Origin of the sequence: Streptomyces sp. (assembly GCF_019510245.1) — a bacterium.
GTDB lineage: Bacteria > Actinomycetota > Actinomycetes > Streptomycetales > Streptomycetaceae > Streptomyces.
Genome location: NZ_JAEKKT010000151.1, coordinates 1 through 55106 on the forward strand (window position 1 = coordinate 1; position 55106 = coordinate 55106).

Genomic DNA, 55106 nt, shown 5'->3' on the forward strand with positions numbered 1-55106 from the left:
GCGTCGAGACGATCATCTTCGGCCCGGCCGACTTCATGGCGTCGATCAACATGAAGTCGCTGGTCGTGGGCGAGCAGCCGCCCGGCTACCCGGCGGACGCCTACCACTACATCCTGATGAAGATCCTGATGGCCGCCCGCGCCAACAACCTCCAGGCGATCGACGGCCCCTACCTCCAGATCCGCAACATCGACGGCTACCGCGAGGTCGCCCGGCGTGCCGCGGCGCTCGGCTTCGACGGCAAGTGGGTGCTGCACCCGGGCCAGGTCGAGGCGTCCAACGAGATCTTCTCGCCGTCGCAGGAGGACTACGACCACGCCGAGCTGATCCTGGACGCGTACGACTACTACACGTCCGAGGCGGGCGGCAAGAAGGGCTCCGCGATGCTCGGCGACGAGATGATCGACGAGGCCAGCCGCAAGATGGCCCTGGTCATCTCCGGCAAGGGCCGGGCCGCCGGCATGCAGCGCACGTCGAAGTTCGAGATCCCGGAGGCCTGAGGGCGATGCAGTTCGGACGCACGTACGAGGAGTTCGAGGTCGGGGCGACGTACAAGCACTGGCCCGGGAAGACGGTCACGGAGTACGACGACCACCTGTTCTGTCTCCTCACCATGAACCACCACCCGCTCCACATGGACACGAACTACGCCGAGAAGACGACGGACTTCGGCAAGAACGTGGTGGTGGGGAACTACATCTACTCCCTCCTGCTCGGCATGTCCGTCCCGGACATCTCGGGCAAGGCGATCGCCAACCTGGAGATCGAGTCGCTCAAGCACGTGGCGCCGACCTTCCACGGCGACACGATCTACGGCCAGACGACCGTGCTGGACAAGTGGCCCTCCAAGTCGAAGGACGACCGCGGGATCGTCTACGTCGAGACCAAGGGCTACAAGCAGGACGGCACGCTGGTGTGCATCTTCCGCCGCAAGGTGATGGTGCCGACCGAGACGTACATCAAGGAGCGCGGCGGCGAGCAGCCGAGCCGCCCCGAGCTCAAGGAACAGGGGAAGTAAGCGATGGCCCGTCTCGCCCAGACCGCCGGTCTGACCGACGTCCAGCAGGAGATCCTCTCCACCGTCCGCGACTTCGTGGACAAGGAGATCATCCCGGTCGCCACCGAGCTGGAGCACCGCGACGAGTACCCGCAGCAGATCGTCGACGGCCTCAAGGAACTCGGCCTGTTCGGCCTGATGATCCCCGAGGAGTACGGCGGCCTGGGCGAGTCCCTCCTGACGTACGCGCTGTGCGTCGAGGAGATCGCACGGGGCTGGATGTCCGTCTCCGGGATCATCAACACGCACTTCATCGTGGCGTACATGCTCAAGCAGCACGGCACGCAGGAGCAGAAGGACCACTTCCTGCCGCGGATGGCGGCCGGCGACATCCGGGGCGCGTTCTCGATGTCCGAGCCGGGCCTCGGCTCGGACGTGTCGGCGATCACCTCGAAGGCGGTGAAGGACGGCGAGGAGTACGTCCTGAACGGCCAGAAGATGTGGCTGACGAACGGTGGCACCTCCTCCCTCGTGGCCGTCCTGGTGCGAAGTGACGAAGGACACCCCGAGGGCACGGCCCCCCACAAGTCGATGACGACCTTCCTGGTGGAGAAGGAGCCCGGCTTCGGCGAGGTCCGCCCCGGCCTCACCATCCCGGGCAAGATCGACAAGATGGGCTACAAGGGCGTCGACACCACCGAGCTGATCATGGACGGGCTGCGGATCCCGGCCGATCGGGTGCTCGGCGGGGTCACCGGCCGAGGTTTTTACCAAATGATGGACGGCGTCGAGGTCGGCCGCGTCAACGTGGCGGCGCGTGGCTGCGGTGTCGCGCAGCGTGCGTTCGAACTGGGCGTCCGGTACGCCCAGCAGCGTCATACTTTCGGCAAGGCCATCGCCCAGCACCAGGCCATCCAGTTCAAGCTGGCGGAGATGGCCACCAAGGTCGAGGCCGCCCATGCCATGATGGTCAACGCCGCACGTAAAAAGGACTCCGGGGAACGAAACGACCTTGAGGCCGGGATGGCGAAGTACCTCGCCTCCGAGTACTGCAAGGAGGTCGTGGAGGACGCCTTCCGGATCCACGGCGGCTACGGCTTCTCCAAGGAATACGAGATCGAACGCCTGTACCGTGAGGCACCGATGCTGCTGATCGGCGAGGGCACCGCCGAGATCCAGAAAATGATCATCGGGCGGAGGTTGCTCGAAGAGTATCGATTCCAGGGCTGATTGTCCCGGTACGGGGTGTTTTCTTCGAGAAGAAGATCACACCCCGTCAACGGTCTTCGGCCGCCGACTCGGCTTCCTGGCTTGCCCAGTTGTAGCCCCCGACCGGTACGATCCCGGAAAGCCGCCGTCCCCATTTCCCGCGCGGCATCATCCGCTACGAAGGTCATCCATGCCCCACAGCCAAACCTCTGCACATCGAGACAGCCTGGCCGGCGTACGCCTCGCGCGCGGAGCATCGCCGTGGCTTCTCCCGACCGTCGCCACCGCAGCCGTCAGCCTCCTGCGCGCCCGTCGCTCCGGCGCCGCCAAGGCCGTCGCCCTGCCCGCCACCGCGCTCGCGGCGGGCATGCTGTGGTTCTTCCGCGACCCCGAGCGTGAGATCGCCCAGGGCCGTGTCATCTCTCCCGCTGACGGCGTGGTGCAGAGCATCATGCCGTGGAAGGACGGACGCACCCGCGTCGCGATCTTCATGAGCCCGCTCAACGTCCACGTCAACCGCGCGCCCCTCGCGGGCGAGGTGACGTCGGTGGAGCACATCCCCGGTGGTTTCGTTCCCGCCTTCAACAAGGAGAGCGAGAACAACGAGCGCGTAGTCTGGCATTTCGACACCGAACTCGGCGACATCGAGATGATCCAGATCGCCGGCGCGGTGGCCCGCCGTATCGTCCCCTACGTGCCGCAGGGCACGAAGGTCGAGCAGGGCGACCGCATCGGTCTGATCCGCTTCGGCTCGCGCGTCGACATCTACCTGCCGGAGGGCGTGGAGGTCGCGGTCGAGGTCGGCCAGAAGACCGTGGCTGGGGTGACTCGCATTGACCGTGATTGATCCTGAGACCCAGGCGGGCTGGGTGCCCGAAGCCGACGAGATCGGCGACGACGAGGAGGAGATGCCGCTCTCTCTCCGCCTCTCGATAGCGGACACCCTCACGCTCGGCAACGCCACGTGCGGTTTCATGGCGGTGTACTTCACCACCACCGGCATCCTGATCCCGCACCTCACCGGGGACGACCAGTCGGCCGGCATGGCGCGCCACAGCGCCGCCACCGCGGTCATCCTCATGCTCTGCGCGGCGGTCTTCGACCTCTTCGACGGCCTGGTGGCACGCAAGCTGCGCTCCTCCCCCATGGGCGCGGAACTGGACAACCTCTCCGACCTGATCAGCTTCGGCCTCGCGCCGGCGTACTTCGTGCTCGTCTACGGCATGGTGGCCGACGACGCGTACCAGAAGGTGGCCGCGGTCGGAGCCGTCGTGGTCCTGCTCGCGGTGGTGCTGAGACTCGCGCGGTTCTCGTGCGTGACCCCGCCGAACGGCATGTTCCAGGGCATGCCGTCACCGTTCGGCGCGCTGACGGTGGTCTCCATCGTCCTGCTGGAGCTGCCCTTCGTGGCGACGCTTCTCGCCATCCTGGGCACGGCCTGGCTGATGGTGAGCCGGGTGGAGTACCCGAAGCCGCGCGGCCGCCTCGCGGTCGCGATGCTCGCCTGGATCGTCCTGTCGATGGGGCTCCTGGTCTCCTGGGCCTTCGACGCGCCCAGCGGCCAGCTCCTCCTCCAGACCGGCTGCGCGCTGCAACTGGTGATGGGCGCGGTGATCCCGCTGTTCGCCACGGCACGCCGGGTGAACAATTTCCGCGACAACAGGCGCGAGGCGCGGGCGGCACAGCTGCCCTGACGCTCCGCACACCGCCGACGGGCGTGGCCCGAGCCTTCGAGGCTCGGGCCACGCCCGTTTCGCGTTCAAGGGCGTACGGCGTTGGCCATTGACCGGTCAACCACCCCTGGCCGAAGCCGAGTTGCAAGGGACGGGACAGAAGAGGACGGTGGAATTGGGTTGAACTTTACGGGGATTTGTCCCCATTTAGGGATGGGGATGACCCGCCTCTTACGGATCGGAGTACAGCCATGCCCGCACCCACTCCCAAGGACTACTCGGTCCCGCACGTCTCCAAGCTGCCGGCGAACGAGGGCGACACCGTGCACCTCTTCGTCCGGGAGTACGACGGCACCCAGGGCAACCAGCCGCACGAGGTGGTGCTGATGCTCCATGGCCGGAGCGTGCCGGTTCTCGCCGGGTACGACCTGACGGTCCCCGGGTCCGACATCGACTACAACTGGGCACAGGACCTGGCCAAGCACCACTACGACGTCTTCATGATGGACCTGCAGGGCAACGGGCGGTCGCCCCGCCCGAAGATGGACGAACCCCGCAACGCCAGCCCCGCGCAGCGCAGCGTCCTCTCCCCCAACCCGCTGTCGCCTCCGTACACCGGCCCACCGCTGTACCCGCACCAGCTCGGGAACACGGAGAGCGAATGCGCGGAGCTGGCCACCGTGGTCGCCTTCGTCAGGTCGCTGCCGGGCAGGGACAAACCCCTGGACTTCATCGGCTGGTCCGCCGCGGCACCGTCCATGGGTCCGTACACCCTGCAGCACCCCGAGGACGTCAAGAGCCTCTTCCTGCTCGCCCCCATCTTCCCGCCCGCGGGGCGGTGGTCGGGCGATCCCCCGGATCCCTTCGCCCTTCCGGCGGGCACCTCGCTGCCGGTCTCCGACCCGCCCACCCTGTACGGCTTCCCCATGTTCGTCAGCGACAAGAACGGCTTCGTGAACGCCTGGAACAAGGAGCAGGGCACCCCGCCGCAACGCGAACCCGGCATGGAGAACACCGCGTGGGCCGCCATGATGGCGAACGACCCCCTCGGCAGCACCTGGGGCAAGGAGCTGTCACCCGGCGTGTACGAGGGCATCCACCGGTTCCGGAACTCCTACTTCTGGGGCTGGACCAACGAGACGGTGCCCTACCAGGACGCGCTGGGCAACTACATCCTCGGTGACCGGGTTCCTGTCGCCATCGTCTACGGAGAGCTGGACAAGACGGCCAACACCGCGCCGAACGTCCCCGTCCCGCCGCCGCTGCGGTTCTCCGTGCCGGCCCTCTACAAGGCCGTCGGCGGCCCCGAGAAGCTGATGTTCGAGCTGGAGGGCGCGGGACACTCCGTGGTCTGGGAGCGCCCCGCGGAGATCGTGCACGACATCGCCTTCCAGTGGCTCCACAACAAGCACAAGGTGTGGGGCCTCACGAGCGGCAGCTACTACCGCGACTCGACGGGCGTCCTGACGCCGAACTAGCCCGCCTCAGGCGAGGAAGTCCCGCGCGATCTGCTCGGCGACCCGCTCCAGGATCGGTCCGGCCTCGGCGATGCACCGCACCACGTCCGGTTCGATCTCGGTGAGCGGGTAGGCCCGGCGGATCCCGGCCCGGCCGAGTGCCGCCGGCGGCAGGGCGAGGCGGCCGCAGACCGCCACGACCTCCTTGCCGGCGGCACGCGCCGCCGCGGCCACCCCGGCCGGCGCCTTGCCGTGCAGGGTCTGCTCGTCGAGGGAACCCTCACCGGTGATCACCAGCGACGCCCGCTCCAGCGCGGGGGCGAAGCCCAGGACGTCGAGCATGACCTCGATACCGGCTCGGAAGCGCGCGCCGAGCAGCAAAGCGCCGTACCCGATGCCCCCGGCCGCCCCCGCACCCGGCGCGACCGCGTACTCGGCGGCGCGCGGACCGACCTCGGTCTCCAGGACCTTGGCGAAGTGGGCCAGCGCGGCGTCCAGGAGCTCCACGTCGTCCGGCGAGGCCCCCTTCTGCGGGCCGTAGACGGCCGGCGCGCCCTTCGGGCCGGTGAGCGGGTTGTCGACGTCGCTGGCGAGAACCAGGTCGACGGTGGACAGGCGCGGGTCCAGGCCCGACAGGTCGGCACGGGCCAGATCGGCGAGGCCGCCGCCGCCCGGCGGCACCGGTCCGCCGTCCGCGTCGAGGAAGCGGGCGCCGAGCGCCGACAGCATTCCGGCCCCGCCGTCGGTCGTGGCACTGCCCCCGACCCCGAAGACGATCGTGCGCGCGCCCGCGTCCAGCGCGGCCCGCAGCAGCTCTCCGGAGCCGTACGTGGAGGCCGTCAGGGGCGCGAAGACACCGCGGGGCAGCCGCTGCAGGCCGCTCGCCTCGGCCATCTCCACGACCGCGGTGCCGCCGCGCAGCGCGAACGCGGCGGTGACCTCCTGCCCCAGCGGCCCGGCGACCTGCCGCTCATGGCGTTCGAATCCGGCCGCGACCGCCGCGGCCACCGTGCCGTCCCCGCCGTCCGCGACGGGCAGCGCCTCGACGTCGGCGCCGGGCACGATGCGCCTGAGCCCCGCCGTGACCCGCTCGGCGACCTCCACGGCCGTCAGCGAGCCCTTGAACTTGTCCGCGGCGATGAGCACGCGCTGTGTCACCTGTATCCCCTTGCTCTCCGGGCCTCGCGCACGTCAAGGCCAGTCGCGCCGCTGTGACCTTAACCGGAGGACACCCTTGCCGTCATGCCCCGCCCGAAGCCTGGGAAGCGGCTGGGAGCCGCCTGCGAAAACGGTTAGACCTCAGCCATGACCAGTCTGGGGCCCGACTACGCCGACCGCGTCCTCGGCGGCAGGCTCGAACGGCGTTCGGCTACGCGTTGTTCATCGCTCCCTGTTCGCGTTCGGTGACGGCCGCGCCGCCGCTGTCCGGGAAGTGGGCGCGCAGGCGGTCCACCGCGTCCAGGTGGGACTCGCGAACGACGTAGCGGGTGATCCCCCAGCGGCGCCGGTGCTCGTCGAGCGCGGCCGTGATCTCCCGTTCCGTGCCGACCCACGCGTAGGGGGACACGAGCACGTCGGCCGGGGAGCAGTTCAGCTGCCCGGCGATGCGTTGGGCCGCGGCCTCGGCGTCGTCGGTGACCTCCACCAGCTGGACCAGCGCTTCGCGCGCCGGGGCTGTGGACCGGCCGGCGGCGCCCTGTTCGATCAGGTCGATCTGGCGGTCAATGTCCTCGGCGTTCCAGCGCGTCTCGTGCGTGTGGCCGTCGGGCAGGGTGCGGCCCAGCCCGCTCAGGCCCACGACGTCCGCGTGCGCCCCCGCCCAGCGCAGCAGCGCGGTGTTGCCGCCCCCGAAGGTGAACGGCACATCACTTCGGACCGGGCGCGGCCTGGTGAGCCGGGCCTGGCGGACGCGCGCCTCGGGGCCGTCGAGGGTGACGGTCTCGCCCGCGAGGAGGGCGCGGCAGGCTTCGGCGACGACCTGGAAGCGCCGGACGCGCCCCGCCACGTCCGGCCGCTGCCGGCCCAGCATCTCCCACTCGGCCGGGGTGTGGCCCGCGCCCAGGGCCAGGCGCGCGCGTCCGCCCGAGACAAGGTCCAGGGTCGCGACGTCCGACGCCAGCAGCAGTGGCTCGCGCACCCCCGCGTGGGAGACGTAGGAGCCCACGCCGAGGCGTTCGGTGACCGCCGCCGCGGCGGCCAGCGCGACGAACGGGGAGGCGGCGGTGCCCGGATGGTCGGCCGCGAGCAGCGCGTCGTACCCCCCTGCCTCCGCGCGCCGGGCAAGCGCAGTCCAGGAGGCTGCGTCTCGCGGCTGGGCCTGTACGGAAATGATCGGTGCCTGCATGTCAGGAGGCTAGGGTGAGGCCCCGCCGGGCGGCGGGATTTGCGCGTGTGGCGAAACCGTCCCGCCCGGCTCGGGCACGGCGTCAGCCCGCCGCCGCGTTCTCGGAGACCGGTGTCCGCCCCTCCGCGGGCTCGGCGAGGCCGCGGAGCGGGCGGTTCAGGACCACGTAGCAGATGAGCAGCACGTACAGACCGCCGAACAGCCCGAGGGTGGGGCGCAGGCCGATGTTCTGCGCGAGCCAACCCGTGGCGAAGATGCCGACCGGCGCGGCGGCGAAGGCCATGGCCATCACTGCGCCCCAGACCCGGCCCAGTGCGTCCGGCGGGGTGGAGCGCTCCACCACGCCGGTGACGAGGGGGTTGACCGGTCCGCTGGCCAGTCCGATGGCGAAGGTGATCGCCAACATGATCCACAGCCCGGGTTCGGCGACCATGGCCAGCCGGGCGGCGCAGATCAGCGCGAAGCAGCCTACGAAGGTCGCCCACCGGTTGGCCAGCAGCCTACGGCTCGCCGGGGCGTAGGCGAAGGATCCGACGACCGCGCCGATGCCGTTGGCCGCCAGCAGCAGCCCCACCGCCCGCTCGCCGCCCAGCAGTTCGCGGCTGTAGACCGGCAGCACCACCGGAGTCAGCGCGTCGTCCAGGAAGTTGGTGCACACCACCACGCTGATGATGGCCGCCAGCACCGGGGTGCGCAGGATGAAGCGCGCGCCCTCGGTCACCTCCCGCAGCAGGCCCGGACGGGCCCCGGCGGACCCCGCCGCGTCGCCCGGTTCCGCCTCCTGGGACCGCGAGGCCGGCTCCCCGCCCGGCACCGCCATGATCAGCAGGGCCGATGCGAGGAACGTGCCCGCGTCCACGTAGAGCACGGTGGTCGGGCCGGTCAGGCCCGCCATCAGCGCGGCGAGCGGCGGGCCGACCACGAACGCCACCCGCTGGGCCGACGCGAACAGCGAGTTGGCGGTCTCCGAGCGCACCTGCGCTCGGGCGGTCACGCGGGGCAGCAGTGCCAGCCGGGCCGCGGCGCCCGGCGCGTCGGCGAGGGTGCGCAGGAACAGCAGCGCCATCAGTGCCGGCAGCGCCAGACCGACCGTGCCGTGCAGCAACGGCACCGCGGTCATGCACGCCCCGGCGGCCAGGTCGGCGACCACACTGGTGCGCCTGGGACCGACCCGGTCGGCGATCACACCCCCGGCGAGGCCGGCCACGATCATGGGCAGCGCGTTGGCGAACCCCGCCGCGCCCGCCTCGGTGGCGCTGGAGGAGATCTGCAGCACGTAGAGCGGCACCGCGACCAAGGTCATGGTGTTGCCTATCCAGGACAGGTAGTTCGCCGTCACCAGCGCGGTGAGGGGGCGCCTGTCACGGGTGGTCGTCGATGTCATGTGGACGGGCTCTTCTTCTCTCGGGTCAGTTCGGCGAGCATGCGGTTCACTTCGTGCAGGGACATGCCCGTCGTCGAGAGCGGCTGGGCGCCGTGCTGCCGGGTCAGCCTGGTGAACTCCTCGGCGGCGTCGGCCGCCGCGGCCCGCACGGCCGCCCCGTCGACGGCGTCCGGGGCGAACTTCCAGGTGAACACCGCTTCCTCGCCGTCGGTTTCGAAGAGGACGGCGACGGCGTGGTAGCGCGTGGCGTCGTCGTTGCCCGAAGGCCCGATCTGCTCGCCGACGGTGAACAGCCGCTCGTTCTCCGCGCCCGCGAGCAGCGTACCCAGGTAGTTGAAGGACAGTTCGGCCCGTCCCCAGCCGGCGGTCTCGCCGCGTACCTCGGGGTCGGCGGACCAGCGCAGCGCCAGATAGCCCTTGCCCCCGTCCGGTACGGCGTCCAGGGCGCGGCCCACCTGCCGCAGGTGGCGGCCCGGGTCGTCGGCGAAGGGCAGGCGGAGCGGGTGGCTGGTGGCGTAGAAGCCCACGGCGCGGGCCGGGTCCCCGCCGTCCGCGAGCGGCACCTCCCGTCCGGTGGCGATGAGGTCGAGGACGACGTCCCGGCCGCCGAACCAAGGCCGGGTGGCCCGGGCGACCGCCGTCAGCGCGACGGCCGGCCGGTCCGCGGCACCGGCGCCCGACGGTATCGCCGCACGCACCCTGTACGCCGTCTCGTCGCCGATCCGGTCCGGTCCGCCGGTGCGGCAGCCCAGGGGGGCTGCGCCCGCCAACTGGTCTCGCCAGTAGTCGCGTTGGTCTCGCACGTCGTGGTCGCGCCAGTCGGCCGCGTACACCGACGGGTGCCGGGCCTCGGCGGCCGGCCTGGCGCCGTGGTAGGCCCGGTCGAGGTCGTCCACCAGGATCTGCCAGGACAGGCCGTCCACGACCAGGTGGTGTGCGGTCAGGACGATCCGGTCCGGCTCGCCGGGGATCAGGGAGGCCGCGAACAGCGGTCCCTCGCGCAGGTCGAAGGCGGCGCGGTGGGCGGCCGCCACTCGGGCCGGATCGGCGCCCGGCGCCTCGACGCGCCACAGCCGGCGGTCCGTGGCGTCCGCACGCCAGCCGGTGTCCGTGCGCCGGAACGCCGAGCACAGGCCGGGATGGGCGGCCGCCACCCGTTTGACGACCACGGCCAGCCACTCGGGGTCCAGCGGCCGGGCGGCCGTGAGCACCAGGCTGTGCGCCCACAGCTCCGGGTGCGGCAGGCCGCCCTCCAGCAGATCCTCCTGCTCGGGGCTGACCGCCCCTTCCGCCGGCTCGGCACCGCCTCGGGTGGTGACGGACTCCGGCCGGACCAGGGCCAGTTGGCCGCGCATGGTGGGAGCGCGGAACAGCTGCCGGGCGGTGAGGGCGAACCCGGCCCGGCGCAGCGCGTGGGCGAGCCGGATCGCCGTCAGGGACGTACCGCCGCACTCGAAGAAGTTGTCGTCCGGGCCCGGCTCGGTGCCCAGCACCTCCCGCCAGACCTCCGCGATCCGGCGCAGCTCGGCGGGGTCCACCGGAGCGGGGGCCGCGGGCGCCGGCGCGGCGGCCCGCGCGGGGACGGGCGCGGGAGCCGCGGCACGGGTGCGCAACGGTTCGTCCGGCCGCTCCACGAAGACCCGCACCAGTTCCAGGAGGCGTCCGACGAGCCGGTCGACGGTGGTGTCGGTGAACAGTTCGGTGCGGTACTCGAACCGTCCGTACAGCCGGTCACCCGCCCGCCACCAGCCGACCGTGATGTCCATCGGGGACACGCCGTCCTCGACCTCGACGCCGTGCACCTCGGCGTCGGGCACCCGGACCACGGTGTCGTCGAAGTCCAGCACGAGGTGCATGGTCTGCAACAGGGGGTACCGGTCGAGGCTGCGCTCGGGCGACACCGCGTCGACGATCTCGCTGAAGGGCACTTCACGGTGGTCGGCGACGACGGCCGAGGCCTGCCGCACCGCGTGCAGGATCTGCGTCGGCGTCGGGTCGGCGGGCAGCCTGGCCCGCAGCGGGACGTTGGTCAGCAGGAAGCCGATCAGGTCGTGGGTCTCGGGCCGGCCGCGGGTCGCGCTCGGCAGGCCGACGACGATGTCACGCGATCCGGTCTCCTCGTGCAGCAGGCCCACGTAGACGGCCAGCAGCGCGTCGGACAGGGTCAGCCGCGAGGAGCGGCACATCGCCAGGAAGGCGGCGCTGAGCCCGTCGTCGAGCCGGAAGTAGTGGTGTTTGCCCTCGTGTCCGCGGCCCTCGGGGGGCGCGTCGTAGGGCAGCGGCAGATGCGCCGGCACGCCCTCCAGGTGGGCGCGCCAGAAGTCGCGGTGCGCCCGGCGGCGGTCACCGGTAAAGCACTGCCGCTGCCAGACGGCGAAGTCGCCGTACTGAACGGGGAGTTCGGGCACCCGTGCGGGGCGGTTCTCGCGGGCCGCACGGTAGTGCTCCAGGAGTTCCCGGTTGAGGCGGACGAACGACCACTGGTCGGTCACCGAGTGGTGCATCGTCTCGATCACCTGGTACTCGTCGTCCGCGGCGCGCACCACGACCACCCGCAGCAGCCCGCCGTCGGCGAGGTCGAACGGCCGCCGTACCAGCGCGCGCACGGTCTCCGCGACGGCGTCCGGCTCGGCCCGCAGGTCGAAGAACTCGACCGGCGTCGCGAACTCCTCGCTCACCCGCAGCACCGGCAGGCCGTCGCGGACCTCCACGCGGGAGCGCAGCAGTTCGTGGCGGCGCACCAGCGCGGTGACGGCCGCCCGGAACGACTCCTCGTCGAAGGCGCCCTTGAACCTCAGCCCGGTGCTGATGTTGTAGGTGTGCCGGCCGGGATCGAGCTGGTCGAGGATCCAGATGCGCTCCTGGTCCAGGCCCAGCGGGGAGACGGAGCGGTCGCCGGAGCGCCGGGTGAGTTCCGGCTCGGCGGCCGGGCCCTCCTCCCCGTGCCGCAGTCGGCGCTGGAGGGCCGCCCGCTGTTCGGGCGTCAGCCGGGCCAGCCGGTCGGCGACGGTGCGCGGTCGGGTCACGGTCACTGGCTCCTGTCGGCGTCGGCGGGGGTGGGTCGGTCGGCCGGCAGCAGCTCGGCCAGCCGGGGCAGGCCCGCCAGCACGTCCCCGGCCGGCAGCCCGAAGTCGACGAGGCAGCCCACCTCGTCGGCGCCCGCCTCGGCGAGCCGGGCCAGCACCCGGGCGGCCTTGGCGGGCGTGCCCAGGAGCGAGGGTCCTGCCAGGTAGTCCTGGAAGGCGGCCTCCAGCAGGACGGGTTCGTCGCCGTCTCCGGTCTGCGCCCGGTAGGAGGACAGGTAGTCGTGCAGCGCGGGCCGCAGCCTGTCCTCCACGTCGGGCTCGTCGCTGACGTGCGCGTGGGTCATCACCACGACGTCTCCGCGCCCGGCGTGCCCGGCGTCCCGCCAGGCGGCCCGGTACCGGGCCACGTTCTCCCTCAGCTGGGGCAGGGTCTGGCCGAGCAGCGCGGTCATCACGCCGTACCCGGCGGTGCCCGCGGCCCGGAAGGTCTCCGGGTGCCCGGCCGCGGTGATCCACACCGGCAGTTCGGGCTGCACCGGGCGCGGCTGGGTGAGCACCCGTGCCGTCGTGCCCGCGGTGCCGGGGAAGGCAAGCTCCTCCCCCGCCCACAGCCGCCGCACCTGTTCGACGGTGCGCATCAGCGTCTTCTTGCGTTCGTCGTACGGTTCCCGGGCCAGCACGAAGTCGTCCGGGTGCCAGCCACTCGCGAAGGAGACGCCCACCCGGCCGCCGGAGATGTTGTCCACCACCGCCCACTCCTCGGCGATGCGGACCGGATGGTGCAGCGGAGCGGCGACGCTGCCGGCCCGCAGCCGCAGCCGCCGGGTCACGGCCGCCACCGTGGCGGCGAGGACGGAGGGGTTGGGGTGCGAGCCGCCGAAGTCGACGAAGTGCCGCTCGGGGAACCACGCGGCGTGGAAGCCCCGCTCGTCGGCGAACTCGCAGGCCCGCAGCATCATGGCGTAGTAGTCGGGGGCCGCGAGCGCGCGGGCCTGTGGGAAGAAGTACAGGCTGAGCCGGACCCGCGGTACCGCGTCCGGCGGCCCGTCGGCGGCCGGGACCTGCCGGGCGCGTTCGCGCAGCCGCAGCCGCAGCCGCAGGGCCGCGCGCTGCTCGGGGGTCAGCTGTCCGAGTCGTTCGCCGATGTCGCTCACGCCTGTCCCTCCTCTTCCGCGCCCTGCCCCTCGATCTCGGCCAGCAGCTCCAGCAGTTCGGCGTCGTCGCGTTCGCCGAGGATCTCGGCCACCCGCGCCGCGAAGTCGTCGAACGTGGAGTGCTCGTACAGGTCCTGCAGGCGGACCTCGACCAGCAACTGGTCGTTGACGACGGAGATCAGCTGCGCCGCCTGGAGCGAGGTGCCGCCCAGTTCGAAGAAGTTGTCCTGCGGGCGGATCGCCGGGCCTCCGAACGACTCCTGCCACAGGGCGGCCAGCAGGGACCGCGTCTCCGGGCCGTCGGTGGCGTCGTCGGCGCCGGGCTTCTCCTGTCCCGAGCGGGCCGGCACGGTCTCGGGGACCCCCGGCGCGGCCGCCCCCTGCGGGGGTGCACCCTCTGAGGCCGCGCCCTGCGCGGGGGTGCCGTCCGGATTGGCGGCCGGCCAGTGACGGGTGTCGGCGAACGCGTAGCCGGGCATCCGGGCCGGGGCGGCCGGCGGGGCGACGAGGTCGTCGGTGGCGCAGCCCGCCGTCCAGGCGGCGCCGAGCGCTGCCAGGTGCACCGTCGCCTCGTCGCGCTTGCCGTCGCCGAGGAGTTCGGCGATGACGGGGCGGTGCTCCGCGCCCCGGGTGACGCGCCGCAGCTGCGAGGCGAACGTCCGGCCCGGACCGGCTTCCAGCACCACGTGGGGTGCCGCGTCGAGCAGCACCCGCACCCCCTCGGCGAAGCGGACGGTGGTGTGCAGCTGACGGCCCCAGTAGGCCGGGTCGGTGGCCTGCGCGGCGTCCAGCGGCGCCCCGGTGAGATTGGACAGCACCAGTTCGCGTGGCGCGTGCAGGGAGAGGTCGCCCACCACCTCGGTGAACGCCTCGGCGGCCTCGGCCATGGACGGGGAGTGGAAGGCGTGCGCGGTGGCCAGCCGGCGCACCTTCACCCTCGCGGCGGCGCAGCGGCGTTCCACCTCCGCCATGTGCTCCGCCGCCCCGCCGAGGACCACGGTGTCGGGCGCGTTCACCGCGCAGACGTCCACGGCCAGGCCCGCCGCCAGCTCCCGCGCCGTGTCCTCTCCCGTCAGGACGGCGGCCATCACACCGGCCGGCGCGCAGCTCATCAGCCGGCCGCGTTCGACCACCGCCCGCGCCCCGTCCGCCTCGGAGAACACGCCCGCCCAGGTGGCGGCCACCAGTTCCCCGACGCTGTGGCCGAGGAGGACCGACGGGGTGACACCGTGCCGCCGCAGCCCGTGCAGCAGGGCGAGTTCCACGCTGAACAGCAGCGGCTGGACGACATCGGTGCGCAGCCAGCGCGGGTCGTCGTCCGGCCAGGTCCAGCAGCCCTCCAGGTCCGGCCCGCCGCACGCGCGGACGAGGGCCCGGGTGTCGGCCCACTCCCGGGCGAACCCCTCGTCGGCCGCGAGCAGTCCGCGCCCGGTGCCGGCCAGGGCGACCCCCTGGCCCGGCAGGAGCACGGCCACGGTCGGCTCGGGCACCGCCTTGGCCTGGGCCGACGCCGACTCCAGCGCGTCCGCCAGCGCGGCGCGGGCCGATGCCTCGTCCGCCGCCTCGATCGGGCAGGCCCAGCGGTACGGCAGCCGCCGCCGGCCGTGCCAGAGCGTGCCGAGGACGTCGTTCACCGGCCGGGTGCCCTCGCGCACCGCGGCGGCGAGCCGGGCCGTGGTGCGCTCCAGCGCGTCCGGGCTCGCGGCGGAGAGCACCGCGGGTCCGCGTCCGGGCGGGCCCGCGGGCGGCTCCGGCGGCCCTGCGGCGACGGCCGGTTCGGCGAGGATGACATGGGCGTTGGTGCCGCCCAGCCCGAAGGAGCTGACCGCCGCGTACCGGGTGCGCCCGCCGGGCCAGGGCATCGCCTGGCGCGGCAGGTGGAAGCGGTCCGCGCCCAGCGGCGCGTCGGGGCCGTCGCCGGGCTGTGCGGGGACCGGCGGAATCACCCCGTGCTGGACGGCGAGCACCGCCTTGATCAGACCGACCACGCCCGCCGCGGTGTCCGTGTGCCCGATGCCGGCCTTCACCGCGCCGAGCGCGCACGGCTCCGCCGTGTCGCCGTACGCCTGGGCCAGGGCCGCCAGTTCGACTTGGTCGCCGAGTTCGGTGGCGGTGCCGTGGGTCTCGATGAAGCCGATGTCCGCGGGTTTGCGCCCGGCCACCGCCAGCGCCTCCTCAAGCACCGCCGCCTGGCCTCGGGGGCTGGGTGCGACGAGGCTCATCCGGTCGGCACCGTCGTTGTTGACCGCGCTGCCCAGCAGCACCGCCCGGGCACCGCGCCCGGCCTCCTCGGCCCGGCGCAGCACCACCACCCCGGCACCGCTGGCGGGCACGGTGCCCCGGCTGCCCCGGGTGAAGGGCCGGCAGCGGCCGTCGGGAGAGAGCACGTCGCCCTCCTGGTAGGTGTAGCCCGCGCCCGGCGGCAGCTGGACGGTGACCCCGCCCGCGATCGCGAGGTCGCACTCGTAGGTGAGCAGGCTGCGCAGGGCCACGTGGACGGCGACCAGCGAGGTGGAGCAGGCGGTCTGCACGGTGAGGGCCGGGCCGGTGAGGCCCAGCCGGAACGCGAGGGAGGTCGCCAGGTAGTCCTTGTCGTTGCCGAGCGAGATCTGCTGGCGGCCCGCGGCCCGGACCAGCACGGGGTCGGCGTCGACGTAGCGGTGCCGGTAGCCGCTGTCGCCGCAGCCGAGGAAGACTCCCACCCGGCCCGGGTCACGCTCGGTGTCGACGCCCGCGTCCTCCAGCGCCTGCCAGGCGACCTCGGTGATGATCCGCTGCTGGGGGTCGGTCACCGCGGCCTGGGTCGGGCTCATGCCGAACAGCTCCGCATCGAACCGGTCGACGCGGTCGATCCCGCCGACGCCCAGGGTGCCGTCGGGCAGCTCCCCCGGCAGTGCCACGTGCCCGCGGACCACGTCGGCCCAGAAGGTGTCCGGGTCGGCGGCTCCGGGCACTCGGACGGCCACTCCGATCACCGCCACCGCGTTGTCAGGTGTGTGCATCTGCGTCCGCCTCGATTCCTGGTACCTGGAGGGTCGATGAGGGCCGCCGGCCGGCGCGCCAGCCGCTGAGGGCGCGGGAGCGGTCGCGGCCCCGGGCCGCGCCCTGCGCCGCGGGCCCGTCGGCCGCGGCGGCACCGTCGAGGTGTGCCGCGAGGGCGCGCACGGTGGTGTGGCGGAACAACTCGGCCGCCGTGAGCCGGGGGTGGGCGGTGCGCAGCGCCGCCAGGACCCGCAGCACCCCGTGCGAGGTCCCGCCGAGCTCGAAGAAGGTCGCATCGTGGTCCTGGACGGGACGGCCGAGGACGGTCTCCCACACCTGGCACAGGCGCGCCGCGGTGGCCCCGTCCGCCGGGGGCTGCCCGGCGGGCGCGGCCGGCCGCCGGTCGGCCGCCCAGCGCGCCAGGGTGTCGCGGTCAAGTTTGCCGTTGGGCAGCTGCGGCAGCGCGGGGACGCGCAGCCAGGCGCCGGGGACCGCGGCCGCGGGGAGCCAGGCCTCGGCGTGGGCGCGCAGCTCCCGCAGCGGGTCGGGGGCCGCCGGGCCGGGCGGTCCGTCCGCCGCGACGCCGTCCGGCAGGAACGCCACCAGGTGGGTGGAGTCGGCGTTCGGGGCCACGGCGACCTCCTGCGCGCCGCCCGCGCGCAGGGTGGCTTCCACCTCCTCCACCTCGATCCGCTGGCCGAGGACCTTGCACTGTCCGTCCCGGCGGCCGAGGAACCGCAGCCCGTCCGGGCCGTCGAGGACGACCAGGTCCCCGGTGTCGTAGCCGCGTCCGCGGCCTCCGTCGAGCGACACGAACCGTTCGGCGGTCAGCTCCGGGCGGCGCCAGTACCCCTCGGCGACCCCCAGGCCGCCGATGACCAGCCGGCCGGGGCAGCCCGGGGGCAGCCGCCGGCCCAGCCCGTCCAGCACATGGCAGGACTCGCCCGGCAGCGGCAGCCCGATCCGGACGGCGCCGCCCCGGGCGACCCGCCAGGTGGTGGACCACACGGTGGTCTCCGTGGGGCCGTAGCAGTTGACGACCGGGCCAGGGACGGTCGCGGCCAGCTCCTCCGCAAGGTCGGGGGCGAGGGGCTCGCCGCCCACCAGCAGGGCGCCCAGCCGGCCCAGCAGGGCGCGGCCCGCCGGGTCGGCGAGCAGCAGCCGGGCGATGGTGGGCGTGCACTGGTACATCGCCCCGGCCGGCACGTCCTGCTCGGCCGCCTGCCGGTGCCCGGTCACCAGGACGGTGCGGCCCCGGGTGAGCGGCCACAGCAGTTCCAGGACACTGATGTCGAAGGACAGGCTGGTGCCCGCGACGGTCAACGGCGCCCCGGGCAGGGCCCGGTCGCACGCGTCGAAGAGCGCGGTGAGCCGGGTGTGTCCCACCACGACGCCCTTGGGCCGGCCGGTCGAGCCGGAGGTATGCAGGATGTAGGCGCGCCCGGCCGGGTCCGCCGGCGCCGCATCGCCCTCTTCGCCGTCCGCCGGTACGGCGGCCCCGGCGTCGGCCATGTCCAGGGGCAGGACGCCGGGCGTGTCCCGCAGCGCCTCCGGCAGGGCCCGGTCGCCCAGGACGACGGCCGGGGCGGTGTCGGCCACGATGAACCGCAGCCGGTCGGCCGGGTACTCGGGATCCAGTGGCACGTACACCGCGCCCGCCCGCCAGACGGCGAGCACGGCCACCACCAGGTCCGTGCCCCGTGGCAGGCAGATGCCCACCCGGTCCCCGGGCCGCACCCCCCGCCCGGTGAGCGCGCGGGCCACCGCGCGCGACCGCCTCTCCAGGGCGGCGTAGGACAGCGTCCGGTCCCCGTCGGTGACGGCGGCGGCCTCCGGGGTCGTACGGGCGTGCCGCAGGACGAGTTCGTGCACCGGCCGCGGGTCGGGGTCCAGCGGGGCGCCCTCCAGGACGGCCAGTTCGGCCTCCTCCGTCTCGCCGAGGAGGCCGACGGCGGCGAGCGGGCGCACCGGGTCCTCCGTGAGCCGCTCCAGGAGACGGGCCACGTGGCCGACGGTGTTGCGGGCCCGCTCCGGTGGCAAGGCGCCCTCGCGGTGGACGAGTTCGATCCGCATGCCGCCGTCGGGCAGATGGCGCAGGGCCAGGCAGCAGTCGTACTCCGCCTCCCCGGTCTCCGTCTCGCCGATCGTCCAGCGCAGCCCGCCCGCCTCCACCGCCGGCACCGGGGCGGTCTCGGTGCACAGGATCTGGGCGAGCGGCTTGCGGCCGGGCTCGCGTACGGCGCGCAGGCCGGACAGGATCTCCTCGAAGGGCAGTCCGGCGTGGTCGAGCGCGTCGAACAGAGCGTCCACGGTCCGGTCCACCACCGTCGAGGTGTCCGCTCCGGCCAGGTCGACGCGGACCGGGACGGTGTTCTGGAGACAGTCGATGCGCCGGTCGCCGCCGTCCTTACGGCCGCTCACCGGGACCGCGAGGACGACGTCGTCCCGGTCCAGGTACCAGGCCGTCACCGCGGCTACGGCGCCGAGGAACTGGGCGAACGGACTGGCGCCGGTGGTCCGCGCGCGGTGCCGCAGCCGGTCGCGGAGCGCGGCCGGCAGGTCCTGGATCACGGTCCGCTTGTGCCGGCCGGCCGCGGACCGCGTCCAGGGCAGTTCGGTCCGCTGTGGGCAGCCCTCCAGGTAGCGCCGCCAAAAGGCGCGCAGTCGTTCTCCGTCCGCCCGGGGTGCCGGCTCGTCGTCGTCCTGGTCTCCGGCGGCCGGTCCGGTCGTGGCGGGGTCGGCGTAGGCGCCGGTGAGCGCCGACAGCAGCAGGGCCGTGGAATCGTCGTCGAAGACCGCGTGGTGCACGGCGATCAGACAGTGGGTGCGCCGCGGGCCGACGAGCGCCCTGATCCGGCACAACGGGCCCGTGCCGTGTTCGAACGGCGCCGCCAGTACCGCGGACTCTGCCGCCAGCAGCGCGTCCGCGTCCGCGGTCGTCCGGATGACCATGTCCACGGCGTCGGGGTCGTGCACCCGCCGGCGCAGTCCCTCGGGGTCGAGGTGCAGCGAGGTCCGCAGCGCCGGATGGGCCGTGACCACCGCGCGCAGCGCGTCCCGGAGCCGCTCGGGATCGGCCGTCCCTTCCGCGGTGATCCGCTTGACGAGGGTGCGGGCGGCGCCGCCGTCCTGCTGGTCCAGCAGGTAGAACCGCAGCTGTCCGGGGGTGGCCGGGCGGGTGTCGGGGCGGCTCATCCGGCGTTCTCCGGACGTGCTCCGGCCCTGACGCGCAGCAGTGCCGTCATGGCCGCCGGGGTGGCATGGCGGATGACTTCCTTCAGGGCCAGTTCCGGCAGTCCGGCGCCGCGCAGCGCCGTCTTGAGCCGCAGCGCGAGCAGGGAGGTGCCGCCGAGGTCGAAGAAGTTGTCGTCCGGGGCGACGGGCACGTCCAGCACGTCGCGCCAGACCCCGACCACCCGGTCGAGGACGTCCCCGGACGCGTCCGGGGAGCCGGCGGGGCCGGCCGGGGCGTCCGCGTCCGGCTCGGGGGCGGGCAGCAGCGCGGTGTCGAGCTTGCCGTTGGCGGTGACCGGAAGGGTCGTGAGCGCGGTGACGGTCTGCGGGACCATGTACTCGGGCAGCCGGGCCGCCGCCCGCCGGAGCAGCCCGTCGGTGGAGCCGCCGGCCGCGAGCACCACATAGGCGTCGAGACGTGCCTCGGCCGTGCCGGCGCCGCGCACGACGACCGCCGCGGACGTGACCGACGAGTCCCGCAGCAGGACGTCGCGGACCTCACCCAGTTCGATGCGGAAGCCTCGCACCTTCACCTGGTCGTCCAGCCGTCCCAGGTGCTCCAGCTCCCCGCTGGGCAGCAGCCGACCCTGGTCGCCGCTGCGGTAGAGCCGTCCCCCCGGCACCCGCGGGTGGCGGTCGGTGGTGAAGCGTTCGGCCGTCAGCTCGGGACGGTTGAGATAGCCGAGGGCCACCCCCGCGCCGCCCACGTGCAGTTCTCCGGCAACGCCGGGCGCCACCGGACGGCCGCGCGCGTCCAGGACGTATATCTCCCAGCCGGGCAGCGGACGGCCGACGACCCGGCTGCCGGTACGGGCGTCCTCGGGGGTGACCGTGTGGGTGGTGCTGTGCACGGTGGTCTCGGTGATGCCGTACATGTTCTCCACGCGGACCCGGGGATAGCGCTCGAACCAGGGTGACAGGGTGCGCGTGTCGAGCGGTTCGCCACCGAAGACCACCAGGCGCACCGACAGGCGGCCCCGCGCCAGCCGGTCGGTGGCGAGCAGCAGCGCGAACGCGGTCGGCGTCTGGCTGAGGACGGTCACCTCCTCGTCCTCCAGCAATTGGTGGAACTCCTCCGGGTTGCGCGAGACCGCGCGGGGCACGATCACCAGCCGGCCGCCGGTGAGCAGACAGACCCAGATCTCCCAGGCGGAGAAGTCGAAGGCGAACGAGTGGAACAGCGACCACACGTCGTCCGGGCCGAGGCCGAAATCGTCGCGTGTCGCGTTGAGCAGCGAGGTGACGTTGCGGTGTGTCACCAGCACGCCCTTGGGCCGGCCGGTGGACCCGGAGGTGTGGATGGCGTAGCAGGGCAGATCCGGGTCGACGGCGGGCAGCGGCCGGGCCGGGTCCTGTGGCCGGGTATGCACCGGCAGCCAGTCGATGTGCTCCGGCAGGTCCGCCGGGCGGGAGTCCGCGCCGCCGACCACGACCCGCACGCCCGCGTCGCCGATCACGAGGGCCAGCCGCGCCTCGGGGTAGGAGGGGTCCAGCGGTACGTACGCCGCTCCGGTCTTCAGCACGCCCAGCAGGGCGACGATCAGATCGCAGGAGCGTTCCATGCGCACGCCCACCCGGTCCCCGGCCCGCACCCCGGCCTCGGCGAGCGCACGGGCCACCGTGCCGGAGCGCTCCTCGACCTCGGCGTAACGCAGCGCGGTGTGCCCGTCGTTGACGGCGATGCGGTCGGGCGACAGCCCGGCGCGCCGGGTGAACAGCGCAGGCACGGACAGTTCCTCGGGGGTGAGACGGGCGCCGCGTCCGGCGTCCAGGACCCGCTGCCGGTCGGCGTCGTCGAGGACGCTCACCGAGGCCAGGCGCGCGTCGGGCCGTTCGGCGAACTCGCGCAGTACGGCGACGAGCTGGCGCGTGAACAGCGCCGCCTGGTCGGCCGAGAACCACCGGTGGCGGAACTGGAGCAGCCCCTGCGCAGCGCCCTCGGCCGCCAGGTCGACGTACACGAGCAGGGGGAACTTCGCGGCGCCCGCGAAGGGGTGGGGCAGCGGCCGCGCGGTGAGTCCCGGCAGACGCAGGGGCGGCGGGGTCCACAGGGGGGCGACCGCGGCGGTCAGTGGGCCGGGGCCCGACTGGTGGCCGGTGGGCAGCACGTCGAAGAGCGGCAGGTCCGCGTCCCGGTAGGCGGCGAGGCACTGGCGGTGGCAGGTGCGCAGGAAACCGGCCACGGTGCCGTCCTCCGCCAGGCGCACCGGAAGGGGGACGGTGTTGCTGAAGTAGCCGATGGTGTGCCGTTGTGCGGCCGGCCGGCGGGTGACAAAACTGCCGACCAGCGAGGCGTCCGTGCCGCCGTTGCGGGCGAGTACCAGCCCCGTCGCGGCGGTCAGCGCCGAGTGGCGGGAAATGCCCAGGTCGCGGACGGTGCCGGCCAGTTTCCGCCATACGTCGTCCGGGACGGTGAACGGCAGCTGGCCGCCGTCCGCGTCGGCCGCGTCGCCGTCGCCGCAGCCCCAGCCCGGTCCGGAGCCGAGCGGGAGGGCGGACAGTTCGGCGCGGCGGGCGGCCGCCCGGCCGGCCCCGCGCCGGGCGGCCCCGGCGGCGGCCGTCGCCCAGCCCCGATAGTCGCCCGGGGACCGCGTGGTGTCGCCCGTGAGGACCTCGGCGACGGCCGTCTCCATCGCCTGGTCGTCCACGACGAGGTGACTGGCGGTCAGCACCAGGTCGGCGCTGCCGTCCTGGCGGCGCAGCAGCGCCCCGCGCATCAGCGGTCCGTTCCGGGTGTCGATCGGGCGCAGGCACTGCGCCAGGCGCCGGGCCGCGCCGTCGTCGTCCGCCGCGGACGGCGGGAGGGTCTCGTCCCGCCATTCGGGGGCGGTGTCCGACCGGGCCATGCCGAGGGCCGGGCCGTCGTCGACGAGGCGCGAGGACAAGGCCGGGTGCCTGCGCACCAGGGCGCGGAACCGCTCCGCGAGCAGCTCGCCGTCGAACGTGCCGGTGAGGCGGTAGGCGGCGACCACGGTGTGCAGGCCCGGCCGTTCGGCCAAGGCGTCGGCGAGGTGGACGCCGACCTGGTTGGGTGCGAGCGGCCAGTCGGCCCCGGTTGGACGGGCGGCGCCCGCCGGGTCGCCGCCGTCGATTGCGCCGTCGTCCGGGCCCGGCCCCACGGACCCGCCACTGCGGTCGGTCACGGCTTGCCTCCAGTCGGTGCGTGTCCTGCTGGTGAGGGGCTGGGCCGCGGCGCGGGCGGCGGCGCGGACCGCGGGCCGGTCGCCCGGGGCCAGCCGGTACGGCTGTGTCCGCCGTCCCGTGTGTGCGGCCCCGCGCAGACCGGCTCACTCATAGTCGATCCAGTCCATGGCCTCGATCGCGGCCACGGTCTCGGCGAGCGCCGCCGGATCGGGAGCGGACCCGCTGAGCGCGGCCACGTTGCCGGCCGCGCCGATCCGCCAGTCGACGGGCGCGCCCGGTTCGACCAGTGGCACCACCCGGTCCACGTACGGCAGCCGGCGCATCCCGGTCAGGTCGCGCATCGCCTTGACGCGGATGGCGCCCACGGGCGGCACGATCAGATAGTGGAAGACGGCGGGGCCGCGCCCCACCGGGTCGGGGGTGGTGTACGGGCGTCCCAGCGCCGCCTTGACGGCGATGTCGGCCGGCACGCTGCTGCCCGCGCGCACGCCGAGGTCGTCCACCCAGGCGCCCAGGCGGCCGTTGACCTCGATGACCCGCGGGCCGTCGGGGGTCAGCTTGATCTCGACGTCGGCGACCCCGTGCACACCGAGGGCGCCGACCGCCCGGCACGCCAGGTCGGCCACCTCCCGGACCAGGTCGTCCGGCACCACCGACTGCCCGCCGTAGGCGCCGCGTTCCCGGAAGGGCTCGGCGAGCGCGAACTTGCTGCTGACGAAGACCGGACGCACGTCGTCGCCGCGGGCGACGCAGTCCACCGCCATGTAGTCGCCCCAGGGGGCCTCCACCGGCATGCCGACGAGCAACTCCTCCAGGACGACCGCGGTTTCGGCCGGCCCGCCGATGCCGCCGAGCGCCGCCGCGACCACCGCGCGGCACTCGTCCGCCGTGGCGACGGCGGTGGTGTTGCGGCTCGACGCGCCGACGACCGGTTTGACGATCGCGGGCAGTCCCACCCGCGCGATGGCCGCGTCCACCTGGTCGGTGGCGGTCACCGTGCAGAACCGCACGGTGTCCAGGCCCACTTCGGCGAACCGCTCTCGCTGGCGGTCTTTGTTGGTGACCGCCTCCCGCAGGGCGGGTGAGTGATAGGGCAGACCGAGCGCGGCGGCCAGCCGGACCGTGTCGGCGATACGGAATTCGCTGAACGTGATGATTCCGGCGGGGTCCAGCCCGCGTATCTCATCGACGACCGACGCTTCGGTGCGGCCTGCCGTGTTCACCACCCGGCCCAGTCTGCCGAGGACCGGGATCATCTGCTGCGCGTGTGCCGAGTCCGCGGCCACGAATGCGACTTCGCAGCCATTGCCGCGGGCGACCTGGGAAAGGCGGAGCGGCGCGAGGCTACCGATGTCGTAGACGGCGATGAGTACCGGTGAATCGCTCAAGTGGGGTGGTCCTTCCCAAGTGATCGACGGTTCTCTCGCCGGGCCACAGCGGGGTTCACACGGCGAGAAAGGCGTCTGTGTACATGAGAGGCGGCAGAAGCATAGCCACTGACCAGGGCCCCGGCAATGATCGGTTTCCAGCCATCGCTTCCCGGGTGAATTCGCCGGTAATTACGGAGTGAGCTGCGTCACATTCACTGGTGAAAGGTTTCACCACATGAGGCGCCGACCAATTTCATAGCGTTGGCAGCCCAGTCCCGTCCGTTGGTGCGCGTCGGTCCCGGAATCGTCGTGCGTTTGATGAGGTGAGGAGCCAGGATGAACCAGTCCCCCGGTACGGAAAACGGTGCGGACCGTATTCCGGTGTTGTGGGCAGAAGTCCTCGGAGCGGGTTCCGACTCGAATCTGGGTTTTCTGGAGAACGGTGGGGATTCTTTCCGGGCCCTCACCCTCTCCACCATGATCCACGAGGAGACGGGCGTCGAGATAGATTTCCTCGACATCCTGGAAAGCGAGAACGCCCACGCGCTGCGCGACCTTGTGCGCTCCGCGGCCGACTCGTCCTGACACGTTCGGACGCAGGGCCCCGGAAACGAGAATCCGCGATCGGAGGAAACACGTGTCCGCTCCGCGTTCCGCGGAAGAGACGCCCTTCCCTGACCAGGCCGCTCCCCGGACCCTCCGGATGATGTGCGTCCCCTACGCGGGGGCGGGCGCCGGCGTGTACCGGGGGTGGCGGCCCGGACCCGACGTCCACCTCGACGTGGTACCGGTCCAACTCCCCGGACGCGAGGAGGAGTTCACGGCGCCGTTCCACCGGACGGTCCGGGCGGCCGCCGAGGACGTCGCCGGCCGGGTCGCCGCGCACGCCGACGGCGCCCCCTACGTCCTCTTCGGCCACAGCCTCGGCGCCCTCCTCGCCTACGAGGCGACCCGCCACCTGCTGGAGACCGGCGGTCCCCCACCCCGGCACCTGGTGGTCAGCGGCTCCGTCAGCCCCCGGCGCCGCCGCCCCGAGAAACTGTCCGACGATCCGGCGCGGGCCGTCGCCCAGTTGCGCGAGCTGACCGGGCAGCCGGACGCCTTCGCCGACCCCGAGATCCGCGACCTCCTGCTGCCCGCCCTGCGCGCCGACATCGCGATGTCCGAGGGCTACCGCCCGCAGCCGCACCGTCCGCTGCCGGTCCCGCTCACGGCCCTCCGCGGCACCGCCGACGCCTCCGTCCCGGCCTCCGACTGGCGGGACTGGGCGGCCTACACCTCGGCGGGCTTCCAGGCCGTCGAGTTGCCCGGCGGACACATGTACCTCACCGAGTCCTGGCCCGCCGTGCTGCGCGCCGTCGCGGAGCTGGTGTGATGACGACCCCCGGTACGCAACGAAAGGAGCCGCCCGTGGCAGCGGCCGCCCCCGCGACCCTCCATGAGCTGTTCACCCGTTCCGCCGCACACCATCCGGACCGCACCGCGCTGGAAGTGGACGGCCGGACCTTCAGCTACGCGGAACTGGACCGCCTGTCGGACCGGCTGGCCGGACTGATCCTGCGCCGGGCCGGCCGCCGCCCCGCACGGGTGGGACTGCTGGCCGCCCGCAGCCTCACGGCCTACGCGGGCTATCTGGCCGCGTTGCGACTGGGCGCGGCGGCGGTGCCGATCAACCCCGCACACCCGCCCGCCCGGCAGCTGGCCGTCGTCAAGGACGGCACCCTCGACCTCGTCGTCGGCGCGCCCTTGCGCACGCGGGACGGCACCCGGGCGCGGCCCGACCTCGGCGTGCCCTGGCTGCTCGTCGACGAGGCGTCGCTGACGGAACCGGCCGACGGCACCGGCGCGGTGGCGGGCGACGACGGCGGGGACCGGCCGGGCCGAACGGTCGCCGCGCCGCCACGGCCGGACGACATCGCCTACATCCTGTACACGTCGGGCTCCACCGGTGCGCCGCGCGGTGTGCCCGTCCGGCACGCGAACATCGTGCCGTTCATCGACTGGGCTGTCGACGCCTGCGGTTTCGGCCCGCAGGACCGCACCTCCCAGAACGTCGAGTTCTCCTTCGACGTGGCCGTCTACGAGATGTTCGTGACCTGGGCGGCAGGCAGCGCGCTGGTCGTGCCCCGCGCCAACGACGTGCTGCGGCCCTCCCGGTTCGTCAACGAGCACCGGATCACGCACTGGTTCTGCGTGCCGTCCCTCGGCAGCCTCGCCGAGCGCACCGGCGCGCTCGCCCCCGGCTCGATGCCCACCCTGACCAAGGTCATGCTGGGCGGCGAACGCCTCACCGCCGAACAGGCCCGGCAGTGGGCCGAGGCCGCGCCCAACGCCGTACTGCACAACATGTACGGGCCGACCGAGATGAGCGTCGTCTGCGTGCACAAGAACCTCGGCGGCGCGGGCCGGCTCGTGCCCGCCGGCTCCAACGGGACGATGCCCATCGGCGAGGTGCTGCCGCACCTGGAGAGCGTCGTGCTCGGGGAGAACGGACAGCCGGCCGCGACCGGCGAGTTGTGTCTGCGCGGGCCCCAGCGGTTCGCCGGCTACCTCGACCCGGCCCACAACGAGGGGCGGTTCCTGCGCCGCCGGCCCGGGGCGGCCGCGCTCGTCCTTCCGGCGGGGGAGGCACCCCGCGACACGGACTGGTACCGCACCGGCGACCTGGTCCACGCGGAGGGCGAGGGACTGGTCTTCCTCGGCAGGCTGGACGACCAGGTGAAGGTGCGCGGACACCGCATCGAAGTGGGCGAGGTGGAGGCGCAGTTGGCGCGCCACCCCGCGGTCCGGGAGGCCGTCGTGGTGGCCCACCACGCCGGGTCGGAAGCGACGCTGGTCGCCCACTACACGGGTACCGTCACCCCGCCCGCCGAACTGACCGGCTTCCTCCGCGAACGGCTCCCGCTCTACATGCTGCCGAGCCGCTTCCTGCACCGGGAGTCGTTCCCGCTGAACACCAACGGCAAGATCGACCGCCGCTCGCTGCCGGCCCCCGACCTCGGACGGACACCGTACTGAGCCGCGCGCCCGGCCGGGGTGCGCGCGCCCACCACCACTTCGACCCGCTGCGGAGGAGACATGTCAGGCACCACGACCGGTGAGGTACCGAAGATCCTCCTCATCGGTTCCGGTGACCTCACCATACGGTTGGGTCATCTGCTGGCGAGCGCGGAACCGGAGACGCGGCTCGCCCTCGCGAGCCGCTCGGCGGAGCGCGCCACCCGCTTCGCGAACCTGACCAAGCTGGCGGCCGCCAACCTCGGCCGGATACGCGAGGTCGAGGCGGTGGCCATGGACATGGCCGACGTGGACCGCACCGCGGAGCAACTGCGGCGCATCCGACCGACGATCATCTTCATGGGCGCCTCCATCCAGGCCGCCCGCGCCATCATGGACCTGCCCGAGGACCTGTTCCGACGGCTCGACGAGGCACAGCTGGGCCCCTGGCTGCCGATGCACCTCACGCTCGCGCACGAGCTGATGCAGGCCGTACGCCTCGCGGAGTCGCGGGCCGTCGTCGTCAACGGCGCCTACCCCGACGCGGTCGGCCCCGCCCTCGCGGCCCTCGACCTGGCGCCCGACGTCGGGATCGGCAACATCGGCAACATCGTGCCCGGCATCACCTGGGCCGCCGCCGAGGAACTGGGCGTCTCCCCGGCCGAGGTCGACGTGAAGGCCGTGGGGCACCACTACTTCAGCCACCACGTGCACCGGTACGGTGAGGCCCGCGGCATCCCGCACCTGCTCGACGTCCGCGTCGCGGGGACACCGGCCACGGTCGACGCCGACGCGGTGTACGCCCGGCTGGCCGGCGGCCTGCGGCGCCAGGGCGGCAAGGAGGGCCAGCAGCTGACGGCCACCTCCGCCGCGCGCCTCCTGCTCGCGCTGCTGTCCCGCACGGAGCACACTCTGCACGCGCCCGCCCCCGGCGGCATGACCGGTGGCTACCCGGTCCGGGTGTCGCGCGACGGCGTACGGCTCGACCTGCCGCCCGGCACCACCGCCTCGGCGGCCCAGGCCGTCAATCGGCGCTGCCAGCTCCTGGACGGGATCGAGCGCGTGGCCGCCAACGGAACGGTCCAGTTCACCGAGGAACGCATGGCGGTGATGCGGGACATGCTGGGCTACCACTGCACCGAGCTGAAGGTCGCCGACGCCCGCTCCGCGGCGACCGAACTCGCCGGGCGCTACGACGCCTTCCTGCGCCGGCACGGACTGGGCGCATGACCGCGCGCACCGTCCTCTTCGACCTCGACGGCGTGCTCGTGGACAGCCAGGACGCCGAGGTGCTGGCCCTGCTGGAGTTCGCCGCGACCGTGCACGCCCGGGTCCCGGCCGAGGGCTTCGCCGAGCGGGTCGCGGGCCGCCGGATGAGCGAGTCGGTCGCCATCATCGGTCAGTACACGGGCCTCCCGTTGCCGGACGACGCGGTGGAGCGGGTCAGGGAGATCGCCGAGCGGCACCTGGCGACCCGGTTGCGCGCCACCCCCGGGGTGGCGGCGGCCCTGCGGGAGATCACGGCACCCGCGTACGTGGTGTCGAACTCCCCGCTCGGCATGATCGAGGACCGCCTGCGCCGCACCGGCCTCGCCGGCTTCTTCGCCGGCCCCCACTTCTCGGCGTACGAACTCGGCACGTGGAAGCCGGACCCCGGCCTCTACCGGCAGGCGGTACGCACACTGGGGTTGGACCCCGAGACCGTCGTCGCGGTCGAGGACAGCGAGGTCGGCGTGCGCTCCGCCCATGACGCGGGCCTGCGCGTCCACTGGTACCGGCCCGACCGGCCGGAGGAGAGCCGGTGCTCGGGGCGCGTCCGCGTCTTCGGCAACATGAGGGCACTGCCCGAACTGCTCGCGGCACGGGTCTGACCGGGCCGCCCGCGCCGCGAACTCTCGCGCGAAGTCCGCCTCCCCTGTTTTCCGTGATCGCGGCGGCACGGGAGCGGCGGAAGAGGCGGCACGGGAGGGAACGGGTTCGTCGGCGTCCTCGTGTGCGAAGTGGTCGCGGTGCTGCTCCTGGCGGTCGGACTGCGGGACACAGCGGTGGTCCGGCGGCTGCGGTGGCACGGCGCACGCACCTGGGGACTCGATCCGACCCGCGCGGTGCGACCGCGGACGGAATGCCCCGGGCGCTCCGCCGGTGCCGGCCGGACCGCTGGCCAAGCCGGTCACCCCCGAAGGTCCGCCGGCGCATCGAGCACGACTACCGCGAACTCAAACACGGCCTCGGCCCGGACCACTTCGAAGGCCGCTCCTGGCCCGGCCGGCACCACCACGTGGCCCTCGTGACCGCCTCCCACGCGTTCCTCACCGAGCAGCGCCTGGCTCCAAAAGTGCCCACACCGGCCTCACTCCCTACCAGACCGTCGACGCCCTCCAGGGCATCCTGAGGTGCTGGACCGGCGTCTGCAGCACATGCCACCAAGCCCTCCCCGCCAGGCGGCCCATGACTCCAAGGTCCAGGAGCAATGCTCGGAACCTGTGGATCGGACGAGGGAACGCGGAGGGCGTACCTTCCCGATTCATCCTGTGATGGTCACCGAGTAGGCCCGCGTTGCAGCCCTGGCGGCGCGCACCGTACGCCTCGCCCGGGCCGGTGCGGACTCCGCACTGGCTACGCTTTCCGAGTGACCACGACTGACGCCTACGCCGCGTACATCGCGAGCCTCCCCCGGATCCTCGCCGGGGCCGCCGCGCTCTTCCGGGACACCGAGGGACGGGTCCTGCTCGTCGAGCCGAACTACCGGGAGGGCTGGGCGCTGCCCGGCGGCACCGTCGAGTCCGACGACGGGGAGACCCCGCGCCAGGGCGCCCGCCGGGAGACCCTGGAGGAGATCGGCCTGGACCGTGAGATGGGCCGGCTGCTGGCGGTCGACTGGGTGCACGGCGCCGGCCGGCCCCCGATCGTCGCCTACCTGTACGACGGCGGGCTCCTCTCCGACGCCGACCTCGAGGCGATCCGGCTCCAGGAGGAGGAGCTGCTGTCCTGGCGGCTGGTCCCCCGGGAGCAACTCCCCGAACACCTCCCGGGCGCCCTGGGCCACCGGGTCCTGGCCGCCCTGGACGTCCTCACGGAGGGGGCGGGCACGGCAGAACTGGAGAACGGTCACCGGGTCGGCTGACCCGGCCACCCCACCGGCCCGGCCGCACCCGGGCCACCGCCCCGATAACCGCTGGCCCCGTCCGCCCGCCCGCCCTACCCTCGGCCCCATGAACAGGCCACTCGTCGCCATCCTCAGTGGTGCAGGGATCTCCACCGATTCCGGGATCCCTGACTATCGCGGCCCGAACGGGCTGTGGCGCAAGGATCCCGAGGCCGAGAAGCTCGTGACGTACGACTACTACATGGGTGACCCCGAGATCCGGCGCCGGTCTTGGCAGATGCGGCAGAAGAACCGGACCCTCGCGGCCGAGCCCAACGCGGCGCACCGGGCCGTCGCCGAGCTGGAGCGGTCGGGGACGCCGGTGCGGGTGATCACGCAGAACGTGGACGGGCTGCACCAGCTCGCCGGGATGCCCGCCCGCAAGGTGCTCGAACTGCACGGCTCGGCGCGCGAAGTGGTGTGCACGAAGTGCCGTGCGCGGGGGTCGATGGCGGACGCGATCGCCCGGGTCGAGGCCGGAGAGGAGGACCCGCCGTGCCTGGAGTGCGGGGGCATCCTCAAGTCGGCGACCGTGATGTTCGGAGAGCAACTCGACCCCGTCGTCCTCGGCGAGGCCCTCGCCATCAGCAAGGCCTGCACGGTGTTCGTCGCCGTCGGCAGCAGCCTCCAGGTCCACCCGGCCGCCGGCCTCGCGGGCGTCGCCGCCGACCACGGCGCCCGGCTGGTCGTCGTCAACGCCGAACCGACGCCGTACGACGACCGGGCCGACGAGATCGTCCGGGAGCCGATCGGGACTGCCCTGCCGAAGCTGCTCGCCGCGCTTCAGGACGGTTAGAAGAGCCCCGCGCCCCGTTCGAAGTCCAGCAGGCGCTGCTTGCGCGGCAGGCCGCCGCCGTAGCCGGTGAGGCTGCCGTTGGCCCCGATCACGCGGTGGCAGGGGACGATGATGCCGACGGGGTTCTTCCCGTTGGCGAGGCCGACCGCGCGGGAGGCCTGGGGGTTGCCGAGGGCTGCGGCGAGTTCGCCGTACGAGCGGGTCTCGCCGTAGGGGATCCGGCGCAGCTGTTCCCAGACGCTGCGCTGGAACGGGGTTCCGGCCAGGCGCAGTTCGACGGTGAACTCCTTCAACTCGCCCGCGAAGTACGCGGTCAGCTGTTCCTCGGCCTCGGCGAAGAGGTCGTGGTCGCGGGCGCCGAAGGCCTCCTCGGGCGGGCGGTGGCGCTGGTCCTCCATGTAGAGGCCGCAGAGGGTGCCGTCCTCGGCCACCAGGGTGAGGGGGCCGTAGGGGCTGTCGGTCACGGTGTGGTTCTTCACGGCGATGTCCTCGAACGTCGTCATACGGGGAGGAAGTTGATCGGGTGGCTGTCGGTCGCCCACAGGTACTGGACGGCGTACGCGCGCCAGGGGCGCCAGGCCGCCGCGCGGGCGGTGAGGGCGGCCGGGGTGCCGGGCAGGCCCAGCTCCTGGGCGGCCCGGCGGATTCCGAGGTCCGTGGGAAGGAAGGCGTCGGGGTCGCCGAGGGCGCGCATGGCGACGACGTCGACGGTCCAGGGACCGAAACCGGGGAGGGCGAGGAGGCGGGCGCGCGCCTCGGACCAGTCGCTCTCGACGCCCAGCTGGAGGGTGCCGTCGGCGAGTCGGCCGACGAGGGTGGTGAAGGTGGTACGGCGGGTGCGGGGCATCGCCAGGGAGTCCGGGTCCACGTCCGCGAGCGCCTCGGGGGACGGGAAGAGATGGGTGAGGCCGCCCTCGGGATCGTCCACCGGGGTGCCGTGGGCGGTCACCAGGCGGGCCGCGTGGGTGCGGGCGGCGGCCGTGGAGACCTGCTGGCCCAGCACGGCCCGGACGGCGAACTCCGCCTCGTCGACCGTGCGCGGTACCCGCCGCCCCGGTGCCTTGTCGACCAGCGGCGCCAGGAGGGGATCGGTGCGCAGCTGGCCGTCGACGGCGACCGGGTCGGCGTCCAGGTCGAGCAGCCGCCGGCAGCGGCTGATGGCGACGGGCAGGTCGCGGAGGTCGCTGAGGGTGAGCCGGCAGGCGATGTGGTCGGGCTTCGGCGTGAGGGCGGCGATGCCGTGGCCGTAGGGCAGCCGCAGGGTCCGCCGGTAGGCGCCGTCCCGCCACTCCTCCACGCCGGGAACGGCGGTGGCCGCGAGGTGGCCGAAGAGGTTGTCGGGGTTGAGGGGGGCGCGGAAGGGCAGCCGGAGGGTGAGCGTGCCGGGGGCGAGCCGAGCCGACCTGGGGCGGCGGTCGCGCAGTTCGGTCGGGGAGAGGGCGAAGACCTCGCGGACGGTGTCGTTGAAGGTGCGGATCGAGGAGAAGCCGGCCGCGAAGGCGATCTCCGCCATCGGCAGCGCGGTCGTCTCGACCAACAGGCGGGCGGTCTGGGCGCGTTGGGCCCGGGCGAGGGCCAGTGGTCCGGCGCCTAGCTCGGCGAGCAGTTGGCGTTCGACCTGCCGGGGGCTGTAGCCGAGGCGGGCGGCGAGGCCGGGGACGCCCTCGCGGTCCACGACCCCGTCGGCGATCAGCCGCATGGCGCGGGCGACCAGGTCGGCGCGCTGGTTCCACTCCGGGGACCCGGGGCTGGTGTCGGGACGGCAGCGTTTGCAGGCCCGGAACCCGGCCTGCTGGCAGGCGGCCGCGCTCGGGTGGAACGTCATGTTCTCGGGTTTGGGCGGTACCACCGGGCAGCTGGGCCGGCAGTAGATGCGGGTGGTCAGGACGGCGGTGAAGAACCAGCCGTCGAACCGCGCGTCCTTCGACTGCACGGCCCGTACGCAGTGCTCGCGGTCGAGGTGCATCCCTTTCTGCATGGGTCCAGCATCGGCCACCGGGGTGGCCGATGCTGGCGGGAATCCGACACGAAGGTGCGCTGACCTCCGCAGCCCTGCGGTCCTCTTCTTCGGGACCGCCGTCAGGCGAAGTAGTGGTCCTGGTCGAGGTCGGCCAGCAGTCCCGGCTGCGCGGGCCGCCAGTCGTAGCGCTCGCGGGTGGCGGCGCCGGACGTGGGGTTGTCGTTCACGACGAAGGCCGCCAGCCAGCCGAAGTGGCCGGCCGCCTCCTCCGGTGCGAGGGACACGACCGGCACGTCGAGGCGGCGGCCGACGATCTCGGTGATGTCGCGCAGCAGGACGCCCTCGTCGGCGACCGCGTGCAGCACGGCACCGGCCGGGGCCTGCTCCAGGGCCTTGCGGTAGAGGGTGGCGGCGTCGAAACGGTGCACGGACGACCATCGGTTGGTGCCGTCACCCACGTACGCGGCGACACCCTTGTCGCGGGCGACGCCGATCAGGTGCGGGACGAAGGCATGGTCGCCGGCCCCGTGCACCTGCGGGAGCCGGATCGCCGAGACCCGTACCCCGCGGTCGGCCAGGGCCAGGGCGGCCCGCTCCGACTCGGCCCGGTGCGCGCCGGGCGCCGCCGGGTCGGACCCGTCGGCCTCGGTGCCGACCCGGCCCGGGGCGAGCAGGCCGGTCACGGAACTGATGACCAGGGGGCGGCCGGAGCCGGCGAGCGCGTCGCCGAAGGCGGCGAGGACCGCGAGTTCGGTGCGCAGGGCGCCGGGCATGTCGGAGAAGTCATGGTTGAAGCCCGTGTGCACCACCCCGTCCGTCGCGTCCGCCGCGACCCGCAGGCCGTCGACGTCGTTCAGGTCGCCGCGGTACGCCTCGGCTCCCACCTCCTTCAGGGCCGCCTCGGCCGCGTCCGAGCGGGCCAGGCCGAGCACCTGGTGGCCGGCGCCGAGCAGTTCGCGGACGACCGCGCTGCCGATGAACCCGGTGGCGCCGGTGACGAACACACGCATGACACATCACCTCAGGGGAGAGTGCGACTTCTTGGACGGCTTCAGCGTGCGCCCGGCCCCGGGGCAGGGTCCAAGACCTGTTCCGTACCCGGCGATGCCCGTCCGGTCATGACCGCAGCTCAGCGCCGCGGGAGCCAGGACGCCGGGAGTAGAGTCGAGGGGTGCCCGATTCCTTCGTACCGCCGGTGGACCTGGAGCTGCGCCTGGTGCGCTACTTCACCGTGGTCGCCGAGGAGCTGCACTTCGGCCGTGCGGCCGACGCGTTGCATCTCGCGCAGCCGTCGCTGAGCCGTCAGATCCGGCGCCTGGAGCGGGAGCTGGGCGTCCGGCTGCTCGACCGCACCCCGCGCGGCACCCGGCTCACCGAAGCCGGGGAGATCTTCCTCCCGCAGGCCAGGGAGCTGCTGCGGACCGCCGCCCGGGCCGCCGCCAGCGCCCGCTCGGCCGCCGCGCACGGCCCGTTCACCGTCGGGTACACCACCCATCAGATCGTGACCCCGGCGGTACGCGAAGTGCGCCACCGCCACCCGCAGGCCGACGTCCGCACCCTGCACGTGGACTGGAACGAGCCGCGTGCCGCGCTGCTGGACCACCGGGTCGACGTGGTGGTGACCCGGTTCCTGTTCGCCGCCGACGGCCTGGACATCACGGTCCTCTACGACGAGCCGCGCGTTCTCCTGGTGCCGCTCGGTCACCGGCTGGCCGGACGGGAGTCGGTCACCCTGGCCGACTTCGCCGACGAGCCGCTCCCCCGCTTCACCGGCGCCGACCGGATCGGCGCGAATCCCCCCGGCCACACCAACCTGGGCGCTCTGGTGGAGACGCTGGAGGACAAGCTGGAGCTGGTGGCGAGCGGTGAGGTGGTGTCCCTGGCGCCGGCCGGGTTCGGTGGCAGCCTGCGACCCGACATCGTCGCCGTCCCGGTCGAGGACGCGGCCCCCCTCCAGGTGGTCCTCGCCACCCGGGCCGGGGGCCGGCATCCTCTGTTCCCGGCGTTCCGCCGCGCGGCGCAGACCCATCTGATCCCCTCCGGCGCCACCACCGGGAGCGGGCGGCCGCACGCGGGGGCCGGGGCCGCTCGTTGAGCGGAGCGGGGAGAGTCAGTCACAGAGCGCGACCTCGGCAACGTCCCGCACGGGGTGGCCCGGGCGCTGCGCGAGGGAACCAGTGCCGGCGCGGATCATCGTGCGGGACTCGGTCCGATCGGAGTCCCGCACGCGGGGATGCGCACGCACCGGACCGTCAGGGCAGGTCCGCGCCCGTGCCCGTGCCCGTGTCCGCCGAGTCGTCGCCCCGCACCACGCAGAGCGCCCAGATGATGAATCCGGACAGCGCGATCATCACGACGGACCAGACCGGGTAGTACGGCAGGGACAGGAAGTTGGCGATGATCACCAGCGCGGCGATGGCCACCCCGGCGCCGCGTGCCCACGCGGCCGGCTGGAAGAGGCCGATGCTGACGACCACGGCGATCACGCCCAGGACGAGGTGGATCCAGCCCCAGCTGGTGAGGTCGAACTTGAACACGTAGTTCGGGGTCGTGACGAAGACGTCGTCCTGGGCGATCGCCATGATGCCCCGGAACACCGCGAGCAGTCCGGCGATCAGGAGCATGACGGCGGCGAAGGCGGTCAGGCCTCCGGCCCACGCCATCTTGGCGGTGTGCTGGCGCGGGTGGTGCGCGGGATGTGTGGCGGTCATACGGCTGCCTCGATTCGTTCTCGGTGGGGGTGCTCAGCGCCCGTGGGCGGTGGGCACCGAGCCGGAGCCGGTGCGCTCGGCCGGCGGGTAGTCGCTCAGGACCAGTGCCTTGGCCTTGCGGAACTCCTCGTCCGAGATGTCACCGCGGGACTTCATCTCGGAGAGCCTGGCCAGTTCGTCGACGCTGCTGGTCTGGGCGGGGCCGCCCTTGGCGGTCTGCCGGATGTACGACTCGAACGCCTTCTGCTGGTCGCGGGCCTGGGCGATCTCGCGCTGCCCCATGCCCTTGCCGCGGGCGATCACGTAGACGAGAACGCCCAGGAAGGGGACCACGATGCACAGGGCCAGCCAGCCGGCCTTGGCCCAGCCGCCCATCGAGTCGTCGCGGAAGATGTCCACGATGACCCGGAACAGCAGGACGAGCCACATGATCCACAGGAAGAGCCACAACATCGTCCAGAAGGCGCTCAGCAGCGGATAGTCGTATGCGAGGTAGGTGTGCGCGCTCATGTACGTCCTCCGTCCACGGCGCCGGCCGGTCGGCCGGGCCCTGCCGTCCCAGCGTGCCCGCGGGGACGCCGGGGTTCCTCACCCGGTGCGGGTGATCGTGCTCCGTATCCGGGAAGGCGGCCCTCCTCACTCCGGCAGCCGGCGCATCTCCACGACCCGCAGCCCCAGGGACAGGCAGCGGTTCAGCAGGCCGTACAGGTGCGCCTCGTCGACGACGGGACCGAACAGGACCGTCTCGCCGGAGATCGTCACGTGTTCCATCTCCGGGAAGGCCCGGGTCAGCGTCTCCGACATGGTCCCTTCGACGCGGATCTCGTAGCGCATGAGCCGTCTCCCGCCGCGGGTCTGCTGCGGTCTGTCCGTCCCGTGATCCTGCCCCCGCGTCCGCCCGCCGGCCTCACCCGGCGCAGGTGAACCGGGCCGCGGCGGCCGGCAGCGGTCACAGCAGACCGCGCTCGCGTGCCCGGCGCACCGCATCGCCGCGCCGGCCCACGCCGAGTTTCCGGTAGATGCTCTTGAGGTGCGTCTTCACCGTGTTCACGGAGACGTACAGGTCGGCGGCGATCTCCTGCGTGGACATCATCTGCGCCAGCCGCCCGAGCACCTCGCGCTCGCGTCCGCTCAGCTCCTCGACGAGCAGCGGCGCAGGACCGGTGCCGGGGCCGTCGCCGTAGAGCCAGCAGGCGGCCAGTCCGTGCAGCGGCGGGCTGTCCAGGAGGCGGCGGATCTCCGGCCCGGCGTCGAGGAACGGGCGGCGCAGCCGGTCCCGGCGGGCCTCCAGGAGGGCCCTGGCGAGCAGCTTGCGGGCGGCGTCGCCGTCCCCCGCGCCGACCGCCGCGCGGGCCCGGACCAGGGTGGCCCGGACCGTGACGCCGGGACCGGTCTCGCCGTCCGCGCACAGCCGGTCGGCCGTCTCCAGGGCTTCCTCGCGGTGACCCGCGGCGAGCCGCGCCCACGCGACCTCCGCGGCGCACAGCGGACCGAGCGGGCCGTCGATCCCGTCCAGCACCTCGACGGCGGTGGCGGGACGGCCCTCGGCGAGCAGGACGGCCGCGGCGGCCAGCGCCGCGTTCGCCCGCGACCAGGGCGAGGCCGCGTGCGTGCGGACGGCCGCATCGGCCGCGTGCGCGGCGCCGGCCGGGTCGCCGAGGGCGAGCCGCAGCCGGCCCGTCACCAGGGCGCGGCCGGCCTCGGTCACCGGGTCGGGCGCGCCGGAGCCGGGGCCGGACTCGGCGGCCTCGGCCAGCAGGGCCCGGGCCCGCTCCAGCTCGTCGCGGTCGACGGCCACGGCGGCCAGCACCAGCTGGCCGAGCCCGGCGCCGGGGAACGGGCGTCCACCGCCGTTCCGGGTCGCGTCGGCCGCGGCCAGGGCCCGGCTCTCCGCGCGGTCGAGCCGGCCGTCGAAGTAGTCGATCAGCGCCAGGTGGCCGAGGCAGTCCTCCCGGGGCAGTTCGGTCAGGGCGTCACCGGGCAGTTCGGCCACCTCGGTCAGGGCGGCGCGCGCCGCGTCGAACCGCCCGGCCCAGACGCGGGCCGAGCCCAGGTGGGTGAGGAGGAGGGCGGTGATCTCCGGGTGCTTGGCGAGCAGGCGGGCGGGCACCTCGTGGCGCAGCCGGGCGGCCGCGGCCATCGCCTGCTCGGCGCGGCCCGGGGAACCGGTCAGCCGGGCCGCCAGAACCTCCAGGAGCGCGCAGCTCAGCCGGGCCGCGGCGGTCGTCGTACCGGTGGCCGGGCGCTCCTCGGCGCGGCCGAGGTGGGCCAGCCCGTGGTCGACGTCGTGCTCGGCCAGCTCGCGGGCCGCCCGCACCAGGTCCACGGCGGCGCCGCAGGCCTCCGGGCCCATCGCGGCGAACAGCCCGGTGAGGTCGTCGCACGGACCGGCGAGGAACCGGCCGAGCGCCAGGTCGTCGACGAGAGCGCCCGCCGTGCACTCCCAGTCGCCCGCCGCCGCGCCGTGGGCCAGCGCCTCGGGGAGGGCGCCGTGGGCCCGCAGCCACCATGCGGCGCGCCGGTGCAGTTCGGGTACGAGTGCCGGGGAGCGCGCCCGCAGGTGGACCCGGAGGATCTCCCCGAACAGCGGATGCAGCCGGTACCAGGAGTGTCCGAGGTCCTCGACGAAGGCGTTCTGCCGGCACAGCCCGGCCAGCAGCGGACCGGCGCCGGGGCGGCCGGTCAGCGCCTCCGCGAGTTCGGGCCCGAACCGGTCCAGGACGCTGATCCGCAGCAGCAGGTCCTGCGTCTCGGGCGGCTGCCGTCCGACCACCTCGGCGAGGAGGAAGTCGGCGATGGTGCTGTGGCCGGCCTCGAACTCCTTGAGGTACGTCTGCGGATCGGCGCTCTGCTGGGCGGCCAGGGCGCTCAGCCGCAGTCCGGCCGCCCAGCCCCGGGTGCGCTCCACCAGGGCGCGCGCGGCGTCGGCGGGCAGCCGCAGCCCGTGCCGGGCCAGCAGGTCGGCCGCCTCCTCGGGGGTGAAGGCCAGCTCGTCGTTCCTGATCTCGGTCATGGCCGCCGCCGCCCGGTAGCGGTGCAGGGGAAGCAGGGGCTCGGTGCGGGTGACGAGGATCAGCCGCAGTCCCCGGCCCGCGTGGTGCAGGACGAACTCCAGTTGCTCGGCGGTCTCCGGGGCGGTCAGCCGGTCGAACTCGTCCAGGACGAGGATCGCCGGCCGGTCGCGCCCGTTCAGCTCGTCGGCGAGGCGGGCCAGCAGCCGGTGGTCCACCCGGTGGAGGCCTCCGGGAGAGCCGCCGGTCCCGGCGGGCAACGGTGTTCCGGCGGTCTGCAGGGCGTGCAGCGCGTAGGCCCAGAACATGCCGGGTGCCTGGTCGGCCGCCTCGTGGGTGAGCCAGGCGACCGGTTGTCCGAGCCGGGCCGCCCAGTCGGCGACGAGGAGTGTCTTGCCGGCGCCGGCCGCCCCGTTGACCATGGTCAGCGGGGTGTCGAAGGCCTGGTCGAGGTGCGCGGTCAGCCTGGGTCTGCGGACGAAGACGGCGGGTCTGGCCGGCACCGCGAACCGGGTGCGCAGAAACGGCTCACCGAGGGGATCGGCGTATCCGAGGGCCGGTCCCCGTGCGCTGTCGTCCCTCGCGGCCACAGAGATCACCTCCCGTGTCCGGTCGGCCGTGGCCGGCGCTCCGCACGATCAGGATCCCAGGGTTGCCGCCGCCGCGCAGGCCGTCAGGACGCCGGTGCTCCCGGGTCCCGGCGGGGCGGCGGGCTGCCGAGGCGGGTGGCGAGGAACGGCTCCTGGGCGATGACCGCGCCGGTGCAGACGCTGACGGTGGCGACCAGGCAGACCACGATCAGCCAGGACAGCAGCACGAACACCGAGCCCACGGGGCCGTACTCGCCCACGGTGCGCTCGAGCGTCAGCGGCATGTACAGCTGGGCCGTGGCGGCCAGGGCGGTGAGGGCGGCAGCCGTGATCAGGGCGCCGGGCAGCAGGGGTCGCCAGCTGATCCGGCCGCCGAGGAGCAGGTGCTGGGTCCACCACCACAGGCCGGTCTGGCAGACGAGGGTGACGGGGACGCCCAGCCAGAGGCCGAGGCCGAAGCCGTTGTGCAGGGTGCCTTCCAGGAGCAGGGCGCCGATCCACAGGGCGAGCCAGGCCACCCAGCGCCAGGGCGCGATCCGGGTGCCGCCCCGGGGGAGCTGCCAGGCGCGCTTGCACAGCCGTTGCACGGCCCGGCTGACGGCGGTGGCCGAGATCAGCACCATGAGGACGCCGACCACGCCGGTGGTCTGCCGCAGGTCCTCGTTCGGGGGCTGCATCAGCTGCCGCATCCCGGTGTCGACCGGGCCGGACAGTCCGAACGCCGAGCGCAGCGAGTGCAGCAGCTGGTCCCGGACGACCGGTGGGGCGTACGCGGCGAAGACGAAGAGCAGCGGAACGGCGGTCAGGAAGCACTGGGCGGCCAGGCGGGTGGCGGTGTCGAAGATGTTCACGGAGACCAAGCGGTCGGCGAGGTGCGTGACGACCGGGAAGCGGGTCTCCGCCCGCCGGTGCGCGGCCTTCGCGGCGCCGACCAGGTGTACGGTCCGCTCGCGCCACCGGGACACACCGAACCGGGGCCCGGTGTGCGGCCTCCGCCCGGTGGTCGGCATCGCCTGCTCCTTTCCCTGCCGTCCAGGGTGCGGGGCGGGCGGTGCGACGGCACCCCGTGCCGTGCCGTCAGTGCAGGTGCCGGGCGAAGGCCTCGTAGGCCCGCTCGTCGAAGAGCACGAACCGCACCTCCTCGACGGCCGTGTCCGCCTCCCGGACCGTGGCGACGGCGATCCGGGCGCCGTCGTCCATCGGCCAGCCGTAGATCCCGGTGGAGACGGCGGGGAAGGCGACCGTGCGGGCGCCGAGTTCGTCGGCGCGCCTGAGGGACTCGCGGTAGCAGGAGGCGAGCAGGCCGGAGCGGTCCTCGCTCGTGGAGTGCACGGGGCCGACGGTGTGGATGACCCACCGGGCGTCGAGGTCGCCGGCCGTGGTGGCGACGGCCTGGCCGGTGGGCAGGCCCTTGCCGTACTTCGAGGCACGCAGCTTGCGGCACTCCGCCAGGATGTCGGGGCCGCCGCGACGGTGGATGGCGCCGTCGACGCCTCCGCCGCCGAGCAGGGAGGAGTTGGCCGCGTTGACGATCGCGTCGACGCTCTGCCGGGTGATGTCGCCCTGGACGAGGGTGATACGGGTCATGACTGCCGCAACCTCCTCCACACGGCCTTCGCCGCGTTGTGCCCCGACATGCCGTGCACGCCCGGTCCCGGCGGGGTGGCCGAGGAGCAGATGAAGACGGCGGAGTGCGGGGTGCTGTAGGGGAAGAGGGAGAGCTTGGGGCGCAGCATGACCTGCAGGCCGGAGACCGCGCCGGTGCCGATGTCGCCGCCGACGTAGTTGGCGTTGCGGGCGGCGAGTTCGGCGGGGCCGGCGGTGGCGCGGGCCAGCACGCGGTCGCGGAACCCCGGGGCGAAGCGCTCCAGTTGACGCTCCATCACCTCGGTGAGGTCGCCGGTCCAGCCGCTCGGCACGTGGGCGTACGCCCAGAAGACGTGCTTGCCCTCGGGGGCACGGCCCGGGTCCACCACACTGGGCTGCACGGTGATCATGAACGGCCGGTCGGGGGCACGGCCCTCGCGGGCGGCGGCGCGCAGGGCGGTGCCGATCTCCGTGCTGTCCGCGCCGATCTGCACGGTCCCGGCGCGGCGGGCCTCCGGTGCCGTCCACGGGACCGGGCCGTCCAGCGCGTAGTCGATCTTGAAGACGCCCGGGCCGTACCGGTAGTCCTGGTAGTAGTTGCCGAGGCCGGCGATGCGGGCGAGCGCGGTGGGCGAGGTGTCGAAGATGTACGACCGTGCGGGCGGCAGGTCGTCGAGGCGCTTGACCTCGTAGTCGGTGTGGATCGCGCCGCCGAGGTCCGTCAGGTACCCGGCGAGGGCGTCGGAGATGGCCTGGGAGCCACCGGCGGCCACCGGCCAGCCGCGGGCGTGCGCGGCGAGCGCGAAGACCAGGCCGACGGCGCCGGTGGCGAAGCCGCTCAGCGGGGCCATGACGTGGGCGACGAGTCCGGCGAAGAGGGTGCGGGCCCGCTCGTCGCGGAAGCGGCGCAGCAGCAGGGCGGCGGGCGGCAGTCCGGCCAGGCCGAACCGGGCGAGGGTGACCGGGTCGCGGGGCAGCGCGGTCAGCGGCAGGGACATGAAGTCCCGGGCCAGGGTGTCCCACTTGGGCAGGAACGGCTCGACCAGCCTGCGGTAGGTGCCCGCGTCCCGGGGGCCGAAGGAGGCCGCGGTCTCGGCGACGGAGCGGGCCAGCACGGCCGCGCGGCCGTCGGGGAAGGGGTGCGCCATCGGCAGGTCCGCGTGCAGCCACGTGAGGCCGTAGCGCTCCAGGGGCAGGGCGCGGAACGCGGGCGAGTTGATGGCGAGCGGGTGGGCCGCGGAGCACGGGTCGTGCCGGAAGCCGGGGAGGGTCAGCTCCTCGGTGCGGGCGCCGCCGCCCACGGTGTCCCGCGCCTCGAAGAGCGCCACGGAGAAACCGCGCCGGGCCAGCTCCACGGCGGCCGTCAGGCCGTTCGGCCCCGCCCCCACCACCACCGCATCGAGCATCGACGGCACCTTCGGACCCCTTCGTCAGCCGATGGCCACTCGGGTTCAGGATATGCCGGGGGACTGACACTCCCCTCGCTCGGGTTACCAGTGCGGGTTCAGCAGCAGGTCCACGACCCGGTGGACGGTGCCGGCGTCGCGGGCGGCGGTGAACGGCAGGGCGTTGTCGCCGGTGATCCGGAACGGCTCGCCGGCGAGCGTGCGGTGGGCGCCGCCCGCCTCCTCGACCAGCAGCAGCCCGGCCGCGTGGTCCCAGGCGGCCTCCCAGGAGAACGCGGTCGCGTCCAACTCGCCGCGGGCGACGGCGAGATACTCCAGGCCCGCGGAGCCGCAGGCGCGCGGCGCGACGCCGTCGGTCCACACGGCGAACAGCGCCCGCTTCTGCGCGTCGGTCGTGTAGTCCGGGTGGGAGGTGGCGATCCGCAGGTCCCGGCCGGGCTCGGGCGCACCGGCGAACAGCCGCTCGCCGTCGAGGAAGGCGCCCTTGCCCCGTGCCGCGGTGGCGAGTTGCTCGCGGGCCGGGGCGAAGATCCAGGAGGCGAGCAGGACACCCCGGTGGGCGAGCGCGACCATGGTGCAGAAGCCGTCCTCGCCGCGCACGAACTGCCGGGTGCCGTCGACCGGGTCGACGATCCACACCGGCTTGTCGCCCTGGAGCGCCTCGTAGGTCTCCGGGTCGGCGTGCACCGCCTCCTCGCCGACCACGAGGGAGCCGGGCAGCAGCGCGGCGAGCTCCCCGGTGAGGTACCGCTCGGCGAGCCGGTCGGCGTCGGTCACCAGGTCGTGCGGGCCGCTCTTCTGGTCGACCTCGTGGTCGGCGAGCCGGCGCCAGCGGGGCAGGATCTCGGTCCGGGCGGCCTTGCGGATGGCGTCCTCGACGTCACCGCCGTGCTGGAGGAGAAACTCGTCGATGGTCTCCGTTGCTTCGATCATGCCTCCATGAGAGCACGCGCCGCTGACAACAGTCCCCACGGGTCGGATGTACGGCACATGGAATACGGACGAACAGGCGGTGCCGACGGCGGGCGGCCCGTCGGCGGACGTACCAGGTCAGCGGGGAGGCGTCAGCGACCCACCGCGTAGCCCTGCATCCCGCGCGGGTTGGCCGCCGCCGAGAGCACCCCGGTCTCCGGGTCCCTGGCCACCGCGCACAGCCGTCCCTCCGACCAGCCCGGCCCGACCGTCACGTCGTGGCCGCGCCGCCGCAGCTCCGCCACGACCTCCGGGTCCGTGCGGGACTCGACGGTGACGCTCCCGGGGCGCCGGGCGCGCGGGTAGAAGGAGCTGGGGAAGCTGTCGTTGTGCCAGTTCGGGGCGTCGATCGCGCCCTGGAGGTCCGGGCCGCCGCGGACCTCGCCGCGCAGCGCGACGGCGAGGAAGAAGTGCAGCTGCCACTGGTCCTGCTGGTCGCCGCCGGGCGTGCCGAAGGCCAGCACCGGCACGCCGTCGCGCAGGGCGATCGACGGGGTGAGGGTGGTGCGCGGGCGCCGGCCGGGGGTGAGGGAGTTGGGCAGGCCCTCCTCCAGCCAGGCCATCTGGAGCCGGGTGCCGAGCGGGAAGCCCAGCTCGGGTACGACGGGGTTGGACTGCAGCCAGCCGCCGCTGGGCGTGGCCGCGACCATGTTGCCCCAGCGGTCGACGACGTCCAGGTGGCAGGTGTCGCCCCGGGTACGGCCGTCGTCCGCGACCTGGGGGTCGCCGGGTACCTGCGCGACCGTCGGCTCACCGGCGCCCATCGGGTCGAAGGCGGTGTCCTTCCCGGTCTCCACGCGCGCGTACCCGGGGAGCCGGGGCAGGCGCCCGCCGGGGCTGCCCGGCCGCAGCTCGTCGGAGGCCTTGGCGCCGATCAGCTCCCGCCGCCCCGCGTTGTAGGCGTCCGAGAGCAGCTCGGCCAGCGGCACCTCGGCCGCGTCCCCGTACCAGGCCTCGCGGTCGGCCATGGCGAGCTTGCAGCCCTCGACGAGCAGGTGGACGTAGTCGGCGGAGCCGTGGGCGGGCAGCTCGGGCGGCAGCAGGGCGAGCTGCTGGAGCAGGGCCGGCCCCTGGCTCCACGGGCCCGCCTTGCAGACGGTCCAGCCGTTCCAGTCGTAGGAGACCGGGCTCTCGTAGCCCGCGGACCAGCCGGCCAGGTCGGCGGCGGTGAGGGTGCCGGTGTGCCGGGTGCCGCTGGTGTCCATGGTGGGGTGGGCGGCCTGCCGTACCAGCGCCTCGGCGATGAAGCCGGTGCGCCACACCTCGCGGGCCGCGTCGATCCGGGCCTCGCGGTCCCCGGCGCCCGCGGTCTCGGTGAGCAGCCGCTGCCAGGTGGCGGCGAGGGCGGGGTTGCGGAACAGCGCGCCGGGGCGGGGGGCCCGGCCGCCGGGCAGGTAGAGCTCCGCCGACGACGTCCACTCGGTCTCGAACAGCTGCCGGACGCTCTCCACCGTGGCGCCGACGTTCTCCACGGGCGGGTGCCCGTGCTCGGCGTAGCCGATGGCGTACGCCAGGACCTCGTCCAGCGGCTTGGTGCCGTGGTCGCGCAGCAGGAGGAGCCAGGCGTCGAAGGCGCCGGGGACGGCCGCGGCCAGCGGGCCGGTGCCGGGTACCAGGTCCAGGCCGAGACCGCGGTAGTGGGCGACGGTGGCACCGGCCGGGGCCACGCCCTGACCGCACAGCACCCGCACCTCGCCGCCGGCCGGGGCGAGCAGGATCGGCACCTCGCCGGCCGGTCCGTTCAGGTGCGGCTCGACCACGTGCAGGACGAAGGCGCCGGCGACGGCGGCGTCGTACGCGTTGCCGCCGCTCTCCAGGACCGCCATCGCCGACTGGGAGGCCAGCCAGTGCGTGGACGACACCATGCCGAAGGTGCCCTGGAGGGTGGGACGGGTGGTGAACTGCATCTGTCACCTCGCTGTGCGCACGGCCGGGCCAGGTGTCTGGCGGTTACATGCTTTCACGGCCGTGGCGGGGCGAACCCCCGTCGGGGGGCTCGCCTCTGCCCGTCACTTGTCCGAGTCGGGCTTGTTCGTCGCCGCCGCGTACGCCTGGGACGGGGTCATCGCGATCCCGTTGAGGCTGACCGTCTTGTACTGGCTGACCTTGGCGCAGGTCTTGGAGTCGTCGGCGGTCGAGGCGTTGGCGTTGGAGACGGCGGCCTTGGTGTCGCCGGAGCTCGCCGGGTAGGAGGTGCCGCTGGTCCAGTCGCTGCCGATCACCAGGGTGACGCCGGTGCCGCTGCCCGCCTTGACGTGCGAGCCGGGTATGTCGAGGGCCTTGGCGACGGTCTGCGCCTCGGCCTTGTCGCCGCTGCCGTAGGTCAGGGCGGTCGTGGTCGCGGAGCTGGGCGCGTTGGCCGTGCTGGTGCCGGTGCTGAAGCCCTGGGAAATCAGGGAGTTCGCGATGGCGGAGGCGCGGCCCGTGATGTCGGTGCCGTTCTCGACGGTCACGGCGATCTGGGAGGCCGGGACGGTCGCGGTGGGCGTCGGCTTCGCGGTCGCCGCGGCCGCCGACGACTTCTTGCCCGAACTGGTGGTCAGCGACTGGTCGTTGGCCATGGTGGCGAACAGGTCCTTGGCACCGGAGCCGACCACCACCCGGTTGCTGTTGTTCGGGTCGGGCGCGGTCTGCATGGTGGTGAACGTCATCCGCTTGGTGGAGACCTTGTTCACGTCGGCCGCCAGCGAGATCAGCTTCTTTACGCTGCCGAGGCCGTCGTCCACGGTCAGCGCCTTGGTGGCCGCGTCCGCGAGGCTGTAGACCGCGGCGGGGTCGGTGAGGGTGCCCGCGCTCTTGAACTTGCGGATCATCGCGCTGAGGAAGATGTGCTGCGAGACGGTGCGGCCGAGGTCGCTGCCGTCGCCGAAGCCGTGCCGGGAGCGGACGAACTCCAGCGCGGCCTCGCCCTTGAGGGTGTGGGTGCCCTTGGACAGCTTCAGGTGCGAGTAGGTGTCGTACACGTTGTTGTTGACGCACACGGAGACACCGCCGACCGCGTCGGACATCTTGACCACGCCGGAGAAGTCCAGCTTGACGAAGTGGTCGATGGGTATGCCGGTGAGCTGGTGGATGGTGGCGACCTGGCAGGACGGACCGTACTCGAGGGCGCTGTTGACCTGGCCGTAGTAGCCGGGAGTGGACTGTCCGCTGTTGCTGTCCTTGCAGGCGGGCACGTCGACCATGGTGTCACGGGGGATGCTCATGACCGTGGCGTTGGAGCGGTCGGCGGCTATGTGCACCACCATCTCCACGTCCGCGTTGCCGTAGCCGGTCTGGACGCCGGTCGTCTTGCAGCCGCCGCCGAGCTTGCAGTCGGTCTTGCTGGTCCGGGCGTCCGATCCGATCACCAGGATGTTGATCGGGGTCCGGCCGAACGCGTCGGCCTTCTCGGTGCCGCCCTTGCCGTCGAGGGAGACGCTGTTGATGTTGCCGTTGAGGTGCTGGTAGAACCACCAGCCGGCACCGGCCGTGACCAGCACCAGGACGGCCGTGCACAGCCCCAGGATCTTCAGGACCCGCTTGCCGCGGCCGGCCGTCTTCGCCCGCCGGGAGCCCCTGCCGCCGCGGCCCTTGGCCGCCTGCCGGGCGGCGGCCCGGCCACCGGTCGGCCGCGTCCCGTCAGGCAGCGCCCCACGCTGTCCGGGCACCCGGTCGGTGCGGCTGCGTGTGGCCTGGCTTCCCGGGCCGTCCCACGGGTCGGTCATCTTCCACTCCCATGAACGGTCGGGTCCGTCTGCGGGTACGGTCGGGCTTGTACGGCGGGATACGGGCAGCCGCGAGGTGGGCCCATTTGGGTTGCGTGATTGCGCAATCTAACAAACCCATAGCCCCGGCAGCACAAGCCCCACCCGAATTCACAGGTGAGGCATCTCATGAAACCTCCAGGACACACCTGCCGTCCGCCCTCGCGCCCCCGCCCCCGTCAGCCGGTCAGACACCCGCCTCGTACAACCGCCGCACCGGCACCGGGGCCTGGTGCGAGCGCGCGGCTAGCTGTCCGACGGTCACGCGTACGACGGTCACGATGTCCGGATCGTCCACGTAGTAGACCTGCCGCCGGCCCTCCCGCCGGGACCGCACCAGACCGGCCAGCCGAAGCTTGGCCAGGTGCTGGCTGACCGCCGGCAGGGCGCCGCCTACCCGGTCGGCGAGGCGCGTCACGTCGCTCTCGCCCTGGGACAGCGCCCACATGATGTGCAGCCGGGCCGGCGAGGCGAGCAGGCCGAACACCGCGGCCGCCTCCGTCAGCACCCCGTCGGAGGGGTCCGTGAAGCCATCGGTGCCCTCCGCCACAGCCGGCTCCCTCCCGTCACTGTCTCCGCACAGACGCCCACTCAGTGTAGGCGTACGGTCACCGCCCCCCGCACGGCCTCCCCGCGAAGTCCGCGACGTGTTCTCCGCATTGTCATGGGCGGGTGACAGATCATCGACGGCTCGACGTCAGGCGTATCCGACGGGCGTTCCCGTTCCTAGGCTTGCGCAACAACGCAACTCAGCGGAGCAGCGCCCCGCGGAGCTGCGGCATTCACGAAGCAGTACGCGCACTGGAGGACAACGAACGTGGGCATCATCGGCTGGGTCGTCCTGGGTCTCCTCGCCGGAGCCATCGCCAAGGTCCTGCTGCCCGGCCGCGACCCGGGTGGCCCGATCGGCACCACCCTCATCGGCATCGCGGGCGCCTTCGTGGGCGGCTGGCTCTCCGCACGCTTCCTCGACCGCCCGGTGGAGAAGCACTTCTTCGACCTCTACACCTGGGGCGCCGCGATCGCCGGTTCCCTGGTCCTCCTCGTCGGCTACCGGCTGCTGTTCGGCAACTCGCGCGACTGAGCGGCGCACGGGCGAGACGGTGACCCCGGTCACCCTCGCGGCCCGGATGCAGTCACGACATTCCGGATGTACAGGGACCCCGCACGCGCGACATTCCGGATGTACGGGGACGGCCCGCGGCCGCCGTCAACAGGGCGCCGTATCCGGCCCACAGGCAAGGCACGGATTCCACTACCGCCCCACAGGGACTCGTGTGAAACTGGCGTCCCGTCCGCAGTGTGGACTCCTCCGCACACCGTCCCCCAGCGAGAAGTGCGACTTGCGTTCTCTTCCACTGCCGCTCGCCCTCACCGCGCGCCTGACGCCGGTCGCCGTGCTCGCCTGTGCGGGCTGGGTGATGGCGTCGGGCCCGGACACGACGAAGTCCACGAGCGCCTCCGGTGACACCTCGGCCCAGCAGGCGGCCGGCCAGTCGGCGGGCGACTCCCCGTCGACGTCCTCCGCGGCCACCTCGGCCACCAAGACGTACGCCGCCTCCCCCGCCCCCTGCGGCAGCATCCCGGTGGCCACCGTCAAGTCGCTGGTGCCCGGTGCGAAGACGGCCGGCAAGGAGATCCCCTCCACCGACACCAAGCTGCGCCGCACCTGCTCGTGGAACGCGCTCAAGGGGTACGACTACCGCTGGCTCGACGTCTCCTACGAGATCATGGACACGGACGCGGCCGCGGCGAAGGAGTACAAGGACCGGGTCGCCGAGAAGAGCGGCGGCGGGGCGGTGCCGGGGCTCGGCGACAGCGGCTACTCGGTCGTGAACCTCACCACCGAGGACAAGCAGCAGACCCGCGAGGGCGTCGTGATGGCCCAGGTCTCCAACGCGCTGGTGGTCGTCACCTACAACGGCAGCGACTTCGAGTCCAAGAAGGCGCCGAGCACGGACGTGATCAACAAGGGCGCCATCCAGGCGGCGAAGGCCGCGGTGACCGCGCTGAAGGGCAGCCAGTAGCCGGCCTGGCCGCCCTTCGCACGCACTCCTCCTCCGGTCACGCCTCCTTGGGCCGCACCAGCAGGGTCAGCCCCAGGTACAGCACCAGGGAGGTGCCGAGCCCGACCGCCCAGCCGTAGTCGGCGAGCGAGGACAGGGCCGGGACGGGGCGGCCGTCGATCAGCGGTTTGAAGCTGGCGCCGCCGACCGCGAGGATGCCGCCGACGAGGAAGGCGACGACCGCCCGCCAGTTCCAGCCGCCGTCGTACCAGTAGCGGCCGCCCGTGCGGTACAGGTCGGTCAGGTCGAGCCGGGTGCGGCGCAGGATCCAGTAGTCGGCGACGAGGATGCCGGCGACCGTGCCGAGCAGGCCGCCGACCAGGCCGAGCCAGGTGAAGATGTAGCCCTGCGGGTCGGAGTAGAGCTTCCACGGGAAGATCAGCACCGCGAGGACCGAGGTGATCAGGGCGCCGGTACGGAAACTGATCTTCCGGGGCGCGATGTTGGAGAAGTCGAAGGCGGGCGAGACCAGGTTGGCCGCGATGTTCACGGAGAGCGTCGCGACGAGGACCGTGACCAGGGCGTAGAGCAGGCCGACCACGTTGTCCGTCTTGGCGGCCAGCTGCACCGGGTCCCAGATCGGCTGCCCGTACACGGCCTGCGAGCCGGAGGTCACCAGGACGGAGAGGAACGCGAAGAGCGTCATGGTGGTCGGCAGACCGAGCGCCTGCCCCCACGTCTGGGCCTTCTGGCTCTTCCCGTACCGGGTGAAGTCGGGGATGTTCAGCGACAGCGTCGACCAGAAGCCGATCATGCCCATCAGGGACGGCCAGAAGATCTTCCAGAAGCCGCCGCCCCAGCCGAGCTTGGAGGGCTGGTCGAAGAGCGGGCCGAGGCCGCCGGCCTTGTTGCTCATCCAGACCAGCATCACGACCGCGCCGACCAGGACGAAGGGCGCGGCCCAGTTCTCGAAGCGGCGGATCGTCTCCATGCCCCGGTAGATGATCGCGACCTGGAGCACCCAGAAGAGCGCGAACGACAGCCACATGGTCCAGGCGTAGCCGCCGATGTGCGAGGCGTTCGCCCAGCTGTCGCCGATCAGCTTGCCGGCCAGGAAGTAGATGGCCTCGCCGCCGATCCAGGTCTGGATGCCGAACCAGCCGCAGGCCACCAACGCCCGTACGACGGCGGGGAGGTTGGCACCGCGCACGCCGAAGGAGGCACGGGCGAAGACCGGGAAGGGGATGCCGTACTTGGGTCCGGCGTGCCCGGTGAGCAGCATCGGGACGAGGACGACGAGGTTGGCGAGGGCGATGGTGAACACGGCCTGTTTCCAGTCCATGCCGACCGCGATCAGCCCGGAGGCCAGGGTCCAGGAGGCCGTGTTGTGGGCCATGCCGACCCAGAGCGCGGAGAAGTTGTACGTGGTCCAGGTGCGCTTGGCGACGGGGACCGGCAGCAGGTCCTCGTTGGCGTACGGACCGCTCGGCGGCGGGGAGTCCGGGGTGAGCTCGACGCGCCCGTCGGGGAGGGCGACTTGACCGGACAGGGGTATGGCGGAGGGAGCGGTGTCGGTCATGGGCAGGCCAATCGGGGTGAGGTGGGACGGGAAAGGCCGTGCGGGCGGGGCGGGGGGGGGTACGCGTGTGGGGTGCGCCCTGACCCCCTTCCCGGGACGGCGGGAAGGGGGAGACCAACTGCCAGGAGGGGCTAGCCGTTGACGGCCGGGATGACCTTCGTCCCGTACGCGTCGATGGTGGCCTCCTGCGCGTCGTGCATGTCGTAGACGGCGAACTGGTCGACGCCCAGCTCGCGCAGGGCGTTCAGCTTCTCGATGTGCTTCTCGGCCGGGCCGATGACGCAGAAGCGGTCGACGATCTCGTCGGGCACGAACTCGGTGTCGGGGTTGCCGCTGCGTCCGTGGTGCGAGTAGTCGTAGCCCTGGCGGGCCTTGATGTAGTCGGTGAGTTCGTCGGGTACGGCGGCGGAGTGCTGGCCGTACTTGGCGACCAGGTCGGCCACGTGGTTGCCGACCATGCCGCCGAACCAGCGGCACTGGTCGCGGGCGTGGGCGAGGGCCTCGGGCGAGTCGTCCTCGGTGACGTAGGCGGGGGCGGCGACGCAGATCCGCACCTCGGACGGGTCGCGTCCGGCGGCCACGGCGGCGTCCTTCACCGCCTTGACCATGTACTCGGTGAGGTAGAGGTCGGAGAGCTGGAGGATGAAGCCGTCGGCCTCCTCCCCGGTCATCTTCAGGGCCTTCGGGCCGTACGCGGCCATCCAGACCGGGAGTTCGGCACCCGGCTTGATCCACGGGAACCGGACGACGGTACCGCCGAGGTCGGCCTCCTCACCCCGGCCGAGGGCGCGGATGACCTTCATGGCCTCGCTGATGCGGGCGAGGGTGTTGGGCTTGCGGCCGGCCACCCGCATCGCAGAGTCGCCGCGGCCGATGCCGCAGACCGTGCGGTTGCCGAACATGTCGTTGAGGGTGGCGAAGGTGGAGGCGGTGACCTCCCAGGTGCGGGTGCCCGGATTGGTGACCATCGGCCCCACCGTCAGTTTGCTGGTGTTGGCGAGGATCTGGCTGTAGATCACGAACGGCTCCTGCCAGAGCACGGCGGAGTCGAAGGTCCAGCCGTACCGGAAGCCGTTGCGTTCGGCCCGTTTCATCAGGCTGATGACCCGGGAGGCCGGCGGGTCGGTCTGCAGGACGAGTCCGAAGTCCATGGGCACGTCTCCTAGTTGAGGTACTGACAGGTGGAGCGCGGGGTGTAGACGCCGTGCCCGGCGTGTCCGGTGTACTCCCGCTCGGTGATCACGGGTACGCCGCGCGAGAGGACCGTCTCGACCCGGCCGGTGAGGCGCTTGCCCTCGTACGCCGAGTAGTCGACGTTCATGTGGTGGGTCTCGGCGGAGACGACCTGCTCGGCGTGCGGGTCGTAGATGACGACGTCGGCGTCGGCACCCGGGGTGATGGTGCCCTTCTTCGGATACATGCCGAACATCCGGGCCGGGGTGGCGCAGGCGATCTCGATCCACCGGCGGCGCGTGATGTGCCCGTCGACGACGGCCTGGTGGAGCAGGTCCATCCGGTTCTCGACACCGGGCAGGCCGTTGGGGATCTTCGAGAAGTCGCCGCGGCCGAGTTCCTTCTGGCCGACGAAGCAGAAGGGGCAGTGGTCGGTGGAGACGACCTGGAGGTCGTTGGTCCTCAGGCCCTGCCAGAGCTTGGCCTGGTGCTCCTTGGGGCGCAGGGGTGTCGAGCACACGTACTTCGAGCCCTCGAAGTCGGGTTCGGCGAGGTTGTCGGTGGAGAGGAAGAGGTACTGGGGGCAGGTCTCGCCGAAGACGGGGAGCCCCTCGTCGCGGGCGCGGGCCAGTTCGGCGACCGCCTCCATCGCGGAGACGTGCACGACGTAGAGCGGGGCGCCGGCCACCTGGGCGAGCCTGATGGCGCGGTGGGTGGCCTCGGCCTCGAGGAGGGCCTTGCGGACCTCGCCGTGGTAGCGGGGGTCCGTCTCGCCGCGGGCCAGCGCCTGTTCCACCAGCACGTCGATGGCGATGCCATTCTCGGCGTGCATCATGATCAGGCCGCCGTTCTCGGCGGAGCGCTGCATGGCGCGCAGGATCTGGCCGTCGTCGGAGTAGAAGACGCCCGGGTAGGCCATGAACTGCTTGAAGGAGGTCACGCCCTCCTCGACCAGCAGGTCCATCTCCTTGAGCGTCTCCTGGTTCACGTCGGAGACGATCATGTGGAAGCCGTAGTCGATGGCGCAGTTGCCCTCGGCCTTGGCGTGCCAGGCATCGAGGCCCTCGCGCAGGCTGTGCCCGACGCTCTGCACCGCGAAGTCGACGATGGTGGTCGTACCGCCCCAGGCCGCGGCCCGGGTGCCGGTCTCGAAGGTGTCGGAGGCGAAGGTGCCGCCGAACGGCAGTTCCATGTGGGTGTGGGCGTCGACGCCGCCCGGGATGACGTACTTGCCGGTGGCGTCGATGGTGTGCTCGGCGGTGAAGGCGTCGGCGGCGGGGGTGCCGGTCGCCGCGAGGGCGGCGATGCGGCCGTCCTCGATCAGGACGTCGGCGTGGATCTCGTCGGACGCGGTGATGACGAGTCCGCCGCGGATTACTGTCCGGCCGGTCATGGGGTCCTCTCCTTCGTGGTCACGTGCGGGTCCGACGTGGCTGGTCGCGCAGTTCCTCCCCCAGCCTTCGGCCGGGGGACCCCCAGCGCCCCTCAAGGGGCGCTGCAGCTACGGCGCGGTGATGGGGCCGTACGCGTCCGGGCGGCGGTCGCGGAAGAACTGCCAGCGGTCGCGGACCTCGCGAAGCTTGGCCAGGTCCAGGTCGCGGACGACGAGTTCGGTCTCCTTGTCGGAGGCGACCTCGCCGGCGAACTGGCCTTCCGGGTCCACGAAGTACGAGGTCCCGTAGAAGTCGTTGTCGCCCAGTTCCTCGACGCCGACCCGGTTGATCGCGCCGACGAAGTACTCGTTGGCGACGGCCGCCGCTGGCTGCTCCAGCTGCCACAGGTAGCGGGAGAGCCCGCGCGAGGTGGCCGACGGGTTGAAGACGATCTCGGCACCCGCGAGGCCCAGCGCCCGCCAGCCTTCGGGGAAGTGGCGGTCGTAGCAGATGTAGACGCCGATCTTCCCGACGGCCGTCTCGAAGACCGGCCAGCCGGCGTTCCCCGGACGGAAGTAGAACTTCTCCCAGAATCCCGGGACCTGGGGGATGTGGTGCTTGCGGTACTTGCCGAGGTACGAGCCGTCGGCGTCGATCACGGCGGCGGTGTTGTAGAGGACGCCGGGCTGCTCCTCCTCGTACACCGGCAGGATCAGGACGAGGCCCAGTTCGCGGGCGAGGGCCTGGAAGCGCTGGACGACCGGGCCGTCCGGGACCTGCTCGGCGTACTCGTAGAAGGCCTTGTCCTGGACCTGGCAGAAGTAGGGCCCGTAGAACAGCTCCTGGAAGCACAGGACCTGCGCGCCCTGCGCGGCCGCGTCGCGGGCGGCCTGCTCGTGGACCTGGATCATCGACTCCTTGTCGCCGGTCCAGGCGGTCTGGAAGAGGGCGGCACGAATCACTCGGCTCATCGGGACCTCCGGTCGCTCGGGCGTGTGTCGCTCGATGTGCGAGGAGCCTAGGAAGTCCGAAAGCGGGCTTCGATTGCCACCGTGTCACGTCTGCGGGCACCCGGCGTGGCACCGTGTCACGCTGCCTTCGGCCCATGTTTCACCGCCGTTTTCCCAGGTCGTCGCATGTTTCACTGCTGTTGCGCGTCGTGCGCGAGGAGTGCGATGTGCACGGAGGCCGCCTGCTCGAAGTCGTCCAGGTCGACGCCGAGCCGGGTCTGTATCGCCTCCAGGCGGCGGTACAGCGCGGGGCGGGAGACGTGGTGGAGCTGGGCGGTGCGGGACTTGTTGCGGCCGGTGGCGAGGTAGGTCCGCAGGACGCCGAGGAGGTCCTGGTCGGTGCCGTTCCCGCACAGCAGGCCGTCCAGCTCGCGCTCGGCGAAGGACTGGACGTGCGGGTCGTCCCGCAGCAGCCGGATCAGGCCACGCAGGTGGACGTCCCTGAGCCGTACGACGGGCGGCAGGTCGAGGGCGGCGGTGCTGTCGGCGACCGCGTCGGCGACGTGCTGAGCCTCGCGCAGGCCGACCGGCACGTCGTCCCAGAGGGGACGTGCGCCCGCGGCGGCGACCACCGCCCGGGGCCCCGCCGACTCACCGTGCAGCCGGGCGGCGAAGTGCGCGGCGAGGGCGTCGGCGTCCTGGTCGCGGGCGAGGCTGAGGAGGACGGCGGTGGTGCGCTCGGTGAGCTCGGCGACGAGTCCGGGCAGGCCCAGCAGGCGCAGGATCCGCTCCAGCTGGGCCGGCTCGGCGTCCCGTACGACGAGCGGGACGAAGCTCCGCCGGTTGACCGGGAGACCGGCCGCCCGGGCCCTGGGGAGCAGCTGGCGGGCCGGTACGACCCCGGAGACCAGGTCGGTCAGCAGGCTCTGGGCGGACTGCTCCTCCCAGGTGTGGGCGGAGCCGCCGCCGAGCATGCGGTGCAGGACGAGGGCCTCGGCGCCCCGGTCGGCCAGGAGCCGGCCGGTGGCGGTGTCGCCGCGGTAGCCGCAGAGCATGATCTGGCCCCAGCGCTCGCCCCGGCCGCCCAGTTCGGCACGGATCCAGCCGTCGGCCGCGCCGCCGCCGGCCTG

The 55106-nt window shown here is 73.1% G+C and carries 44 protein-coding genes and 1 pseudogene; 17 read left to right on the forward strand and 28 right to left on the reverse strand.

The features are described from left to right. The 6 genes from JF597_RS27355 to JF597_RS27380 form a co-directional block, all read left to right on the forward strand. Positions 1-500, forward strand: a 500-nt coding sequence (locus tag JF597_RS27355; protein ID WP_294001320.1) for an aldolase/citrate lyase family protein, incomplete at its 5' end; no start/stop codon positions are given. 5 nt (positions 501-505) lie between these two features. Then, entirely contained in the window at positions 506-1018 is a 513-nt protein-coding gene (locus JF597_RS27360; protein WP_294001323.1) for a MaoC family dehydratase, read from the forward strand. A 3-nt stretch (positions 1019-1021) separates the two neighbouring features. After that, the gene (locus JF597_RS27365; protein ID WP_294001326.1) at positions 1022-2227 is read left to right on the forward strand and encodes an acyl-CoA dehydrogenase family protein; all 1206 of its coding nucleotides are present in this window, start codon (positions 1022-1024) and stop codon (positions 2225-2227) included. A 169-nt stretch (positions 2228-2396) separates the two neighbouring features. Beyond that, positions 2397-3053 (forward strand): phosphatidylserine decarboxylase, encoded by a 657-nt coding sequence (locus JF597_RS27370; RefSeq protein WP_294001328.1) that lies wholly within the window; start codon positions 2397-2399, stop codon positions 3051-3053. Positions 3054-3075: 22 nt separating this feature from the next. After that, entirely contained in the window at positions 3076-3900 is an 825-nt protein-coding gene (gene pssA / locus JF597_RS27375; RefSeq protein WP_294001429.1) for a CDP-diacylglycerol--serine O-phosphatidyltransferase, read from the forward strand. A 230-nt stretch (positions 3901-4130) separates the two neighbouring features. Further along, complete coding sequence (locus tag JF597_RS27380; protein WP_294001330.1) at positions 4131-5357, forward strand: alpha/beta fold hydrolase; 1227 nt, start codon at positions 4131-4133, stop codon at positions 5355-5357. Between the two features lie 6 nt (positions 5358-5363). On the opposite strand, the gene JF597_RS27385 is transcribed toward JF597_RS27380, so the two are convergent. The 9 genes from JF597_RS27385 to JF597_RS27425 all read right to left on the reverse strand — a co-directional run bounded on the left by JF597_RS27385 (position 5364) and on the right by JF597_RS27425 (position 23992). Beyond that, complete coding sequence (locus tag JF597_RS27385; RefSeq protein ID WP_294001431.1) at positions 5364-6500, reverse strand: glycerate kinase; 1137 nt, start codon at positions 6498-6500, stop codon at positions 5364-5366. A gap of 205 nt (positions 6501-6705) precedes the next feature. Next, positions 6706-7680, reverse strand: coding sequence for an LLM class flavin-dependent oxidoreductase (locus JF597_RS27390; RefSeq protein WP_294001333.1), 975 nt, complete (start codon positions 7678-7680; stop codon positions 6706-6708). Between the two features lie 82 nt (positions 7681-7762). Then, on the reverse strand, positions 7763-9064 hold the full coding sequence (locus JF597_RS27395; RefSeq protein ID WP_294001336.1) for an MFS transporter: 1302 nt from the start codon (positions 9062-9064) through the stop codon (positions 7763-7765). Next, positions 9061-12090, reverse strand: a complete 3030-nt coding sequence (locus JF597_RS27400; RefSeq protein WP_294001339.1) for a condensation domain-containing protein — start codon at positions 12088-12090, stop codon at positions 9061-9063. The genes JF597_RS27395 and JF597_RS27400 overlap by 4 nt, the downstream gene beginning before the upstream one ends. Before the next feature lie 2 nt (positions 12091-12092). Further along, positions 12093-13244, reverse strand: a complete 1152-nt coding sequence (locus JF597_RS27405) for a MupA/Atu3671 family FMN-dependent luciferase-like monooxygenase (RefSeq protein WP_294001341.1) — start codon at positions 13242-13244, stop codon at positions 12093-12095. Next, the gene (locus JF597_RS27410; protein ID WP_294001344.1) at positions 13241-16246 is read right to left on the reverse strand and encodes a beta-ketoacyl synthase N-terminal-like domain-containing protein; all 3006 of its coding nucleotides are present in this window, start codon (positions 16244-16246) and stop codon (positions 13241-13243) included. Before JF597_RS27410 ends, JF597_RS27405 begins: the two co-directional genes overlap by 4 nt. Continuing rightward, positions 16233-19421 carry an amino acid adenylation domain-containing protein gene (locus JF597_RS27415; RefSeq protein ID WP_294001346.1) on the reverse strand — a complete coding sequence of 1063 codons (3189 nt, stop codon included), beginning with the start codon at positions 19419-19421 and terminating at the stop codon, positions 16233-16235. Before JF597_RS27415 ends, JF597_RS27410 begins: the two co-directional genes overlap by 14 nt. Continuing rightward, the gene (locus tag JF597_RS27420) at positions 19418-22603 is read right to left on the reverse strand and encodes an amino acid adenylation domain-containing protein (protein WP_294001348.1); all 3186 of its coding nucleotides are present in this window, start codon (positions 22601-22603) and stop codon (positions 19418-19420) included. Before JF597_RS27420 ends, JF597_RS27415 begins: the two co-directional genes overlap by 4 nt. Positions 22604-22747: 144 nt before the next feature. Next, positions 22748-23992, reverse strand: coding sequence for an ATP-grasp domain-containing protein (locus tag JF597_RS27425; RefSeq protein ID WP_294001351.1), 1245 nt, complete (start codon positions 23990-23992; stop codon positions 22748-22750). A gap of 318 nt (positions 23993-24310) precedes the next feature. Between JF597_RS27425 and JF597_RS27430 the strand changes: the two genes are divergently transcribed. The 8 genes and pseudogenes from JF597_RS27430 (at position 24311) to JF597_RS27465 (ending at position 30912) form a co-directional block, all read left to right on the forward strand. Continuing rightward, positions 24311-24559, forward strand: coding sequence for a phosphopantetheine-binding protein (locus JF597_RS27430; protein WP_294001353.1), 249 nt, complete (start codon positions 24311-24313; stop codon positions 24557-24559). Between the two features lie 52 nt (positions 24560-24611). Then, positions 24612-25349, forward strand: a complete 738-nt coding sequence (locus tag JF597_RS27435) for an alpha/beta fold hydrolase (RefSeq protein WP_294001356.1) — start codon at positions 24612-24614, stop codon at positions 25347-25349. 35 nt (positions 25350-25384) lie between these two features. Beyond that, the gene (locus tag JF597_RS27440) at positions 25385-26992 is read left to right on the forward strand and encodes an amino acid adenylation domain-containing protein (RefSeq protein WP_294001359.1); all 1608 of its coding nucleotides are present in this window, start codon (positions 25385-25387) and stop codon (positions 26990-26992) included. A gap of 60 nt (positions 26993-27052) precedes the next feature. After that, entirely contained in the window at positions 27053-28201 is a 1149-nt protein-coding gene (locus tag JF597_RS27445; RefSeq protein ID WP_294001362.1) for a hypothetical protein, read from the forward strand. Beyond that, positions 28198-28842 (forward strand): HAD-IA family hydrolase, encoded by a 645-nt coding sequence (locus JF597_RS27450; protein WP_294001364.1) that lies wholly within the window; start codon positions 28198-28200, stop codon positions 28840-28842. The genes JF597_RS27445 and JF597_RS27450 overlap by 4 nt, the downstream gene beginning before the upstream one ends. A 308-nt stretch (positions 28843-29150) precedes the next feature. Beyond that, positions 29151-29363 (forward strand): annotated as a pseudogene (locus JF597_RS27455) (IS701 family transposase); the annotation flags it as partial. 237 nt (positions 29364-29600) lie between these two features. Beyond that, a complete protein-coding gene (locus JF597_RS27460) occupies positions 29601-30095 on the forward strand; it encodes an NUDIX hydrolase (RefSeq protein WP_294001367.1) in 495 nt (164 codons plus the stop codon). Between the two features lie 88 nt (positions 30096-30183). Beyond that, complete coding sequence (locus JF597_RS27465; protein WP_294001370.1) at positions 30184-30912, forward strand: Sir2 family NAD-dependent protein deacetylase; 729 nt, start codon at positions 30184-30186, stop codon at positions 30910-30912. On the opposite strand, the gene JF597_RS27470 is transcribed toward JF597_RS27465, so the two are convergent. The 3 genes from JF597_RS27470 to JF597_RS27480 form a co-directional block, all read right to left on the reverse strand. Further along, positions 30909-31391 (reverse strand): methylated-DNA--[protein]-cysteine S-methyltransferase, encoded by a 483-nt coding sequence (locus JF597_RS27470; protein ID WP_294001433.1) that lies wholly within the window; start codon positions 31389-31391, stop codon positions 30909-30911. The two genes, JF597_RS27465 and JF597_RS27470, sit on opposite strands and share 4 nt — an antisense overlap. A gap of 20 nt (positions 31392-31411) precedes the next feature. After that, positions 31412-32890, reverse strand: a complete 1479-nt coding sequence (locus tag JF597_RS27475) for an AlkA N-terminal domain-containing protein (RefSeq protein WP_294001373.1) — start codon at positions 32888-32890, stop codon at positions 31412-31414. A gap of 101 nt (positions 32891-32991) precedes the next feature. Further along, positions 32992-33882, reverse strand: coding sequence for an SDR family oxidoreductase (locus tag JF597_RS27480; protein ID WP_294001376.1), 891 nt, complete (start codon positions 33880-33882; stop codon positions 32992-32994). 161 nt (positions 33883-34043) lie between these two features. Between JF597_RS27480 and JF597_RS27485 the strand changes: the two genes are divergently transcribed. Continuing rightward, positions 34044-34967 (forward strand): LysR family transcriptional regulator, encoded by a 924-nt coding sequence (locus JF597_RS27485; protein ID WP_294001379.1) that lies wholly within the window; start codon positions 34044-34046, stop codon positions 34965-34967. A gap of 157 nt (positions 34968-35124) precedes the next feature. Here the strand turns inward: JF597_RS27485 and JF597_RS27490 are convergent, their stop codons facing one another. The 11 genes from JF597_RS27490 to JF597_RS27540 form a co-directional block, all read right to left on the reverse strand. Beyond that, on the reverse strand, positions 35125-35583 hold the full coding sequence (locus tag JF597_RS27490) for a hypothetical protein (protein ID WP_294001381.1): 459 nt from the start codon (positions 35581-35583) through the stop codon (positions 35125-35127). 33 nt (positions 35584-35616) lie between these two features. Beyond that, on the reverse strand, positions 35617-36093 hold the full coding sequence (locus tag JF597_RS27495; protein ID WP_294001384.1) for an SHOCT domain-containing protein: 477 nt from the start codon (positions 36091-36093) through the stop codon (positions 35617-35619). A 126-nt stretch (positions 36094-36219) separates the two neighbouring features. Beyond that, positions 36220-36417, reverse strand: a complete 198-nt coding sequence (locus JF597_RS27500) for a hypothetical protein (RefSeq protein ID WP_294001387.1) — start codon at positions 36415-36417, stop codon at positions 36220-36222. 115 nt (positions 36418-36532) lie between these two features. Further along, complete coding sequence (locus JF597_RS27505) at positions 36533-39184, reverse strand: LuxR C-terminal-related transcriptional regulator (RefSeq protein WP_294001389.1); 2652 nt, start codon at positions 39182-39184, stop codon at positions 36533-36535. Between the two features lie 83 nt (positions 39185-39267). Beyond that, complete coding sequence (locus JF597_RS27510; RefSeq protein WP_294001392.1) at positions 39268-40194, reverse strand: YhjD/YihY/BrkB family envelope integrity protein; 927 nt, start codon at positions 40192-40194, stop codon at positions 39268-39270. Between the two features lie 67 nt (positions 40195-40261). Continuing rightward, entirely contained in the window at positions 40262-40771 is a 510-nt protein-coding gene (locus JF597_RS27515) for an O-acetyl-ADP-ribose deacetylase (protein WP_294001395.1), read from the reverse strand. Next, a complete protein-coding gene (locus JF597_RS27520) occupies positions 40768-42177 on the reverse strand; it encodes an NAD(P)/FAD-dependent oxidoreductase (protein WP_294001398.1) in 1410 nt (469 codons plus the stop codon). The genes JF597_RS27515 and JF597_RS27520 overlap by 4 nt, the downstream gene beginning before the upstream one ends. A gap of 84 nt (positions 42178-42261) precedes the next feature. Then, positions 42262-43110: an inositol monophosphatase family protein gene (locus tag JF597_RS27525; RefSeq protein WP_294001400.1), complete on the reverse strand. Its 849-nt coding sequence runs from the start codon at positions 43108-43110 to the stop codon at positions 42262-42264. 131 nt (positions 43111-43241) lie between these two features. Beyond that, the gene (locus JF597_RS27530) at positions 43242-45056 is read right to left on the reverse strand and encodes a gamma-glutamyltransferase (RefSeq protein ID WP_294001403.1); all 1815 of its coding nucleotides are present in this window, start codon (positions 45054-45056) and stop codon (positions 43242-43244) included. Between the two features lie 102 nt (positions 45057-45158). Further along, positions 45159-46856, reverse strand: a complete 1698-nt coding sequence (locus JF597_RS27535) for an LCP family protein (protein ID WP_294001405.1) — start codon at positions 46854-46856, stop codon at positions 45159-45161. 226 nt (positions 46857-47082) lie between these two features. Further along, on the reverse strand, positions 47083-47445 hold the full coding sequence (locus JF597_RS27540; protein WP_294001407.1) for a metalloregulator ArsR/SmtB family transcription factor: 363 nt from the start codon (positions 47443-47445) through the stop codon (positions 47083-47085). Between the two features lie 267 nt (positions 47446-47712). Here JF597_RS27540 and JF597_RS27545 point away from each other — a divergent pair, with 267 nt between their 5' ends. Both JF597_RS27545 and JF597_RS27550 read left to right on the forward strand, forming a co-directional pair. Then, positions 47713-47979, forward strand: coding sequence for a GlsB/YeaQ/YmgE family stress response membrane protein (locus tag JF597_RS27545; protein WP_294001409.1), 267 nt, complete (start codon positions 47713-47715; stop codon positions 47977-47979). A 259-nt stretch (positions 47980-48238) separates the two neighbouring features. Beyond that, positions 48239-48922, forward strand: a complete 684-nt coding sequence (locus JF597_RS27550; RefSeq protein ID WP_294001412.1) for a hypothetical protein — start codon at positions 48239-48241, stop codon at positions 48920-48922. A gap of 37 nt (positions 48923-48959) precedes the next feature. Here the strand turns inward: JF597_RS27550 and JF597_RS27555 are convergent, their stop codons facing one another. From JF597_RS27555 to JF597_RS27575, 5 genes are all read right to left on the reverse strand, one after another. Next, positions 48960-50480: an NCS1 family nucleobase:cation symporter-1 gene (locus JF597_RS27555; protein WP_294001415.1), complete on the reverse strand. Its 1521-nt coding sequence runs from the start codon at positions 50478-50480 to the stop codon at positions 48960-48962. A gap of 131 nt (positions 50481-50611) precedes the next feature. After that, the gene (locus JF597_RS27560) at positions 50612-51631 is read right to left on the reverse strand and encodes a TIGR03842 family LLM class F420-dependent oxidoreductase (RefSeq protein WP_294001417.1); all 1020 of its coding nucleotides are present in this window, start codon (positions 51629-51631) and stop codon (positions 50612-50614) included. Between the two features lie 11 nt (positions 51632-51642). Continuing rightward, positions 51643-53046: a dihydropyrimidinase gene (hydA, locus tag JF597_RS27565; RefSeq protein WP_294001420.1), complete on the reverse strand. Its 1404-nt coding sequence runs from the start codon at positions 53044-53046 to the stop codon at positions 51643-51645. Between the two features lie 108 nt (positions 53047-53154). Continuing rightward, a complete protein-coding gene (locus tag JF597_RS27570; RefSeq protein WP_294001423.1) occupies positions 53155-53997 on the reverse strand; it encodes a nitrilase-related carbon-nitrogen hydrolase in 843 nt (280 codons plus the stop codon). A gap of 170 nt (positions 53998-54167) precedes the next feature. Next, a partial coding sequence (locus JF597_RS27575) for a CdaR family transcriptional regulator (RefSeq protein WP_294001426.1) occupies positions 54168-55106 on the reverse strand: 939 nt, incomplete at its 5' end.

Bases quoted from the DNA above. Each gene is read 5' to 3' on its own strand.
- JF597_RS27360 (WP_294001323.1), top strand. From the start codon at position 506: ATGCAGTTCGGACGCACGTACGAGGAGTTCGAGGTCGGGGCGACGTAC.
- JF597_RS27365 (WP_294001326.1), top strand. From the start codon at position 1,022: ATGGCCCGTCTCGCCCAGACCGCCGGTCTGACCGACGTCCAGCAGGAG.
- JF597_RS27370 (WP_294001328.1), top strand. From the start codon at position 2,397: ATGCCCCACAGCCAAACCTCTGCACATCGAGACAGCCTGGCCGGCGTA.
- JF597_RS27380 (WP_294001330.1), top strand. From the start codon at position 4,131: ATGCCCGCACCCACTCCCAAGGACTACTCGGTCCCGCACGTCTCCAAG.
- JF597_RS27390 (WP_294001333.1), bottom strand. From the start codon at position 7,680: ATGCAGGCACCGATCATTTCCGTACAGGCCCAGCCGCGAGACGCAGCC.
- JF597_RS27395 (WP_294001336.1), bottom strand. From the start codon at position 9,064: ATGACATCGACGACCACCCGTGACAGGCGCCCCCTCACCGCGCTGGTG.
- JF597_RS27410 (WP_294001344.1), bottom strand. From the start codon at position 16,246: ATGCACACACCTGACAACGCGGTGGCGGTGATCGGAGTGGCCGTCCGA.
- JF597_RS27415 (WP_294001346.1), bottom strand. From the start codon at position 19,421: ATGAGCCGCCCCGACACCCGCCCGGCCACCCCCGGACAGCTGCGGTTC.
- JF597_RS27430 (WP_294001353.1), top strand. From the start codon at position 24,311: ATGAACCAGTCCCCCGGTACGGAAAACGGTGCGGACCGTATTCCGGTG.
- JF597_RS27445 (WP_294001362.1), top strand. From the start codon at position 27,053: ATGTCAGGCACCACGACCGGTGAGGTACCGAAGATCCTCCTCATCGGT.
- JF597_RS27450 (WP_294001364.1), top strand. From the start codon at position 28,198: ATGACCGCGCGCACCGTCCTCTTCGACCTCGACGGCGTGCTCGTGGAC.
- JF597_RS27465 (WP_294001370.1), top strand. From the start codon at position 30,184: ATGAACAGGCCACTCGTCGCCATCCTCAGTGGTGCAGGGATCTCCACC.
- JF597_RS27475 (WP_294001373.1), bottom strand. From the start codon at position 32,890: ATGCAGAAAGGGATGCACCTCGACCGCGAGCACTGCGTACGGGCCGTG.
- JF597_RS27480 (WP_294001376.1), bottom strand. From the start codon at position 33,882: ATGCGTGTGTTCGTCACCGGCGCCACCGGGTTCATCGGCAGCGCGGTC.
- JF597_RS27490 (WP_294001381.1), bottom strand. From the start codon at position 35,583: ATGACCGCCACACATCCCGCGCACCACCCGCGCCAGCACACCGCCAAG.
- JF597_RS27495 (WP_294001384.1), bottom strand. From the start codon at position 36,093: ATGAGCGCGCACACCTACCTCGCATACGACTATCCGCTGCTGAGCGCC.
- JF597_RS27500 (WP_294001387.1), bottom strand. From the start codon at position 36,417: ATGCGCTACGAGATCCGCGTCGAAGGGACCATGTCGGAGACGCTGACC.
- JF597_RS27510 (WP_294001392.1), bottom strand. From the start codon at position 40,194: ATGCCGACCACCGGGCGGAGGCCGCACACCGGGCCCCGGTTCGGTGTG.
- JF597_RS27515 (WP_294001395.1), bottom strand. From the start codon at position 40,771: ATGACCCGTATCACCCTCGTCCAGGGCGACATCACCCGGCAGAGCGTC.
- JF597_RS27520 (WP_294001398.1), bottom strand. From the start codon at position 42,177: ATGCTCGATGCGGTGGTGGTGGGGGCGGGGCCGAACGGCCTGACGGCC.
- JF597_RS27525 (WP_294001400.1), bottom strand. From the start codon at position 43,110: ATGATCGAAGCAACGGAGACCATCGACGAGTTTCTCCTCCAGCACGGC.
- JF597_RS27530 (WP_294001403.1), bottom strand. From the start codon at position 45,056: ATGCAGTTCACCACCCGTCCCACCCTCCAGGGCACCTTCGGCATGGTG.
- JF597_RS27535 (WP_294001405.1), bottom strand. From the start codon at position 46,856: ATGACCGACCCGTGGGACGGCCCGGGAAGCCAGGCCACACGCAGCCGC.
- JF597_RS27555 (WP_294001415.1), bottom strand. From the start codon at position 50,480: ATGACCGACACCGCTCCCTCCGCCATACCCCTGTCCGGTCAAGTCGCC.
- JF597_RS27560 (WP_294001417.1), bottom strand. From the start codon at position 51,631: ATGGACTTCGGACTCGTCCTGCAGACCGACCCGCCGGCCTCCCGGGTC.
- hydA (WP_294001420.1), bottom strand. From the start codon at position 53,046: ATGACCGGCCGGACAGTAATCCGCGGCGGACTCGTCATCACCGCGTCC.
- JF597_RS27570 (WP_294001423.1), bottom strand. From the start codon at position 53,997: ATGAGCCGAGTGATTCGTGCCGCCCTCTTCCAGACCGCCTGGACCGGC.